Annotated in this window: 44 protein-coding genes and 2 pseudogenes (1 of these 46 running past the window's edge); 24 read left to right on the top strand and 22 right to left on the bottom strand. The window is 73.5% G+C overall.

Annotated features, from left to right (window positions below):
• The 7 genes from ACFV1L_RS08440 to paaK form a co-directional block, all read left to right on the top strand.
• On the top strand, window positions 1-57 hold the final stretch of the coding sequence (locus tag ACFV1L_RS08440) for an alpha/beta hydrolase (protein WP_380364093.1). Its footprint begins 921 nt before the window's first position; 57 of the gene's 978 nt are visible here — the last part of the coding sequence; the start codon falls outside the window, past its left edge; it ends in the stop codon at window positions 55-57.
• On the top strand, window positions 54-2,180 hold the full coding sequence (locus tag ACFV1L_RS08435; protein ID WP_380364091.1) for a hypothetical protein: 2,127 nt from the start codon (window positions 54-56) through the stop codon (window positions 2,178-2,180). The genes ACFV1L_RS08440 and ACFV1L_RS08435 overlap by 4 nt, the downstream gene beginning before the upstream one ends.
• Window positions 2,180-3,115 carry an AAA family ATPase gene (locus tag ACFV1L_RS08430; protein WP_380364089.1) on the top strand — a complete coding sequence of 312 codons (936 nt, stop codon included), beginning with the start codon at window positions 2,180-2,182 and terminating at the stop codon, window positions 3,113-3,115. Before ACFV1L_RS08435 ends, ACFV1L_RS08430 begins: the two co-directional genes overlap by 1 nt.
• Window positions 3,108-7,031: an SAV_2336 N-terminal domain-related protein gene (locus ACFV1L_RS08425; RefSeq protein ID WP_380364088.1), complete on the top strand. Its 3,924-nt coding sequence runs from the start codon at window positions 3,108-3,110 to the stop codon at window positions 7,029-7,031. The genes ACFV1L_RS08430 and ACFV1L_RS08425 overlap by 8 nt, the downstream gene beginning before the upstream one ends.
• A gap of 173 nt (window positions 7,032-7,204) precedes the next feature.
• On the top strand, window positions 7,205-7,627 hold the full coding sequence (locus tag ACFV1L_RS08420; protein WP_380364086.1) for a hypothetical protein: 423 nt from the start codon (window positions 7,205-7,207) through the stop codon (window positions 7,625-7,627).
• 909 nt (window positions 7,628-8,536) lie between these two features.
• The gene (gene paaI, locus ACFV1L_RS08415) at window positions 8,537-8,968 is read left to right on the top strand and encodes a hydroxyphenylacetyl-CoA thioesterase PaaI (protein WP_380364084.1); all 432 of its coding nucleotides are present in this window, start codon (window positions 8,537-8,539) and stop codon (window positions 8,966-8,968) included.
• Window positions 8,965-10,317, top strand: coding sequence for a phenylacetate--CoA ligase PaaK (paaK, locus tag ACFV1L_RS08410; RefSeq protein WP_380364082.1), 1,353 nt, complete (start codon window positions 8,965-8,967; stop codon window positions 10,315-10,317). The genes paaI and paaK overlap by 4 nt, the downstream gene beginning before the upstream one ends.
• A gap of 433 nt (window positions 10,318-10,750) precedes the next feature.
• Here paaK and ACFV1L_RS08405 read toward each other — a convergent pair.
• Both ACFV1L_RS08405 and ACFV1L_RS08400 read right to left on the bottom strand, forming a co-directional pair.
• A pseudogene (locus ACFV1L_RS08405) lies at window positions 10,751-11,479 on the bottom strand (putative Ig domain-containing protein); the annotation flags it as partial.
• A 201-nt stretch (window positions 11,480-11,680) separates the two neighbouring features.
• Window positions 11,681-12,118: pseudogene (locus tag ACFV1L_RS08400) on the bottom strand (serine protease); the annotation flags it as partial.
• A gap of 535 nt (window positions 12,119-12,653) precedes the next feature.
• On the opposite strand from ACFV1L_RS08400, the gene ACFV1L_RS08395 reads away from it, so the two are divergent.
• From ACFV1L_RS08395 to ACFV1L_RS08380, 4 genes are all read left to right on the top strand, one after another.
• Window positions 12,654-14,987: an Orn/Lys/Arg decarboxylase N-terminal domain-containing protein gene (locus ACFV1L_RS08395; protein ID WP_380364080.1), complete on the top strand. Its 2,334-nt coding sequence runs from the start codon at window positions 12,654-12,656 to the stop codon at window positions 14,985-14,987.
• A gap of 322 nt (window positions 14,988-15,309) precedes the next feature.
• Window positions 15,310-15,909, top strand: a complete 600-nt coding sequence (locus ACFV1L_RS08390) for a histidine kinase (RefSeq protein WP_380364078.1) — start codon at window positions 15,310-15,312, stop codon at window positions 15,907-15,909.
• A 144-nt stretch (window positions 15,910-16,053) separates the two neighbouring features.
• Window positions 16,054-17,100 (top strand): potassium channel family protein, encoded by a 1,047-nt coding sequence (locus ACFV1L_RS08385; protein WP_380364076.1) that lies wholly within the window; start codon window positions 16,054-16,056, stop codon window positions 17,098-17,100.
• A 123-nt stretch (window positions 17,101-17,223) separates the two neighbouring features.
• Window positions 17,224-19,005: an FUSC family protein gene (locus ACFV1L_RS08380; protein WP_380364074.1), complete on the top strand. Its 1,782-nt coding sequence runs from the start codon at window positions 17,224-17,226 to the stop codon at window positions 19,003-19,005.
• 299 nt (window positions 19,006-19,304) lie between these two features.
• On the opposite strand, the gene ACFV1L_RS08375 is transcribed toward ACFV1L_RS08380, so the two are convergent.
• Entirely contained in the window at window positions 19,305-19,520 is a 216-nt protein-coding gene (locus tag ACFV1L_RS08375; RefSeq protein WP_380364073.1) for a hypothetical protein, read from the bottom strand.
• A gap of 462 nt (window positions 19,521-19,982) precedes the next feature.
• Here ACFV1L_RS08375 and ACFV1L_RS08370 point away from each other — a divergent pair, with 462 nt between their 5' ends.
• Window positions 19,983-20,363 (top strand): hypothetical protein, encoded by a 381-nt coding sequence (locus ACFV1L_RS08370; protein ID WP_380364071.1) that lies wholly within the window; start codon window positions 19,983-19,985, stop codon window positions 20,361-20,363.
• An 81-nt stretch (window positions 20,364-20,444) separates the two neighbouring features.
• Window positions 20,445-21,422 carry an RICIN domain-containing protein gene (locus ACFV1L_RS08365; RefSeq protein WP_380364069.1) on the top strand — a complete coding sequence of 326 codons (978 nt, stop codon included), beginning with the start codon at window positions 20,445-20,447 and terminating at the stop codon, window positions 21,420-21,422.
• A 155-nt stretch (window positions 21,423-21,577) separates the two neighbouring features.
• Here the strand turns inward: ACFV1L_RS08365 and ACFV1L_RS08360 are convergent, their stop codons facing one another.
• Complete coding sequence (locus tag ACFV1L_RS08360) at window positions 21,578-22,000, bottom strand: MerR family transcriptional regulator (protein WP_380364068.1); 423 nt, start codon at window positions 21,998-22,000, stop codon at window positions 21,578-21,580.
• A gap of 739 nt (window positions 22,001-22,739) precedes the next feature.
• On the opposite strand from ACFV1L_RS08360, the gene ACFV1L_RS08355 reads away from it, so the two are divergent.
• Window positions 22,740-23,705: an oxidoreductase gene (locus ACFV1L_RS08355; RefSeq protein WP_380364066.1), complete on the top strand. Its 966-nt coding sequence runs from the start codon at window positions 22,740-22,742 to the stop codon at window positions 23,703-23,705.
• Between the two features lie 96 nt (window positions 23,706-23,801).
• On the opposite strand, the gene ACFV1L_RS08350 is transcribed toward ACFV1L_RS08355, so the two are convergent.
• Window positions 23,802-25,769 carry a hypothetical protein gene (locus ACFV1L_RS08350; protein WP_380364064.1) on the bottom strand — a complete coding sequence of 656 codons (1,968 nt, stop codon included), beginning with the start codon at window positions 25,767-25,769 and terminating at the stop codon, window positions 23,802-23,804.
• Between the two features lie 416 nt (window positions 25,770-26,185).
• On the opposite strand from ACFV1L_RS08350, the gene ACFV1L_RS08345 reads away from it, so the two are divergent.
• The 5 genes from ACFV1L_RS08345 (at window position 26,186) to ACFV1L_RS08325 (ending at window position 30,461) form a co-directional block, all read left to right on the top strand.
• On the top strand, window positions 26,186-26,404 hold the full coding sequence (locus ACFV1L_RS08345) for a PxKF domain-containing protein (RefSeq protein WP_380364062.1): 219 nt from the start codon (window positions 26,186-26,188) through the stop codon (window positions 26,402-26,404).
• A gap of 786 nt (window positions 26,405-27,190) precedes the next feature.
• Window positions 27,191-27,550, top strand: coding sequence for a hypothetical protein (locus ACFV1L_RS08340; protein WP_380364060.1), 360 nt, complete (start codon window positions 27,191-27,193; stop codon window positions 27,548-27,550).
• Window positions 27,547-28,614: a hypothetical protein gene (locus tag ACFV1L_RS08335; protein WP_380364058.1), complete on the top strand. Its 1,068-nt coding sequence runs from the start codon at window positions 27,547-27,549 to the stop codon at window positions 28,612-28,614. Before ACFV1L_RS08340 ends, ACFV1L_RS08335 begins: the two co-directional genes overlap by 4 nt.
• 283 nt (window positions 28,615-28,897) lie before the next feature.
• The gene (locus ACFV1L_RS08330; protein ID WP_380364056.1) at window positions 28,898-30,109 is read left to right on the top strand and encodes an ISL3 family transposase; all 1,212 of its coding nucleotides are present in this window, start codon (window positions 28,898-28,900) and stop codon (window positions 30,107-30,109) included.
• Entirely contained in the window at window positions 30,018-30,461 is a 444-nt protein-coding gene (locus ACFV1L_RS08325) for a transposase (RefSeq protein WP_380364054.1), read from the top strand. The genes ACFV1L_RS08330 and ACFV1L_RS08325 overlap by 92 nt, the downstream gene beginning before the upstream one ends.
• Window positions 30,462-30,481: 20 nt before the next feature.
• On the opposite strand, the gene ACFV1L_RS08320 is transcribed toward ACFV1L_RS08325, so the two are convergent.
• Together ACFV1L_RS08320 and ACFV1L_RS08315 are read right to left on the bottom strand one after the other, a co-directional pair.
• On the bottom strand, window positions 30,482-30,778 hold the full coding sequence (locus ACFV1L_RS08320; RefSeq protein WP_380364052.1) for a hypothetical protein: 297 nt from the start codon (window positions 30,776-30,778) through the stop codon (window positions 30,482-30,484).
• Between the two features lie 383 nt (window positions 30,779-31,161).
• Window positions 31,162-31,959: an exodeoxyribonuclease III gene (locus tag ACFV1L_RS08315; protein ID WP_380364051.1), complete on the bottom strand. Its 798-nt coding sequence runs from the start codon at window positions 31,957-31,959 to the stop codon at window positions 31,162-31,164.
• A gap of 196 nt (window positions 31,960-32,155) precedes the next feature.
• Between ACFV1L_RS08315 and ACFV1L_RS08310 the strand changes: the two genes are divergently transcribed.
• Window positions 32,156-32,917 carry a GntR family transcriptional regulator gene (locus tag ACFV1L_RS08310; RefSeq protein ID WP_380364049.1) on the top strand — a complete coding sequence of 254 codons (762 nt, stop codon included), beginning with the start codon at window positions 32,156-32,158 and terminating at the stop codon, window positions 32,915-32,917.
• 836 nt (window positions 32,918-33,753) lie between these two features.
• Here ACFV1L_RS08310 and ACFV1L_RS08305 read toward each other — a convergent pair.
• On the bottom strand, window positions 33,754-34,911 hold the full coding sequence (locus ACFV1L_RS08305) for an ROK family protein (RefSeq protein WP_380364048.1): 1,158 nt from the start codon (window positions 34,909-34,911) through the stop codon (window positions 33,754-33,756).
• A 390-nt stretch (window positions 34,912-35,301) separates the two neighbouring features.
• Window positions 35,302-37,107 carry a CocE/NonD family hydrolase gene (locus ACFV1L_RS08300; RefSeq protein ID WP_380364047.1) on the bottom strand — a complete coding sequence of 602 codons (1,806 nt, stop codon included), beginning with the start codon at window positions 37,105-37,107 and terminating at the stop codon, window positions 35,302-35,304.
• A 165-nt stretch (window positions 37,108-37,272) separates the two neighbouring features.
• Between ACFV1L_RS08300 and ACFV1L_RS08295 the strand changes: the two genes are divergently transcribed.
• Entirely contained in the window at window positions 37,273-37,968 is a 696-nt protein-coding gene (locus ACFV1L_RS08295) for a class I SAM-dependent methyltransferase (protein ID WP_380364046.1), read from the top strand.
• A gap of 7 nt (window positions 37,969-37,975) precedes the next feature.
• Here ACFV1L_RS08295 and ACFV1L_RS08290 read toward each other — a convergent pair whose 3' ends face one another.
• Complete coding sequence (locus ACFV1L_RS08290) at window positions 37,976-38,617, bottom strand: carbohydrate binding domain-containing protein (protein ID WP_380364045.1); 642 nt, start codon at window positions 38,615-38,617, stop codon at window positions 37,976-37,978.
• 143 nt (window positions 38,618-38,760) lie between these two features.
• Here ACFV1L_RS08290 and ACFV1L_RS08285 point away from each other — a divergent pair, with 143 nt between their 5' ends.
• A complete protein-coding gene (locus ACFV1L_RS08285) occupies window positions 38,761-39,219 on the top strand; it encodes a GNAT family N-acetyltransferase (RefSeq protein ID WP_380364043.1) in 459 nt (152 codons plus the stop codon).
• Here the strand turns inward: ACFV1L_RS08285 and ACFV1L_RS08280 are convergent.
• The 12 genes from ACFV1L_RS08280 to ACFV1L_RS08225 all read right to left on the bottom strand — a co-directional run bounded on the left by ACFV1L_RS08280 (window position 39,206) and on the right by ACFV1L_RS08225 (window position 53,330).
• On the bottom strand, window positions 39,206-39,991 hold the full coding sequence (locus ACFV1L_RS08280; RefSeq protein WP_380364042.1) for an SDR family oxidoreductase: 786 nt from the start codon (window positions 39,989-39,991) through the stop codon (window positions 39,206-39,208). The genes ACFV1L_RS08285 and ACFV1L_RS08280 overlap by 14 nt on opposite strands.
• 133 nt (window positions 39,992-40,124) lie before the next feature.
• Window positions 40,125-40,709: a TetR/AcrR family transcriptional regulator gene (locus tag ACFV1L_RS08275; RefSeq protein ID WP_380364041.1), complete on the bottom strand. Its 585-nt coding sequence runs from the start codon at window positions 40,707-40,709 to the stop codon at window positions 40,125-40,127.
• A gap of 46 nt (window positions 40,710-40,755) precedes the next feature.
• Window positions 40,756-43,083 carry an arylsulfatase gene (locus tag ACFV1L_RS08270; RefSeq protein ID WP_380364039.1) on the bottom strand — a complete coding sequence of 776 codons (2,328 nt, stop codon included), beginning with the start codon at window positions 43,081-43,083 and terminating at the stop codon, window positions 40,756-40,758.
• Window positions 43,080-44,678 carry a dipeptide ABC transporter ATP-binding protein gene (locus ACFV1L_RS08265; RefSeq protein WP_380364038.1) on the bottom strand — a complete coding sequence of 533 codons (1,599 nt, stop codon included), beginning with the start codon at window positions 44,676-44,678 and terminating at the stop codon, window positions 43,080-43,082. The genes ACFV1L_RS08270 and ACFV1L_RS08265 overlap by 4 nt, the downstream gene beginning before the upstream one ends.
• Window positions 44,675-45,532 (bottom strand): ABC transporter permease, encoded by an 858-nt coding sequence (locus tag ACFV1L_RS08260; RefSeq protein WP_380364036.1) that lies wholly within the window; start codon window positions 45,530-45,532, stop codon window positions 44,675-44,677. Before ACFV1L_RS08260 ends, ACFV1L_RS08265 begins: the two co-directional genes overlap by 4 nt.
• A 43-nt stretch (window positions 45,533-45,575) precedes the next feature.
• The gene (locus ACFV1L_RS08255) at window positions 45,576-46,520 is read right to left on the bottom strand and encodes an ABC transporter permease (RefSeq protein ID WP_380364034.1); all 945 of its coding nucleotides are present in this window, start codon (window positions 46,518-46,520) and stop codon (window positions 45,576-45,578) included.
• A gap of 3 nt (window positions 46,521-46,523) precedes the next feature.
• Window positions 46,524-48,131 (bottom strand): ABC transporter substrate-binding protein, encoded by a 1,608-nt coding sequence (locus ACFV1L_RS08250; RefSeq protein ID WP_380364032.1) that lies wholly within the window; start codon window positions 48,129-48,131, stop codon window positions 46,524-46,526.
• 84 nt (window positions 48,132-48,215) lie between these two features.
• The gene (locus ACFV1L_RS08245; protein ID WP_380364030.1) at window positions 48,216-49,202 is read right to left on the bottom strand and encodes a TauD/TfdA dioxygenase family protein; all 987 of its coding nucleotides are present in this window, start codon (window positions 49,200-49,202) and stop codon (window positions 48,216-48,218) included.
• Window positions 49,203-49,945: 743 nt separating this feature from the next.
• Window positions 49,946-50,743 (bottom strand): hypothetical protein, encoded by a 798-nt coding sequence (locus tag ACFV1L_RS08240; RefSeq protein WP_380364028.1) that lies wholly within the window; start codon window positions 50,741-50,743, stop codon window positions 49,946-49,948.
• 574 nt (window positions 50,744-51,317) lie between these two features.
• On the bottom strand, window positions 51,318-52,055 hold the full coding sequence (locus tag ACFV1L_RS08235) for a DUF1963 domain-containing protein (RefSeq protein ID WP_380364026.1): 738 nt from the start codon (window positions 52,053-52,055) through the stop codon (window positions 51,318-51,320).
• Between the two features lie 34 nt (window positions 52,056-52,089).
• Entirely contained in the window at window positions 52,090-52,332 is a 243-nt protein-coding gene (locus tag ACFV1L_RS08230; protein WP_380364024.1) for a hypothetical protein, read from the bottom strand.
• Window positions 52,333-52,370: 38 nt separating this feature from the next.
• The gene (locus ACFV1L_RS08225; protein WP_380364023.1) at window positions 52,371-53,330 is read right to left on the bottom strand and encodes a LysR family transcriptional regulator; all 960 of its coding nucleotides are present in this window, start codon (window positions 53,328-53,330) and stop codon (window positions 52,371-52,373) included.
• A gap of 117 nt (window positions 53,331-53,447) precedes the next feature.
• Here ACFV1L_RS08225 and ACFV1L_RS08220 point away from each other — a divergent pair, with 117 nt between their 5' ends.
• Window positions 53,448-54,338 (top strand): aldo/keto reductase, encoded by an 891-nt coding sequence (locus ACFV1L_RS08220; RefSeq protein WP_380364021.1) that lies wholly within the window; start codon window positions 53,448-53,450, stop codon window positions 54,336-54,338.
• Between the two features lie 171 nt (window positions 54,339-54,509).
• The gene (locus tag ACFV1L_RS08215; RefSeq protein ID WP_380364019.1) at window positions 54,510-57,524 is read left to right on the top strand and encodes a hypothetical protein; all 3,015 of its coding nucleotides are present in this window, start codon (window positions 54,510-54,512) and stop codon (window positions 57,522-57,524) included.
• The last annotated feature ends 147 nt before the right edge of the window (window positions 57,525-57,671 follow it).

Raw genomic sequence — 57,671 nt, 5'->3', positions numbered from 1 at the left:
GCCGAGGTCGCCGCGCCGGTGATGCGCGCCCTGGCGGCCCCGGCCGCCGTCAGGTGAACGCACGCCAACCGCCGCCCAGGCACCTCCTGCTGATCGCCACCCAGTCGGACGGCGCGGAGAACGAACTCGACGGCCTGGAGACGGCCGCCGCCGACCTGCACGCCGTGCTCACCGACCCGGCCGTCGGCGGCTGCACCGACAGTCCCGGCCAGGACACCGCGCGGCTGCGCTCCGGCCGGGTGCCGCGCGCCGAGGTCGACCACGCCGTGCGGTCCGCCGTCGCCGCCGCCGGGGCCGCCGGGGCCACCCTGGTGCTGGCGTTCCTCGGCCACGGCCAGGTGGCCGCCGGCAGCAGGCTCTGGTACATGGCCGCCGACAGCAAGGACGGGCAGGGCCTGGACAGCGTCGACCTCGCCCACCTGGTCGAACTGGCCGCCGACCACCCGGGCGTGGCCGGGCTGGTGGTGCTGGTCGACACCTGCCACGCGGCAGCCGGCCTCCCCGACCCCGGCCGCCTGGTCCGCGGCTTCCGGGTCGGCGCGAAGAACGTCGCCGTGCTCGCCGCCTGCGCCGCCCACGAACGCGCCTTCGGACTCACCCTGAGCCGCCGCCTGGCCGCCCTGCTCGCCGAAGGCCTGCCCGGCGAGGGCGAGTTCCTGCCGGTCGGCACCCTGGCCCCGCTGGTCCGCGACGCGATGGACCGCCAACTGGCCGCCGACTTCGCCTACAACGGCACCGACGGCGCGCTCTGGCTGGCCCGCAACCGCCGGCACTCCCGGCCCCCGGGCGGCCGGACGGGCACCCTCGGCGCCGGGATCCTCGCCGCCGCCCTGCGCCGATGGCCGGACGCCCCGCCCGGACCGGCCCCGCACACCCGCGACGGCCTCGCCGCGCTCGCCGAACAGGCCGAGGCCGCCCAGGCCTGGGGAGTGCAGGAGGCCGCCGACGGCATCCTCGCCGCCATGGACGCCGCAGCCGTCCTGGTCGAGCTGGCCGGCACCGCCCTGACCACCGACCAACTCCGCTCCCTGGCCGCCGAATTCAACCGGCAGTGGCTCGGCCTGCGGCCCGCACCGGTCACCCCGCCGGACGGGCTCGGCGACCGCGCCCTGCTCCAGCACCTGCTGGAGGACGCCGTCCTGCAGACGCCCGTCGGCGCCTCCCGGCACGGCGCCCTCGCCTGGTACCTGGTCGCCGCCGCGCACGCCTGCGGCCGCGACCCGCAGGACCCGCTGATCCGCGACTGGGCGCGCGACGCCGACGCCGACATCGCCCTCAACGACGCCGCGAAGCAGTACGCCGCGCACCGCACCCGGGACACCGAACGACGGCTCGTCATCAGCCTCGACGCCGCCCAGGTCGACTGGCCCGACTCGCTGTCGGTGTGCGTCCGCGACGGCGCGGTCTGCGTCGACCACCGGCACTTCCCCTGCCCGCCCGACCAGGCCGGCGTCGAACGCACCCTGCCCGAGGTCATCGACTGGGCCGAGAGCCGGCCCGCCGCCGGCCCGATCGGCGCCATCGACCTCGTCGCCCACCCGCCCGTCCTGCTGGACTGGCACCCCGAGGAGGCCCTCACCGGCATGCACGTCCTCGGCGTCGACCACACCGCGGCCCTCCGCTGGGCCGGCCGGCTGGTCGAGCCCCGGCACTTCCGCGGCATGAACCGCAGCGCCCGCCGCCGGCTCGAACAACTGCGGTGCGCCCCCTGGGGCCAGGGCCCGCCGGTGTCCCGGATCGATCCCGCCGCGACCGCCCTCGACACCCTGCGCGACGACCTGGCCCGCGGCCGCTACCTGCCCGCCGTGCTGCTCACCGAACGGCCCGCCCCGACCGCGCTGCGCGCCCTCGTCGAGGCGTTCCTGCCCTACGCCCCGATCGTGCTGTGGCCGCGCGCCGACACCCCGCCCGAACCCGCCGGCTGGGACTGCCTCGCCCACCTCTGGGACGGCCTGCCCGCCGGATTCGGCACCGCCTACCGCCGGGTGCTGACCGGCCGTGACCCGCTCGCGCCGATCGACCCCGTCACCGACGCCCACCTGGTCCGCCTCGCCGACCTGCGCACCGCCTGGCACGACGTCGACTGGCTCGACTTCTGCGCCGGCTACCACCAGCACCGGCCCGCCGTCACCGTGCCCGCCGCCGGCCCCGCTGTCGCCCCCGCCCCGAGGAGCACCTGATGTCCTGGAACAGCTACTACCGCGGCGACGGCGAACCCCGGGACGTGACCCTCGCGCCCCCGCCGCCCTGGCGCCGCCTCGGCGAGAACCGCCCGCACCGGGCCTTCCTGCCGCCCGAGGGCCTCACCGACGCCGTCAACGCCGCCCTCTACCTGCACCGCCCGCTGCTCGTCACCGGCACCGCCGGCACCGGCAAGTCGACCGTCATCGAACAGGTCGCCGCCGAACTGCGCCTCGGCCCCGTCCTGAAGTGGCACATCACCTCCCGCAGCACCCTCCCGGACGCGCTGTGCCGCTACGACGCGCTCGGCCACATCCACGCCCTGCGGATCGGCGAAGCCACCGACACCGACGCCCCCATCGAGTCCTTCCTCAAGCTCGGCCCGCTGGGAACGGCCCTGCTGCCCGGCGAACGCCCCCGGGCGCTGCTCATCGACGAGATCGACAAGAGCGACATCGACCTGCCCGCCGACCTGCTCGACGTCCTGGAGACCGGCGCCTACGAGATCCCGGAACTGGTCCGCAAGCCCGCCGGCCGACTGACCGTCAGCACCTGGGCCCCCGACGAGAAGGCCGAGATCGAGAACGGCCGGGTGCAGTGCACCACCTTCCCGTTCATCGTCATGACCAGCAACGGCGAACGCGACTTCCCCGCACCGTTCCTGCGGCGCTGCATCCGCTACGACATGCCCCGGCCCACCGCCGACACCCTCCGCCGCGCCGTCCACGCCCACCTCGGCCTGGACGGCACCCCCCTGCCCGCCGACGCCGCCGACCTGATCGCCGCCTTCGCCGAGCGCGTCGCCCGCGGCGACCAGCTGGCCGTCGACCAACTCCTCAACGCCGTACGCCTGGTCACCGACCCGGACGCGCCGACCGGCGAACGCCGCGCCAGGCTGCTCGACCTGATGCTGCGGGACCTCTCCGGTGCGTGACCACACCGCCGACCTGGTCGCCGCCCTCATCGCGCTGCTGCCGCCCGACGCCGACGCCGCCGCGCTGGCCGACGCGCTCTGGCTCGCCGCGTCCGCACAGCCGGCCGACGCACCGTCGGCAACAGGTGCCACGGGCGCCGCTGCGTCGACCGCGCGCCCCGCCCCGCCCGCCCCCGCACCCGCGCCGGCGCCCGCCGCACCCCCCGAGGGGCCGCCGCCCCACCCCGCCACCCCGCTGTACGAACCGCAGCCCGCCGGCCCGACCGGCCCGCGCGTGGAGGTCGCCGCCGCCCGCGCCCTCCCGCACGCGCTGGACGCCGGCCGCGCCCTGCGCCCCTTCAAACGCCGCTACCCGCACGGCCCCCGGCGCACCCTCGACCTCGACGCCACCGTCGACGCCTACACCCGCACGGGCGAACTCCTGCCGGTCCTCGGCCCCACCCCGGAACGCTGGTTCGAGGTCGTCGTCCTCACCGACACCGGCCCCACCATGGAGATCTGGCAGGACGCCCTCGACGAGTTCACCACCCTGCTCACCGGCCTCGGCGCGTTCCGCCGGATCCGCCGACTCCACCTCCACCTCGACCCGCACCCCGAGGTGACCGACACCCACGGCCGCCCCGTCCCGCCGGCCCGACTCCCGCAGCGCCGACGCGTCCTGCTGGTCCTCACCGACTGCGCCGGCCCGCACTGGCGCACCCCCGCCATCTGGCAACTCCTGCACACCTGGGGCGCCCACGGCCCCGTCGCCCTGCTCAACCCGCTCCCCGGACGCCTGCGCCACCGCACCGCCCTCGACCTCCCCGCCGTCCGCGTCCGCCACCGCCGACCCGACGCCCGCAACACCGAACTCGCGCACGCCGTACCGCCGATGCTCACCGCCGCCTTCGGCCCCGACGCGGACTGGGTGCCACTGCCCACCCCCACCCTCGCCCCGCACTCGCTGCGCCGCTGGGCCGACGCCATGATGCGAGGCGCCACGGCGGGCCACGACGCCGTGCTCGTCCCGGCCGCCGGCACCCTGGAGTCACCGTTCGCCACCCCCGAGGACGAGACCGAGGCCGAGGACCCCGCCCGCCTGGCCGCCGCGTTCCTCCACACCGCCGGCCCCGCCGCCCGCCGACTCGCCGCCCTGTGCAGCCCGTTCAGCCGCCTCAGCCTCCCGCTGCTGCGCCTGGTCCGGCAGGAGGCCGTCCCCGAGGCCGGCACCGACGACCTCGCCGAAGTCCTCACCTCCGGCCTCCTCGACACCAGCACCCCCACCGCCCTCGCCTTCCACCCCGAGGCCCGCGCCGCCCTCGCCCGTCACCTCACCCGCCACGACGCCTGGACCGTCCACACCGCCCTCACCCACCACCTCGCCACCCACCGCCCCCGCCCCGGCCACACCTTCCCGGCGATCGCCTCCGACGACCTGCCCGCCGACCTCCAACCCTTCGCCACCGCCACCGCCGACCTCCTCGCCCTCCTCGCCCCCACCCGCCGTCACCGCCCCACCCGCACCCCGGCCCCCCGCCGGCAGCCGCACTTCCCCGACCCGGCGCGCAGCGCGGCCGTCCTGATCGGGATCCTGGGGCCGGAGGAACACGACGCGATCGATGACGTGCGGACGGCGCTGTACGACCTCCTCGGCGTCCTCACGTCACCGACCGGCTGGGACCTGCCCGTCGACCGCTGCCACGTCCTTCCGGACACGAGCGATCCGGCGCAGGTGCCCCACCTGCTGGCGGCAGCCGACCAGGAGGCGGAGGACACCCTGCTCGTCCACGTGTACGGAGACGAGTTCCCGGGCGGGCTGGACACCCTGCTGAGCTCCTTCCTCGGCACGAGGCACCGGGCCCCCGGCAGGAGCACGGTGCTCCTGATGGACGGCGAGAACGTGGTGGACCTGGTGGAGCCGATCGAACAGAACTTCGCTCAACTCGCCGGATCCATCGCGGTCCTGGCGGTGGACCGCCGCGGCGCCCGCGACTTCAGCCTGGCCCGGATCCTGGCGATCGAGGCCGAGACCGGAATGCCGGGGGGACCGGACACCATCGACCTGGAGACCGTGACGCGACTGTCGCTCAGGCGATCGGACGACTGGAGCGGGAGCAGCCTGCACTTCCACCCGGCCGGACCCGGGCCGGCCATCCTGCGCAACCGTCAGGCCCTGTCGCACGCCGGCCCCGATGTGCGGAGCGACTACGGCAGCATCCGGGCGGACCTCGAAGCCCACGGCGTCCGACTCCCGGACGACGTGGCCCCGCTCCTGCTGGCACTCGTCGCGTTCTCCCACGACTTCGCCCGGCAGGAGGCGCACGCGGAGACCTGGGAGACCAGCACCGCGCAGGCCCTTCAGGACTTCCTGTGGCCGGCCCTGGCCCTCGACACGGACGAGTCCCCGGCCGGCGAGCGCCTGTACTGCCGCCGGTCGGAAGCCGTGCTGGGACTGCCCGTCGAGCTCCAGCCGGCACGCGCCGACGGAGCCCTGCTGGTCCCGCCCGCGGTACCGATGAGCGAGCCGTTCCGGGTCCTGCTGCACGTCGGCCCCTTCGACCGCCGGGCCGGGCACCAGGTGTTCAGCGAGGAGGGCGTCTGCACCGTGGTCCTGCGCGTCCGGGCCCCCGGCCCGGCCCGCACCCGGCCCGACCTGGAGGCCGAGATCATCGCCCTCCCCGACCACGAGGGGCAGCAACCCCCGGACGAGGTGTTCCTCCAACTCGCGGACTTCCGGGCCATGTTGAGAACGGCGGCCGGCCCGTTCGCGACCAGGGCCCTGCACGTCCAGTTCCTGATCGCCCTCGCCGAGGACCTGCACCGGGCCAGCAGCACGCTGGCACGCCGGCCGCTCTGCCTCGCCATCGGCCGGGCGCGGAGCGAGGGCACCGCCAGGGTGCGGCAGCTGTGGGCGACCGCCGACCATGCCTGGCAGGCCGTGCGCGGGCTCGGCGGAGCGCTGGCCGTCCTGCTGACCGATGAGCTCCACCAGGACATGCAACGGAGCGGCGGCACGGTGACCCAGGAGTTCGTACCGGTCCGGCTGACCGGCGAATCCGGCGCGGAACAGGCCTGGTTCGGCGTCGCCGGGCTCACGGCAGCCGAGCTGATCGCACTGCAGCGCCCGACCGCGAGCCTCGCCGTCCCGCCGAACGCCGGCTACTCCGAGAGCCGGCTCGTCCGCCAGTTGCGGGAGGTGGGCGTCAGGAACGGCGGCGTGCTGTTCGTGCAGGCGGACGACCGGGTCCTCGCCTCGGTGCGTCCCGACCAGCTGATCTCCGCCCTCCGGCAGGCGGTGGGACCGGAAGGCACCGTGGTGATGTCGGCCGCGACCCCCGAGAACTCGTCGAACTCCGGGTACACCCGGGCCGTGCTCGACGGCCTGACACCTGCCGCCCGGAGCACCTACCTGGCCCACATGCCGCCGTTCGACCACGTCAGGACGCCGGTCTCGGCGTCGGCCGGATCGCTCCCGGACTTCCTGCGGGTCCACCCGGGCAGCGTGCGCAGCGGCCACCCCCAGCACTCGTTCGTCGCCGCGGGCAAGTGGGCGGACTACCTGATGGCCGGTCACCGGCTCGACTCTCCCCACGGCGAACACTCGCCGCTCGGGAAGCTGTACCAGAGCCGCGCCCAGGTGCTGCTGCTGGGCGTTCCGCTGAACCGGTGCGTGGCGTGGAACCTGGCGGCGGAGCGGACTCCGAACCCGCAGACGGTGATCGACTCGTGCGTCGTCCAGACCCGCGACGGCGGCAGGGAATGGGTCGGGTTCGCCGCGGTCGCCGCTCCCGACCTGGACGCACCGGAGCTCCTCGACCTGCTGGAGGCCCGACTGCCCCTCCGCCGGGGCCTCGTGGCGGACCAGCCCGCCGTCCTGGCCCCGGTGGAGGCCGGCGTCGACCTGGTCGCCGCCTGGCTGACGGACACCGCGGGCTGACGGCACGCCGCGGCGCGGTGCCCGCGGCGTCACCACCCCGGGCCGCCACCAAGGTGACGTCCCGGTGCTGTGACCCGATGCGGATTTGAGATGAACGTGCCACTTCATGTTCATGATCACCGGCAACCGTACACTGCGGAAACGACCGTTCACTTTTCGTGGAAAGAGGGACGATGCGCAGGGTTTTCACGGCACTTGCGACCGGGGCGATCACGGCGGCACTGGGGCTGGCCACCGTACCCGCCCACGCTGCCACGACCGACGTGAACATGGCGTTCGGCATGTCCTACGGCAACAGCACCACCTCGGGAACGATCCACTTCACCGACGGCTACACCGCCACCGTCTCGGGTGCGGTCCACGCCGCCAGCGGACAGCGGAGGATCTGCAGCGAAGCGACGAACGGCGACTACTACCTGAGCGGCCCCTGTAGCGCGTGGGCGTCCGCAGGGGGCGCGAACCAGCCGTTCACCTTCGACCTGCGCATCGCTCTCCCGGGCGGCGTCCAGCGCGTCTACCTCACCATGTACGACGAGGGTGGCAGCGGAGTGGCCCGTGAGTACTGCACCCGCAACGGGTGCACGAGGGTGTACTGACCGAGCGGCAGCGGGACGCCGGCCGGAGCCCGGACCGGATCGGCCCCTGACGGCAGCGCCGCCCCCGGCCCCCGGGGCCCGGTCGGGCGAGGGCGAAGTGGCGCAGCCACAGCTGGGGGCGGAGACGGCGGCGGTGACGGGCGGGCCGTAGCGGGTGGGTGAAGGTCCAGAAGCTGACGGGTCGTCGGTCGCGTTCGGCGATGCCGAGGACGACGACGTCGGCGGAGGCGCCGATGGCGGTGGCGTTGCCGCCGAGGCCGCCGCCCAGGGCCGGGGCCCACCGCAGCCGGGAACCACCCCTGCGCGGACAGCGCCTTCGCCGCGGGCGTGGCGCGCGCCCGCGCCGCGGCCGACGAGTGCCGGACGGCGCCGGGCGGCGTGCCGGCCCGCATCATCACCCGCAACACCGCGCGCGGCCCGGACATCGTCCGCGCCGCGCGCGGCGGGCGGAAGACCTCCTGCCTCGGCCACTCGTACGGCACCTGCCCCGGCGCCGTCCACGCGGAACTGTCTCCCCGGGTGCACCGACCGCATGGTGCTCGACGGCACGGTCGACCCGGCCGAGATCCGCACGGCGTCCCGGGGCCTCCCCGACCGCCCCGCGCCCGCCGTCCGACCCGGGGGCCTTCACCCGCGACGTACCCGCGGACAGCGCCGCCGTCGTCGCGCGGGCCCTCTCTTCTGCGGCGCCGCCCGCTGGCCGGGCGACCCCGGGCAGTACCGCCCCGACACGATCCACAGCGGAGCCCGCCGCCCCCTCTCCGATGACGCCGGCGCGAAGAAGTCGGGTCGATCCTGGGCGCCCGGCGACCTGCGGCACCTCTTGACAGGCACTTCCGATGCTGGATTACTTGGCCGAAATCGGGAGGATAACCGAATGTTCGGTCGGGCGAGAGTGGTGGCAAGCGCATGAATCGACCATCCGACGGTACGGTCGCGGCAGGACCCGCCCAGCAGATGTTCGCTGCGGACACGGCGTCCCTGAGCCTGGGAATCCAGCTCCTCTCCGCCGGCGACGGGACGGCCTCGGCGACCATGACGGTGACCCCGCAGATGGTCAACGGCCACGGCATCGCGCACGGCGGCTACCTGTTCCTGCTGGCCGACACCACCTTTGCCTGTGCCTGCAACAGCTACGGTCCGGTCACCGTCGCGGCGGGCGCCGACGTCACCTTCGTCGCCCCGGCACGCGTGGGCGACCTGCTCGTGGCGACGGCACGCGAGCGCACCAGATTCGGCCGCAGCGGCATCTACGACGTCACCGTCCTGCGCGGCGACGAGGTGATCGCGGAGTTCCGCGGGCGCAGCCGCAGCCTCAAGGACGTGAAGGAGACACGATGAGCACGACCACCGGCACGACGCGTTCCGCCGCCGGGCCCCGGCGGCTGGGCGACGCACTCCCGGCCGGTCTGCGGGACGAGGGCGAGCGCCTGGACCCCGAGGAGCTGAAGGCACTCCAGCTCACCCGGCTCCGGAGCACCCTGGAACACGCCTACCGGAACGTCGAGTTCTACCGCCGCAAGTTCGACGAGGCCGGCGTCCGGCCCGAGGACTGCCGCACCCTCGCCGACCTCGTCCGCTTCCCGTTCACCACCAAGGCCGACCTGCGCGACAACTACCCCTTCGGCATGTTCGCCGTCCCGCGGGAGGAGGTCCGCCGGATCCACGCCTCCAGCGGCACCACCGGCCGCCCCACCGTGGTCGGCTACACCGCGAACGACCTGTCGATGTGGGCGGACATGGTGGCCCGGTGCATCCGCGGGGCCGGCGGCCGCCCCGGCGACCTCCTGCACAACTCCTACGGCTACGGGCTGTTCACCGGTGGCCTCGGCGCCCATGACGGCGCCGAACGCGCGGGTTGCACCGTCATACCGGCCTCCGGCGGCATGACCGCCCGTCAGGTCCAGATCATCCAGGACTTCCGGCCCAGGATCATCATGATCACCCCCTCCTACATGCTCACGCTCCTCGACGAGTTCGAGCGCCAGGGCATCGACCCGCGCACCACCTCCCTGGAGATCGGCATCTTCGGCGCCGAGCCGTGGACCGAGGAGATGCGCCGCGAGATCGAGGAGCGCCTGGACATCCACGCCGTCGACATCTACGGCCTGTCCGAGGTGATCGGCCCGGGGGTGGCCGGCGAGTGCGTCGAGACCAAGGACGGCCTCCACATCTGGGAGGACCACTTCCACCCCGAGATCGTCGACCCCCTCTCCGACGAGGCGTTGCCCGACGGCGACAGCGGCGAACTGGTCCTCACCTCCCTCACGAAGGAGGCCCTGCCGATCATCCGCTACCGCACCCGCGACCTCACCCGCCTGCTCCCCGGCACCGCGCGGCCCGCCTTCCGCCGCATGGAGAAGGTCGCCGGCCGCTGCGACGACATGATCATCCTGCGCGGCGTCAACGTCTTCCCCACCCAGATCGAGGAGATCGTCCTGCGCATCCCCGCCCTCGCCCCGCACTTCCAGCTGGAACTGACCCGGCGGGGACGCATGGACCAGATGACCGTGCGCGTCGAAGCACGGCCGGACGCGACCGCCGGCGAGCGCGAGGCCGCCGCCGCAGCCCTCGCCGCGGGCGTCAAGGACGGCGTCGGCGTGACCGTCGGCGTCGATGTCGTCGACCAGGACACCCTGGAGCGCTCGGTCGGCAAGCTGCGCCGGGTCGTCGACTCGCGGAAGTCGTGATCACCCGTCCGGGGCCCTGACGGGTGATCACGACTTCCGGCCAACGGCGTCCCGGCCGCGACCGCGACACCCTCCTGGAGGCCGCGGTCGCGGCATTCGACGAACACGCTGGACGCGCTGTTCGCCGGCCGGGGCGAACCGGCGGCCCGGGCCGCCGTTGCCACCGCGCAGACCGGAGCGCACCGTGCGCCGCAGTGTCGCCGTCCTCGCCGCCGAGTCGCCCCGGGTGACGCTGCTGCTGCGCGTGCGCGGCAACGGCGAGCTCCAGGAGCGGGCCCCGGCCCGTCGGCGGGAGTCCGATCGTCCGGGCCGTCAGTTCCCCGGTGGGGGCGCTGCACTCCCTCCGGGGCCCGCCCGGGCGGCCGTCGCCGACCCGATCCGGGCCCGGCGGAGCCACCGGAGGGGTCCTGGTGGTTCCGCCGGGCCGCAGGGGTCAGCTGGTCTGGATCGCGGTGTCGTCGACCACGAAGGACGTCTGGAGCGAGGCGTCCTCGACGGCGTTGAACTTCACCGTCACCGACTGGCCGGCGTAGGCCGACAGGTCGATGGTCTTCTGGACGTAGCCGGTGTTCTTGTCGAGGTTCGAGTACGTGGCGACCGAGGTGCCGTTCGCCGTGACGGTGAGCTTGTCGTAGGCGCTCGACGTGGTGGTCTCGGCGGTGTCGATGTGCAGCCAGAAGCTCAGCGACGCCTTGCAGCCGGCCGGGACGGTCACGGTCTGCGAGATGCTGTCGGTGTGCGCGGAGCCGTAGCCGTCCATCCACGCCTTCCACGAACCGGAGTGCGCGGCCTGCGAGGTGGAGTTGTCGACCACGCCGGAGGTGGTGGTCCACGGGGCGGCGGTGCCGGTCTCGAAGCCGGGGTTGCCGAGCAGCTGCGCCGGGGTGCAGCTGCCCTGGCTCGTGCTGACCGTCCAGGAGAACGTGGCGGAGGCGGTCTTGCCGGCCGCGTCCTTGACGGTGACGGTCACCGAGGAGCCGCCCGCAGTGGTGGGGGTGCCGCTGATCAGGCCGGTGGAGGCGTTGATCGACAGGCCGGCGGGCAGGCCGGTGGCCGAGTAGCTCAGCGGGGCGGTGCCGCCGGACGCCTGGATCTGCAGGCTGACCGAACCGTTGACCACGGTGGACTGGTTGCCCGGGTTGGTCACCGACACGGCCGCGCCGGCCGGCTTGGTCAGCAGGCAGCCGCTGACGCTCAGGTCGATCACCCGGCCGGCGCCCAGGCAGGTGGTGAACCAGTAGGTCTCCTCACCGTAGCTCTGGCCCTTGGTGACGGTCGTGGTGCCGTCCGCGGCCACCTCGCACGGGTTGTTCAGGGTGCACATCGCGCCGTCGTCGTTGCCGGTGTTGTTGATGCCGACGACCTTCCTGCTGGCGGCGTCGACGATGGGCGAACCGGACGTGCCGTGCGTGGTGTTGCAGCCCGTGCTGTAGCGCAGCGAGTCGTGCCAGGTCCACTGGTCCTCGCGCAGCGTTCCGACGAACCCGTTGATGGAGCAGTTCCACACCTGCTTCCAGTACGAGGACGGTATGTACATCGCGGACCCGTCGACCGGGTGGGTGTCGCTGATCGTCAGCGCCGTCGCCCCGTACTTGGAGGTGATCGAGGCGAAGGTGTCGGTGAGCTGGTACAGCGCGACATCGGTGCCGGTCATCGTCGCGTACAGCACCTTGTCCGCCTGGACGGTGCCGAGCGAGGTGCCGGCGGAGTTGAGCAGCGTGCCGCTGCGGCTGGCGCTCGCGTTCTGGATCACCTGGCCGGCCGAGGGCATGGTCGGCAGGCAGTGGCCGTTGGTCAGCATCATCGCCCGGTCGGTGTCCACCGAGCTCGGGTAACGGACCAGCGAGGCAGAGCAGTTGCTCAGCGCGATGGTGGAGGTCAGATCGCCCGCCTGGACGGCCTGCGCGGGAGCGGCACCGAGTGTCAGGGCACCCGCGGCGACCGCGACCGCGCCGAGCGCGGCGGCGAATCTCTTGAACATGGCTCTCCTTGTGGGGGATTGCGGGCGGGCGACCGGTTGGTGCACGTCCGCGCCGGACGAAAATGCCATGGCCACTTCAATATGGTCAACCATGCCGACGGAACTCACGATCGAATTCCCCCGCCGACCCGCGCGCCGGGTCGAACGCCTGACGTACCGTCAAAGCCCTTCCACCGCAGTGCGGAACCGGCTGCCCGCGCAGTGGCGCCGCGCCGCGCAGGCGCGGGCCGGGCCGCTGGAGCGCCGCCCGGACCGATCCCCATCGGGTGAATCCCGGCCGCCGCCGGTGCTGTCGGGGCCCCGGGGCCGGTTACCAGCGCGGAACGAGGTGCGGGATCGGGAACGGGGATCGTCGATGGGAACGGGCACGGTACTTCTGGCAGTGCGGGCGCCGGGCGAAGGCGCCGGCGGCGTGCTGGAGCAGCTCCGGCGGATCGGCGCGGAACTGGAGGACACGGGCCTGCTGGTCCGGTGGGCGGGCGACGCGCGCGACGCCCGGGCGGTGCTGCGGACGGAGGCGGGGCTGGCCGCCGCGGTGGTCTCCTGGGACCTCGCCACCCGGGCCGGGACCCCGGGCGGGGGCGGCGGCGCCGAGGTCCTCGCGGCGATCTCGCGCCGCTTCAAGGACCTGCCCGTGTTCCTCCTCATGTCGCAGGACGCGGAGGAGGACTTCGAGGAACTGCCGCTGTGGGTGTCGGAGGTGGTGAACGGTTACATCTGGCCGCTGGAGGACACGCCCGTCTTCATCGCCGGGCGGGTGGCCGCCGAGGCCCGCTCCTACCTGGAGGGTGTGCTGCCGCCGTTCTTCAAGGCGCTGCGCCGCTTCGAGGACGCGCACGGCTACTCCTGGCACACCCCGGCGCACGCGGGCGGGGTGGCGTTCCTGAAGTCCGCTGCGGGGCGGGCGTTCTTCGACTACTACGGCGAACGGCTGTTCCGCACCGACCTGTCGATCTCGGTCGGCGCCCTGGGATCGCTGTTCGAGCACAACGGGCCGATCGGCGAGGCCGAGCGCAACGCCGCCCGGGTGTTCGGCGCGGAGCGCACCTACTTCGTGCTGCACGGCGACTCCACCGCGGACCGCATGGTCGGCCACTACAGCGTGACCCGGGACGAGATCGCCCTGGTGGACCGCAACTGCCACAAGTCCGTGCTGCACGGACTGGTGATCTCCGGCGCCCGCCCCGTCTACCTGGTGCCGACCCGCAACGGCTACGGCCTGGCCGGCCCGCTGCCGCCCGCGCACACCGACGCGCGGGCGGTGCGCGCGCAGATCGCCGGACACCCCCTCGCCGCCGACGCCCTCGCCCCCGAGGCGCAGTACGCGGTGCTCACCAACTCCACCTACGACGGCCTGTGCTACGACACGCTCCAGGTCGCGCGGGCCCTGGCGCCCAGCACCCCGCGGCTGCACTTCGACGAGGCGTGGTTCGCCTACGCCCGGTTCCACCCCCTCTACGCGGGCCGGTACGGGATGGCGGTGGGGCCGGAGACGTTCGACGACCCGCTGCGGCCGACGGTCTTCGCCACCCAGTCCACGCACAAACTGCTCGCCGCGCTCTCCCAGAGCGCGATGGTGCACGTCAAGCCCTCACCGCGGGCCCCGGTGGAGCACGACCGCTTCAACGAAGCGTTCATGATGCACGGAACCACCTCGCCGCTGTACCCGGCGATCGCCTCGCTGGACGTCGCCACCGCCATGATGGACGGCCCCCAGGGGCAGTGGCTCGTCGACGAGGCCGTCACCGAGGCCGTCCGCTTCCGCCGGACCATGGTGCGCACGGCCCGCCGCATCGCCGCCGCCGGCGACCGGCCCGGGTGGTTCTTCGGCGTGTGGCAGCCGGACACCGTCACCGACCCCGCCACCGGCGAACGCGTCGACTTCGCCGACGCGCCCCCCGCCCTGCTCGCCGCCGATCCGCGCTGCTGGCACCTGGAACCCGGCGCCGACTGGCACGGCTTCGAGGGGCTGACCGACGGCTACTGCATGCTGGACCCGGTGAAGGTGACCCTCACCTGTCCCGGCGTCAGCGCCACCGGACGCACCGACGCCCGGGGCATCCCGGCCCGCGTTCTGACCGCCTACCTCGCCACCCGCGGCATCGTCGTGGAGAAGACCGACAGCTACAGCACGCTCATCCTCTTCTCCATGGGCATCACCAAGGGCAAGTGGGGCACCCTCATGGACGCCCTGATGGACTTCAAGGCCCACTACGACGGCGACACCCCGCTCGAACACGTCCTGCCCGCCCTGGTGGACGAACACCGCCACCGCTACGCCGGCCTGACCCTGCGTCGGCTGTGCCAGGACATGCACGAGCACCTCACCGAAGCCGCACTCGTCGACGCACTCGACGCGGCCTTCCGCGACCTTCCCGAACCCGTCGCACCCCCACAGCACTGCTACCAGCAGCTGATCCGCGGACGCACCGAACGCCTGCCCCTGGCGCGGGCGGCCGGCCGCACCGCCGCGGCCATGGTCACCGTCACCCCGCCCGGCATCCCCGTCCTGATGCCCGGCGAAGCCGTCGGCGCCCCCGACGGCCCGCTGCTGCGCTACCTCGGCGCCCTCGAAGCCTTCGACCGGGCCTTCCCGGGCTTCCGCAGCGAGACCCACGGCGTCACCCGCGACGCCACCACCGGCGCCTACCTCATCGAGTGCGTGAAGGCCGACGGAGGCCGCCCGTGAGAGCCGGGCGCGTCACCGCCGGGGCACCCGACGCCGACGGGGCAACCGGGGCGGGGACCCGGGACGGACCGGGCCGGGGCCGCACGGCGGCGCCCGGCGAGGACGCCGCGCCGTACCTCCCGAGGAGGAAAGCGGGTCACCCCTGCGGGTGACTCCGCGACGGCCGTCGACGCATAGGCTGCCGGCGTGCACCGACTCCACACGTGGTTCCTGCGCCGACCCGCCGTCGGCGACGGGGCATGGGCGCTGCTCCTGCTCACGCTGGGCGGCCGGTCGATGCTGACCGGGCCCGGCGGACTGGAGGCAGGCCGCTTGCCCGGCGGTGACCGCCCTGCTCGCCGCTCTGATGACGCTGCGCCGCAGGCATCCGGACGCCGTCGCGCTGGCCGCGATCGGGACGGGCCTCGGACAGCTCCTGGCCGGGATCCCGCTGGGCCCGGCCGGTGTCGGCTACCTGGTCCTGGCCCGCTGGGCCGCCTGCTGGGGCTCGCCGCAGGTGTCCCGGGCCACGCTGGCCGGCGCACTGGCGGTCGGCCCGCTGACCGTCTGGCACGGAGTGACCGGGGGCGGGCTCGGCTACCTGTCGGCAGGGCAGCGGGCGGCCCTCGCCGCCACGTCCGCACTGCCGTTCGTGCTGTGCTGGGCGTGGGGACGGTGGGCGCGCGCCCGGCGGGCGGAGCTGATGGCGTTGGAGGCCCGGGCCGCGGCGGCCGGAACCGACCTGGTCCGCGCCGGGATCGCCCGGGAGATGTACGACGTGATCACGCACGACCTCACGGCGATGACCGTCCAGGCCGGCAGCGCCGGGTACGTGCTGCCCGCACGCCCGCACCAGGCCAGGGACACGGTGCGGGGCCTGGGCTCGCTGGGCCGCCAGGTCCTGGCCGAACTCGACGGCCTGAAGCGGCTGTTGTCCCCGTGAGGCACTCGCCGAAGCGCCCCCGGCTTCGGCGGCCGCACCTGCGCGCCCTCGGTCCACCGCGAGGAGGGCGGCCGTTCCCCGGGCGGCACGGACGACCGGCGCGGACCGGTCGCTGACCAGCGGGATCTCCCGCAGACTCGGCTTGTGCCAGAGCCAACCACCAGTACGGGCGGGCAGCACGGCCGGCTGCGGATGCCCTACCGGGTCCGCGGCCCGGTGCGGCTGATCATGTGGCGGCTCGCCCTGGTGGCCGTGATCGTCCTGGCGGCCGCCGTCGTGGTGTTCCTCGGCCGGGACGGCTACCGGGACTCCACGGGTGACCCGGTCGGCTGGCTGACGAGCTTCTACTACGCGGTGGTCACCCTGACCACCATCGGATACGGCGACGTGGTCCCGTTCAGCGGCACCGCCCGGCTGGTCAACACCCTGGTGATCACTCCGCTGCGGCTGGGCTTCCTGCTGATCCTGGTCGGCACGACCTTCCGGGCGCTGACCGACCGGACCCGCGCGGAGTGGTGCGAACAGTCCTGGAGGCGCAAGGTGCACGGCCACACCGTCCTCATCGGCTACGGCACCAAGGGCCGGGCCGCCGCCGCGACCCTGCGGGCGCGCGGCGTCGCCCCCGCCGACCTCGTCGTCGTCGACACCGCGCCCGGCGCGGTCGACGACGCCAACCGGCACGGCCTGGTCGGCATCGTCGGCGACGGCACCCGCAGCGAGGTCCTGGCCCGGGCCGAACTCGGCCGTGCCGCGCGGGTCCTGATCGCCACCGGCCGCGACGACACCGCAGTCCTGGCCGCCCTCACCACCCGCCGGATGAACCCGGCGGCGGTCGTCACCAGTTCGGTCGAGCACGCGGAGAACGCCGCACTGCTGCGCGACAGCGGAGCCGACAACGTGATCACCTCCGCGGAGACCGCGGGCCACCTGCTCGGCGTCGCCGCCCTGTGCCCCGACGTCGGAACGGTGCTGGAGGACCTGCTGTCCGCCGGGCTCGGCATGGAGATCGCCGAGCGGCAGCCCGCCGCGGACGAGGTCGGCCAGGACCCGCGCCGTCTTGCCGAGCCCGTCCTCGCGGTGGTGCGCGACGGGCGCCCCCTGCGCTACAGCGATCCCGTCATCGGCACCGTCCGCCGGGACGACCGGCTGATCGTCGCCCGCGAATCCCCCGGGGACCCGTCCGCGCGCTGAACGGCGAAGCGCGCCGGGGGCGTCACCCCGGTCCCGCTCCACCCCGGCCCCGGCCCGGTCATGGCGACGCCCCGACGTCCCCGGAACCGCTGCGCCGTGCCGCCCGGCTGGTATACAGCGGGGGTGTTCCGTTCCCGCCCCGCACCACGGCCGACCGCTGCCGACCGCCCCCGCCGGGCCCGCGAGCTGACCCGGGTGCTCTCGCCGAGAGGCGCGCTGGCACTGGACCGGGTGGACGGGGCACTGCGGTTCGCCCTCCGGGCGGCGCTGGCGATGGCCCTGTCCGCGCTGCCGCTGGTCGCGGCGGGCGAGCCCCGGCTCGCGGTGTACGCCATGCTCGGCGTCTTCACCACGACGTTCGGCCGCAACCTGCCCTACCGGCGGCGGGCCCGGGTGCTGGCCGGGGTCGCGCTGGCGATCACCGGCGCGGTGGCCTGCGGGTCGGCCCTCGCCGTGGCGGCCCGGCCGGTGGAGGGCGGCCCCGGCGCAGTGGCGGTGGTCGCGGCGACCGCGCTGGTCGCCGGCGTCGCGAAGTTCTGCTGCGACACCCTGGGGCTGCGCGGCCTGGGAGCGGTCCTGCTGCTGTTCGCGTTCACCGTCGCCGCGAACGGGGCCGCCACGGCCGCCCGGATCGGCCCGCAGACCGCGGCCGCCGCGTTCGGCGCCGCCACGGCCTGGCTGCTGGCGCTGTCCGGCCTGCTGTGGCACCGGGACCACCCGCAGCGCATGGTGACGGCGACCGCGCTGCGGGCGGTCGCCGACCTGCTGGACCGCCCGGGCCCGGACGGGACGGCAGACGCCCGGGCCCGGTACCGGGCGACCGCCGCCGTCCTGCAGGCGTACTCCTCCCTCGGGGCCCGGCCGCCGGCCGACCGGTTCGGCGGAGTCCGCGGCGGAGTCTGCCTGCGGCTGGCCGACACGTGCTGGTCCCTGCTGGTGCGCTCCGCGTACCGCCCGCCCACCGGCACCCGCGAGCAGGCCCGGCGACTGCGCTCGCAGGCCGGACTGCTGGCCGACGGCCGCTACCGCTCCCCGGTCCTGGTCGGCGACCTGTCCAAGCCCGCCCGGCCGGCCCCGCCGGCCGCCGCGGCCGCCCCGGGCCAGGCCGTGCACCCCGTCAGCGTCCCCGCCTCCGGTTTCGACGCGGCACTGCACCGGACCGCCGAACTGCGCTCCGGGGCCGACCGGGCGTCCCGACGGGCGGCGGTCTTCGCCGTCCCGGCGTTGCGGATGACGCTCGGCACGGCCGCGGCCGGGGGCCTGGCACTGGTGCTCGGGCTCGGCCACGGCTACTGGGCGGCGATCTCGGCAGCGGCCGTGCTGCACTCGGTGAGCGTGCGCACCACGGCCCACCGGGCGGTGCAGCGGACCGTGGGCACACTGGCCGGCCTGCTGATCGCACTGGCCGTGCTGGCCACCGGGCCGGGGCCGGTGGCGCTCGTCCTGGTGATCGTGGTGCTGGAGTTCCTGCTCGAGTACCTGGTGGTCCGCAACTACGCGCTGGCCGTGGTCTTCCTGACGCCACTGGCCCTGCTGATGAACGACCTGGTCACGCCGACCGGCACGGTGGGCCTGCTGCGCGACCGGGCCCTGGGCAGTGTGCTGGGCATCGGCGTCGGCCTGCTGTGCGCGCTGCTGGTCGTCCACGACCGGGCCGCGGTGCGGGTCGAACGGGCGCTGGCCGCCTGCACGGACGCGATGGCGGACGCCGAACGGGCCAGGACCCGGGCCGCCGCAGCCGCCCGGCCCGAGGCGCAGGTGCGGCTGGCGGCCGCGCTGGTCGAGCTGCACGAAGCCTCCGACGCCGCGGCCGGCGAACTGTGGGAGTCGGGAATCGACCCCGTCCGGCTCGCCGCCGCGGAACAGCGCGCCTACCTGCTGCTGAATCAGCTGTCCGTCGACTGACGCCGGATCACTTCGCAGGCAGCAGCGGCACAGGTCAGGCCCTCCACCAGGACAGCACGGCACGCACCGGCCTCCCGGACCACCCCGGCGAACTGCCGCCGCAGCCGCTCAGGAGACGGACCGTACGGCCCGAGCGGCAGCTACGGCACCATGAACTCCCGCTGCGCAGCGATCAGTTGTGCGCGCGGCACGCAATAAGGTCCACCGGACCGGGCCGGCCCCGGAGCGGGGGTGAAGCCCTCCGGAGGGCCCGGGGGCGGCCGGCCGTCAGGTGCCGGCCGGACCGCCGGGGCGCACGGTCAGGCCCAGACCTGGAACTTGTACTTGCCACTGCCCGCCGGGGACTCGATGCAGCGGACCGGCTGGGTGGCGCCGTTCATCTCGGCCTTGCAGGTGGCGAGGCTGATCCCCGAACGCAGGGTGATCCAGCTCGCGGCGTGCGCGGTACCCGCCGTGCCCAGGACGACAGTGGCGGCGGCGACGACGCCGACGGCCGCGTACTTGAGTCTGCTCATCGTGAACTCCTCGTGGTGTGACGGACGGTCAGGCCCTGACGAACCCGATCCACGGCCCGGTCCTCGGCCCGAACCCGTGCGCAGCGCAGCGGCCGGGCCGAGCGACTCGAACTCCACCACCAGCCGCAGCGGCCGGCAAGGAGATCAGCCGTCCCGGACACCCGTGGACAGCCGCCCCGCCGCCGACCAGCGGTGTCCGACCTGTCCAGGACGGACCGCGCAGCGGCGGCAGAGCCGGCCACCGCACCGGACCGACGGCGCGAGGACGCTCCCACGGCACCCGGCCCGGTGAGCGGACGCGTCCCGGACGGCCGGGTACGCGCAAGGCCACGGACCCCCGGCCCGCCGCGCCGTGTCCCGGACGGGCGAACGCCGTTGACCCGCCTCCGCGCCGCTTCACAAGCTGGGAGCGCCCACACGGCAGTCGTGCCGACGTCACGGGCCCCGATCGAGGAGCACCCCATGAAGAGTCGACTCGTCGTCACCGCGGCAGCAGCCCTGGCAGCAGTGACGCTGGCGGTGACGCCCGCCGCCGCCAAGACCATCGCCCTGCGCACCCCCGACAACCTCGCGGGCGTCGAGTACATCAGCGAGACCGACACCTTCCGCCTCTGGGACAACCGGGCCGACGACACCACCTCGACCAGGGTGGTCTGGAAGAAGGTGAACTCCACCCTCACCGGCACGCTCCGGCACCGCTGGCAGAGCGGCGTGAACGGCCAGTCCGCCAACCAGTCCCCGACCACCGGCATGAAGTCCGGCGACCAGTTCACCTTCCAGGTCTGCTCGCTGAACGGCAGCCAGGTCATCGAGTGCTCCGGCTGGGGCACCGCCTGGTACTAGGCACACCCGCCGCGGGATCGCCGGTCGTGGACGGCTCAAATCCCGATGGCTCCGCCCGCGGTGCTCCGCAAGAATCGCGGGATGAGTTCTCCGCCACCGTCCCCCGATCCGACCCGCGCCCACAGCGTGGCTCAATTCGTCGCGCTCCTAAGGGAGTTACGGGAACAGTCCGGCCTCACCTACCGCGCCCTGGAGAACCGCGCCGCCGAACTCGGCGAGACGCTCCCGCGCAGCACGGTGGCCGCCATCCTGCGCCACGACCAACTGCCCAGGCCTGAAGTGCTCCGGGCGTTCCTGCTCGCCTGCGGCCACCAGGGGCCTCCGGCCGCCTGGCTGGAGGCACGCGCCCGCCTGGCATCGGGCAAGGAGGAGACCGACGGCACCGGTGGGGCGGAAGCGAGCACCTCCGCCCCACCACCTCCGCCGGTGCCCGGCCCGCGGCGGCCGGCCCGGGGCGCAGCCCTGCTCGGTGCCCTCCTGGCCGTGCTCGCCGTGGCGGGAGTCCTTGCGCTCCGGAACGGCCCCGACGGTTCCCCCGGCACCGCCGCACCCCACGGAAGCACCGCCCAGGATCCGCCCCCACTCGCAGGGGCGTACCGGATCCGGCCAACGGGATCGGGCCTGTGCCTGGGCGAGTCGGCCGTCCGGGACAGCGGTGGACGGGTGACGCAGGTCGACTGCGCCGGCGCCGTACCCACCTACGTTCTGGAGCCGGGGGCCGACGGCCTCTACACGATCCGCTCGCTCCATCCCGTTCTCGGCCACGGCTGCCTGGGGGTCGACTCCGGACTGCGCACCGAGGGCGCCACCCTGATGAACGACTACTGCGGCCGCCGGGGCACCGCCGAACGGTTCAGGCTGCGCCCGTCGCCGGACGGCTCCGGTGCCTACCTGATCCGGCCGGCCCACACCGACGCGTGCGTCACCGTCCCCGGAGGCATCGCCACCCCGGGTGCCTCCGTGCTCCAACTCCCCTGTACGACCACGCCCACGGGCCAGACTTTCACCCTCGAACCCGTCCCCGCCCCCACCGGCATTCCGGACATCACCACCAACTAGTGAAGCCTCCGGCCTCGCCCTCACCACCAGCACTCAACCCCCTGAGCGCCGCCACCGGCACCCGCCGCCAGGACAGACGGCTGAGCATGGGCCGGGCTTTCGCCGACTGCCGGTGGGCGTGGTGCCGTTCGAGGTCGGCGGCGCGCAGGACGGGGTCAGCCGGTCGGGGCCCACAGGCCGCCGGCCTCGCCGCGGGCGAGGTGGTCGGCGTAGACGCCGACCTTCCAGGTGATGACGGCCCGGCAGTCCTCCAGTTCCCGGATGCGGGCGTCCACGCGCCGTCGGTGCGCGTCGAGCAGGGCGTGGCGTTCTGCCTCGTTGCCCGGGCCGGAGCGGACCAGTTCGGCGAATCGCCGCAGCTCGGCCAGCGGCATCGCGGACTCGCGGAGCTTGACGCAGATCAGCAGCCACTCGACGTCGGACTCGGTGTACCTGCGCCGGCCCCCGGCCGTTCGTCGAACCGGTCCGACCAGCAGGTTCTCGCGTTCGTAGAAGCGCAGGGTGTCGATGCTGAGCCCGGTTCGCTCGGCCACCTCGCCGATGCCCAGTGCCCGCGCGGAATTGTCGTTCGCTGCCATGGGCAGGAGCCTAGGGCCGGTCCGTTCGGACCACGTCCGCCGGCCGGGGCCACTCCGGTCCCGCCGTTCGTGATACCGCTCCGGGGGGCCGGTCACCGGCCTTCGGCTCAGGAGCAGGAGCAGGAGCAGGAGCAGGAGCGAACCGTCTCGTTCCAGCCGTCAGGGCTGCGGGAGGGTCGTTGTGCCCCGCGGCGAGGACGTGGTGCAGTGCGGCGAGCTGCTGCGTGTGCGCGGGGGAGGTCCAGCCGGTCGAGGAGGGCCGGTGTGGCTGCCGGCTCCAGGTCGCCGTGGACATCGTGGAGGCTCGCCAGGAGGCCGCGGAAGACGGCCGGGTGCAGGCCGGGGAGCCGCGCAGCGGTGCGGTACGGCAGCTCCTTCACCCTCCAGCGCACCGGTCCCGAGCATTCCGGAACCCGGCGGGCTCGGCGGAGCAGGGCTTCGGATCGCTCGGCCACCACCCCGTCGCAGCCCGAAAGCCAGGTGAAGCCGGTCGGCTGAGGGAAGGTCTTCGGCGAACACCTCGCCGGGCCGGGAGGGTGCCACCTGGTTGGCGGTGGTGACCGGCGCGTCCGGTTCCTCGTCGCGCGCACCTGGCGGACGCCCTGAGCGGCCAGGCACCGCCGCGCTGCCTCCTCGGCTCGCATCTCCGCCGGGGAAGCAGGAGCCAAGCCGCGCAAGATCCGAACGGAACGGCCTGGGACTTGATCTGGACCCCGCTCCAGCTCGTAGCGTCCTCGGCATGAACACCGATTTGGTCAATTCCGCTCAACGGCCCGTCAACTCCTCTTTCTCCGCCGCAAGTTCCGCTCAGGAGGTGCTGGCCGGCCGCGACCTGTCCGGCACCCGGGCGGTGGTGACCGGCGGCTACTCGGGGCTCGGACTGGAGACCGCCCGCGCGCTGGCCGCCGCCGGGGCGCGGGTGGTCGTTCCGGCTCGCCGGCCCGAGGCGGCGCGGGCCGCGCTGGCAGGGGCGGCGGGGTGCGAGGTGGTGGCGATGGACCTCGCCGACCTCGGCAGCGTGCGGGCCGCCGCCCGCCGGATCGCCGAACTGCTGCCGGGGATCGACCTGTTGATGGCGGTGGCCGGGGTGATGGCGACGCCGGAGCGGCGGGTCGGACCGGGCTGGGAGTACCAGTTGGCGGTCAACCACTTCGGGCACTTCGCGCTGGTCCGCGAGCTGTACCCGCTGCTGGCCGCCGACGGCGGCGCGCGCGTGGTGGTCAACAGCTCGGCCGGGCACGCGCTGACCGCCTTCCGCTGGCAGGACCCGCACTTCGCCGGGGGCTACGACAAGTGGCTGGCGTACGGCCAGGCGAAGACCGCCAACGCGCTGTTCGCGGTGCACCTGGACGTGCTCGGGCGGGCCGACGGGGTGCGGGCGTTCGCGCTGCACCCGGGGCGGATCATCACCGGCCTGCAACGCGAGATGACGCTCCAGGAGCAGGTCGACCGGGGGTGGGTGGACGAGCAGGGCACGGTGGTCGGCGCCGGCTTCAAGTCGCCGTCGCAGGGCGCCGCCACCGGCCTGTGGGCCGCCACCTCGCCGCTGCTCGCCGGGCGCGGCGGCCTGTACCTGGAGGACTGCGAGGTGGCCGTCGCGGTCGCCCCGGGAACGCCGATGGACGACGGCGGCGTCCACCCGCACGCGATCGACCCGCAGGCCGCGGCCCGGCTGTGGGAGCTGTCGCTCGCCGCGACCGGCTGACCGGTCCGCCGCCGCCCGGCACCGCCGGGCCGCTCCCGCCGGCGACCGGCACGGCCCGCGCCCGGGACGCGGTGCCGGGCCGGGGCCTGGGGCCGGTCAGGCCGAGGACGAGGAGGTCTTCCAGGTCGGCATCGGCCCCTTGGGAGGCACGGCGCACAGGTCGGGCAGGTTGTCCCAGGTGGACACCCCGCTCCCGTTGACGATGATCAGTCGCTGGACGCGCAGGTCGTTCCCTCCGGCCCTCTTCTCGCAGAGGATGCTTCGGATCTTCTCCCATTTCCGGAGGTTGAAGAGGTCGTATTCGAGATCGCTCTTGGACGTTCCGAAGAGTTCGGGGAATTTCGGCTCGATGTTGAGCTGGAGGACGCGCTTGAAGCCGGGCGGGGAGTTGTCGGGGAACTTGTCCTCGCCGTTGACTCCCGCTTCGCCGGTGAGCTGCCTGGCGCCCAGGTCGACGGCCTCGGCGAAGTTCCGCCGGGAATTGACGGTCTTGATCTGGACCGAGTCCGCCCCAGCGGTTCCGCCGTCGGCCGGCAGCGCCAGGATGTCGGCCTTGTAGGTCACGCCGTCGAGGGGGTAGGAGCCGTCGACGATGACGTTGTAGTCCGGGTTGTTCCGGACGAAATGACCCGCGTTCTCCAGCTCCCGGATTCCTCCCGGGTTGTTGGCGGAGTACGCCTTCTTCATCAGGGCGGGCAGGTCCTTGATGTTCTGCACGCGGCCGGACGACACCAGATCGGCGAGCAGGGGAATGTGCCCGTGGTTGTCCGCCTTCTCCAGCAGGTCCCTGGCGGCGTCGTTCGCCGCGGTGTCGTCCTGCGCCGCCTCCCGGGTGAAGGCGTCCAGCAGCATCGAGACCATCGGCCGCAGCGGAGGGGCGACGATCTCCTGCGGGTCCAGCTTGCGCGCCCGCAGGCGCTCGGCGACCGCCGGATCCGGCCCGTAGGAAGCGGCCGAGTACACCCAGGCGTCGTAGGTGACCGTCACCGTCGAGTTCGTGCCCTTGGCCGCGTTCGGAGTGCTGCCGCTGATCTGCTTGGACTCCTTCGGGGCGAGGGTGCCCAGCGGATGGACCGCGAGGGGCCGGCCCTGGAAGCTCACGTGGAGCACCGCGTCCGCGGGCTGGTCGCCCTGGTTGGTGACCGTCACCGTGTAGGGGCAGAGGTCCGTCTCGCACAGGTCGGGACCGCCGAGATCCACCTTGAACGCGGGCCCCGCCGACGCCACCGCGACGTCGGTGGACGCCGGGGGAACGCTGGCCGAAGCCGCAGCGGCGGCATCCGAACCGACCGCCGCCGCCTGCGCGGCCGTGGCCGGCTTGGGCCCCAGGAACAGGTACGGCTGGTACGGGTCGCTGTCCCCGTAGCCGGCCGGCACCGCCCGCCGCCCACCGGCAGCGGAACGCGAACCCGCCCCGGTGTGCCACATGGCTGTCGTCACCGGGCCCGCGTCGACCGGATCGACCCCGAGCGCCACCACCTGGTACGGAGCGGCAGCCGTCACGACCACCGTCCCCGTCCGCCCGACGAAGGAGGTGACCGGGCGCCCGCCCTGCAGACCGGCGTCCTCGACCACCGCCCCGGGATCGGAGACGATCTGCCGCACCACCTCGGCGAGCGCCTTCGGCGTCAAGGAACCCGCATTCACCCCGAAACTGTCCAGCATGTAGTACCCGGAGCGCTTCTCCGGCGCGACCCAGTGGCCACTGCTCGTCAGATCGTGCCCGTGGAACGGCTCCTGCTGCGCCCAGAACGCGGCATCGCCCTTCAGGTACAACTGGTCGCCCGACCAGGCCAGGTCGGCCTTCCCGCTCGCCGGGCCCTGGAGCGTCCCGGTCGCCTGGCCCCCGGCCGTGACGGTGAGCTGCGCACGGGTCGCGGCCCCGTCCTGCCCCGGCACGTACACCGCGGACAACTCCACGGCCGGCAGCGCCTCCAGGGCCTCCGCGGCGGTCCGCGCATGGTCCTGGAGCTGCGCCCTGGTCTCCACGGCCGGAGTGCCGTCGCCGTCGGGCCACAGCACCAGACCCAGGATCACCGCCAGCGAGACACCGGCAGCCGCCACCGACAACAGCACCTTCCGGCGGCGGCCCGCACCGGGCGAACCCCCGCCACCCGGCCGCACCGGAGCAGGAGCTGCGAACGGCACGGCGGTGCCCGGTGGCCCGAAGCCCGGTACTCCGCCGGGCGAGAACTCCGTGCCCCCCGGATCCTCCTGCGGTGCGCCCTCCCGACGGCTGCCGTCGTCCTGTCCCGAGGCTGCCTGATGCTCGTCCACGAACGTCCCTTCGAAGATTCTGTCTGCGCGGGAAACGGCCCGCCGCACCGCGATCGGCACGGTGCAACGGGCCTGGACACCCAAGGTCGGGCCCCCGAGCCAGCAGGGCCAGGTCGAACCACCGGTCATTGGTGACCGCCGCGCGTGACCTGGGGCTTTGCCCGCACGTGGCGGGGCGGCAGCGACTCCTCGGTGAGCTCGTCGTGCTCGAATCCAACCAGGCCCACGCCGGCCGGGCGATCCCGATGAAGTTCACCCTCGGCGGCAACTACGGCCTGAACATCCTGAACCCCGGCGAGCCGACCACCCAGCAGCTCGACTGCACCACCGGCACGCCGATCGGGCAGCCCGCGTCCACCATTCCCTCGGGCGACGGTGCCCTGCAGTACGACGCGGCGACCGATACCTACAGCTACCTGTGAAGACGTCGGTCTCCTACGCCGGCACCTGCCAGCAGCAGTTCTCTCTCGGCCTCGACGACGGCACCACTCACACCGCCCTCTTTCAGTTCAACTGACCCACCAACTTCAGGCCCTTAACACCGCACCCGCGAGAAGGCCCGGCCATGCCGGGCCCTCCCCGAGGCCGAAACGCAGCCCGCTACCCCTCCGCGCACACGCCGGCGTCGGCGTGCACCGCCCCTGCGAACGGCCACGCGCTCTGCGCGCGCGTCGTCAGGAGCTGAGAGCAACCGGGGTCGCCGGCCGGCGGCGAGCTTTGTCCGGCGGCAGGGGTCCGAATTCTCCGGCTAGAAGGCGCGGTCGAAGACCGCCGTGAGGTCGGACCAGCATTCGGCGTGGGAGTCGGCCCGTTCGACGTCGGCCTAGGTACACCGAGCTGCGATTCCCTGACAGGCCATCAGGTAGTTGATCCTCCAGTGGAACGACGCGTTTTCCAAAAGGCCCACCCGTTCGCATGGGGGTGGTGCGGATACGTCTGCTGGCCTGGGTGAAGGGGGCTATCCGTGGGCAGCGCGACGCGGGCACCGGTTCGGGCAGTGGTCGGTTCGCGTGCATCGGACACGCATGGGGACGAGGGCAAGGTGTCTCACCTGGTCCAGGCCGAGTCGGCGACCCGGCATGCGGTCTCAAAGGAGTGGGAGATTGTCGGCTCCTTCGAGGATCTGGACGTTTCCGCGAAGATCACGCCATGGAAAGCGTCCGGACCTGGGCCCCTGGCTAACCGATCGGCAGGGCGAGTGGGACGCGATGGTGTGGGCCAAGGTCGACCGGGAGTTGTGGTCGGCCAAGGACTGCGCGGACGTGGCGCACTGGGCTGAGGAAAACCACAAGGTCCTCATCATCACCGACGACGGCATCACCCCGGACCACCTCAAGGGTCAGGAGAGCTCGTTCGGGAGCGAGCTGGCCAAGGTGTTCCTGATGCGGCTTCGATCTGAGCGCACCTGCGAGGCCATCACTGCGCACGCAGCCTCCCGCTCCGGCCTCCGCGTCCGCCCGCAGAAGTACGCCCCTGGCCCATGGACCTGCCAGCCCATGAACGGCGCAGACGCCAGGTCTCAACCGGCGCCCGACTGTCACATGCGAATGATTCCCTTCCCGCCATGACACTCCTCGTCGCTGTCGTCGTCCTGTGGCTCGTATGGGTCCTCGTCACGCTGCTGTGCGTCTCCCATACATGGGTGTATGCCGTCCGACGCCCTGGTCGCTTCCTGCAAACCATCCTCCGCCCGCTGTACAACCGTGCCCGCAACCGGAACCTTGAAAGCGCAGAACGTGCCGAGGCGGCCCTGCGGCAGTGCGGTGTTCCTGACGGCGTACTGCCTGACCCCACCGTGATGGCCTCACGGTCCACAGCGTTCGGCGTCCACAAAGTCGGAGTGCTGGCCGCCTGGGCGGTGCCGTTTGCGCTGGTGCTTCTGGCACAGGGAGCAGCAGACCCCACCGCGAGACAGATCGCTGTCGTCTACGCCATGCTCATCTTCACTACGGCGCTCGCCCTAGTCGACGCCCGGGCCACCGCTCGGAGCACCGTCTTCGCCGCAACCACCCGGGCAGCCGTGAACGTAGCTGGATTCCTCATGAGCGGCGATGATGGCACCCCGGAAACCGATTCCCGGCAAGCTACCCCCGGGGTCAAGCGCTACCAGAGCCTCACGCAGGCACTGTCCGCCGCCATCAACACCCTGTGCCAAGCCGCTCTGATACAGGCGACAGCCCTGTCAGCCCATGCGGATTTCCACGCGAGAGCCGAGGTCCTCTCCACCGCGCAGCACCTGATCGCCAACTTGAAGGACGAGCGCTCTAAACTTCTGTGGCACCCGGAAGGGAGCAAGGCGCGTATCGCTCAACTCTGCGCCGCCGTTCTCGCCCAGGCATGCAAGCCCCACGAGAAGGAACTGCACTCGATCCTGGTCGTCGACCCCGCTGTCCTCCGCTCCGACCTCCACTGGCATCCGGTCCGATCACCGCGCCGCCGCATCATCCTTGCCCTCGCCGTTCAGACAGCCATGATTGCTGTCCTGCTCGGCGTCATCGTCGCGCTGACGCATTTTCAGGTCCCGGAGGCCGTGGTTCTACTGGTCTTCGCTCTTCTTGCCGCGCTGTTCGCACGAGTCCTCGTCGCTCTCGATCTACCCGCCACCGAGTGGCTCAGGATCGCTCGCCGCTGACTGCGGTGAGCGGTGGCGGCGGACTACGCATCGCATCGCCATGGCGATCGGCCCGCCGCTTCCAAAGCCCCTGCGTATCGCCTCTGAACAGGTGCGGTGCCACCGAAGTGGGCCGGGATCCCATGGCCGGGCAGGTGCTCGGCGGTGTGCTGCAGCTGGAGGCGCCGGCCTTCGAAGCGCCGCGGCACTGATCTCCAGCCGTGTCGGTGGCCGTGGCAAAGTGGCTCTGGCGCGAGTTCCGTGAAAGCCGCCCGTGGATCTTGAAAGTTGTCGATCATGATGGGTGTCTGTCGCTGACCTTCTGGCTGTCTTGTTCCCCCAGTTCGCGCTGCTGAGTGTGGACTTGATCAGGCCGGTTGGCCGGTCGGTGCGGGTGCACGCCCGGGGCCGGGCGCCTGGGGCGGAGTGTCCCGGCTGCGGGAGGTGGTCAGGACGTGTCCACAGCGGGTACGAGCGGCGGGTCAGCGACACCGCGGTCTCCGGCCAGGAGCTGTTGCTGCACCTGCGGGTCCGCCGGTTCTTCTGCGACACCGCCGGCTGTGGGAAGCGGACCTTCGCTGAGCAGATCCCCGGTCTGACGTTCCGTTATGGGCGGTGCACGGTACCGCTGCGGAAGGTTCGCGAGGCTGTCGCCCTCGCTCTCGGCGGCCGAGCCGGAGCTCGCCTGGCCGAGCGCCTGTCAGCCGGGATCGGCCGTGATGCCCTGATACGCCTGATCCGCGCGCTGCCGGACCCGGCTGACAGGCGGGTCCGCGTGCTTGGCGTCGACGACTTCGCCCTGCGCAAGGGTCACAACTACGGCACCGTCCTGATCGACATCGAGGGCCGCCGTCCCGTCGAGGTCCTGCCCGAGCGGTCCGCCGATGCCCTGGCCCAATGGCTCACCGAGCACCCCGGTGTCGAGGTGATCTGCCGTGACCGGGCCGCCTACTACGCCGAGGGCGCGACCCGTGGCGCCGGCACCGCGACGCAGGTCGCGGACAGGTACCACCTCTGGGCAAACCTCGGCGTTGCCGCTGAGCGGCTGGTCGCCCGTCTGCGCTCGCAGTGGGTCCCGCCCACACCGGACAGGGAGAAGGTGGAACTGCCCGAAGGACCACGGGCCAGGCGCACCCGAGAGCGCCACGCCGCCGTTCACGCGCTGATGGACAGGGGCATGGGACACAGCCAGATCGTCGCCGAGCTGCAACTGGACCCGAAAACCGTGCGGAAGTTCATGCGGGCCGCCCACCCCGGACGAGCTGATCGGCGCGGGACCCTCGGGCGGCCGGCAGACCAGCCTGGAAGGCCACGCCGCCTACCTGATCGCGCGGTTCAACGAAGGCTGCCACAGCGCACTGCGGCTCCACCACGAACTCGCCGAACGCGGACTGGCCGTCAGCGAGCGCACGATACGACGCTTCGTGTACCGGCTGCGCGAGAACGCCAAGCCGACCACCCGCCTGCCAGTCCCGAAGGTCCGCGAGGTGACCGGGCTCATCCTCACCCACCCTGATCACCGATCCGAGGCCCAGCAAGTCCTCCTGAAGGAACTACCCATCCGTTGTGGGGAGTTGGACGAAGCGTGCGACCTCGTCGCCCGGTTCGCCTCGATCATCGTGAACCGGCGCGGCCAAGAGGAACTCGAACGCTGGACCGCAGACGCCGAAGCGAGCACCTTGCCCGAGCTGCGAGGCTTCGCCACCGGCTTGCGCAAGGATTGGGATGCCGTCGTGGCCGGCCTCACCCTCCGCTGGAACTCCGGCCCGGTCGAGGGCCACGTCAACCGGATCAAGATGCTCAAGAGGCAGATGTTCGGCCGCGCCAAGCTGGACCTCCTGCGCAAGTGCGTACTCCTCGCGGCCTGAAGATCACCGTCGTCCTGGGGCTACACCAGGGCAGCGGGGCAAGCGCAGAGCCCGCTCACGGCGCGTAGGGCGGCTGTGTGCAGGTTCTTCACCTCCGTGAGCGGGACGCGGGCTACCGCAATGGCGACACGGCTGGGATCCGCGGGGGTTCTCGCGGTGACATCGAGTTCTGCCTGCTCCGCTTCTGTCGCACGAACCAGGGCTGAGAAGACGTAAGCGCCTTCGTCCGTGGTGTACGCATCGGCCCACAGCTCGATCAGTGCACCGCTCTGCAACGTCACGTGCCAGGCGAGGGGCGCTCCAGCAGCAAACTCCATGGTCGGGAGGCTAGCGGACACCCACGTGCAGCAAGCACTCGCCCACCGGGAGCAAGACGGCGACGACAGCCAGGATCTGCTGACAGCGCTCAAGATCGGCCTCCGGAAGACAGTCACGGCGGCTTTCACGGAACTCGTGCCAGAGCCGGCAAAGTCCAGGTGTGCGGCCAGTTGAGTCCCCGCTGATGGCCACGAGAAGTCCAGGTGGATGGCCGTCCGGCCTGCGGTGCTCCTCGTCGCTTCCTTATCTGGAGAAGACCTTTCGTCCGGCTTGCTGGTGTTTGAGAAGCATCGGCGATGTGTAGATTGCGTCGATCCGCCAGCCGGTGTCGGCACGATTTGCAGTTTGCTTGGCCGTTCTCGTCCCGTTCCGTTGCGGGCTGTCAGACGTCGAAGACGGCCGTCACCGGAGCATGATCCGACCATCGCTCTGCATGGCTTGCGGGTCGTTCCACGTAGGCCTCGGTGCACCGAGCCGCGATTCCCTGACTGGCCATCAGGTAGTCGATCCGCCAGCCGGCGTCGTTGTCGAAGGCGCGGCCGCGGTAGGACCACCAGGAGTAGGGGCCGTCCTGGTCGGGGTGCTGGGCGCGGAGGACGTCGACGTAGCCGTGGTCGTCGAGGACGCGGGTGAGCCAGGCGCGTTCCTCGGGGAGGAAGCCGGCCTTCTTCTGGTTGGCCTTCCAGTTGCGCAGGTCGGCCTCGCGGTGGGCGATGTTCCAGTCGCCGCAGACCAGGACCTCGCGGCCCTCGGCGGCGGCCCGCTCGCGCAGGGCGCCGAGGTGGACCAGGAACTCGGCCATGAAGCGTTCCTTCTCGTCCTGCCGCGCGGTGCCGACCTCGCCGGAGGGGAGGTAGAGGGAGGCGACGGTCAGGCCGGGCAGGTCGAGTTCCGCGTAGCGGCCGGAGGTGTCGAACTCGGCCGAGCCGAAGCCGATCCGGGTGGCGTCCGGGGCGCGCCGGGAGAGCACGGCGACGCCGGCGCGGCCCTTCGCGACGGACGGCGCCCAGACCGCGTGCCAGCCGTCCAGGCGGGCGATGACCTCGCCGAACTGCTCGGCCTCGGCACGCACCTCCTGGAGGCAGACCACCTCGGACTTGGTGTCGTCCATCCACTCCAGGAAGCCCTTCTTCGCGGCTGCCCGGATCCCGTTGACGTTGACCGTGGAAATGCTCTGCACCCAGCGAGGGTACCGGCTCGCGGCCCGGGGCCGTGCGTGGAACCCCGGCCATTGGTCTTGACCATGTCCCCGCGCACCCCCTACTGTCACTTACTGCAAAGACCTTTAATAAAGAAGGACGGATAAAGCCCGCCCTCCCCACCTGCCGAAACCGGGGAGCGACGGCGGGCCGTCGGCCTTCAGGGTGGAGGACACGGTGGGGCAAGGAACGCTCACGGCGGCAGCGGAGCCGAAGTACTGGCACCTGCGCACGGTGCTGCTGCGCACCATGGACGCCGAGTTCTCCACCGGTCAGGTGCTGCCCAACGAGCGTGAGCTGTCGGCGCGCTTCGGTGTGGCCCGCGCCACCCTCCGGCAGGCCCTCGACCAGCTGGAGCTGGAGGGCCGGCTGGTCCGCCGCCGCGGCATCGGCACCCTGGTCGCCGCCCCGCGCGTCGGCATCCCGGTCAACGACCGCGAGTCCGGCCGGGCCGGCGCCGCGCGCGGCTCGGAGTGGAAGGTGGTCGACTGCACCACCGCCGCCGCCTCCGCCGCGCTCGCCCGCACGCTCGGCATCGCCGAGGGCGAGCAGGTGCACACGGTGCGCCGGCTCCGGATCACCCAGGGCGTGACGGTCGCCACCGAGTCGCTGCACGTCCCGGCCGCCGCGCTGCCGCACCTGGCCGTGGTGGTGGACGACAGCGACCGCGCCCGCGGCGTGCTGCGCCAGCTGGACCGGCTGGGCATCGACGGCGAGTCCCGCTCGGTGGAGCTCGGCGTGGCCGAGACCGGCGAGGCCGCGCTGCTGGAGCGCCCCCCGGGCACCCCGGTGCTGGTGGTCACCACCCAGTACGCGTCGGCGGGCCGGCTGGCGGCGGTCGCGGTGTCCACCTACCGCGCCGACACCTGCAAGCTGACCTTCGGCGAGTCCGGGGCCGTCCAGGTCGCCACCGCCGTCCCCGCCACGGCTGCCTCCTGACGCAGCGTCGGCCGCCGGCGGACTCTGCCCGCCGGCGCAGCCTCCTGATGCGGCGTCAGCCGCCGGCAGCCGCTGTCGGTGCCGCCCGTTGCGCTCCCGCGCACCGGCCCGGAGCGGTGCCGCAGGACGGCGGACAGGGCGGCGCGACGATGAGATCGGACCGACGAGGAGGACGCGAGCAGGGCGCTCGTCGAGCGGGCGATCGCGGCGGTGGCCGCGGACCCGTGCCGGCCGGTGCTCGACCACTCCCGGTGCGCCGGCCCGTGGGTCGGGGGCGAGCCGCGCCCGCGCGGTGTCGACGCCTTCCCGGGCGGGCGCCCGCTGCCGGAGCGCCTGCGTGCCTGGCCGGCGAACGACGGCGGGATGCTGGTGCGGAACGGCTGGTTCGACGAGGCCGGCGCGCTCGCCCCGCGCGCTCGCCCCGCGCACCCTCGGCGAGATCGCCGTCGAGGAGTTCGGCGAGCCGTGGAAGTCGTGCTTCGAGCCGTTCTCGGACCGCTTCGGCGGCTGCTTCCTGCTGCCCGGCGGCTCCGACTCCCGCCGCGTGCTCCCGCTCGGCCAGAACGGTGAGCGCGACGGACTGGGCGAGCACCCGGTGTTCGCGCTCGACGTGGACGACCTGCCGTACGCCGTGCTGGTGTACCCGGGCTTCGACGCGCATCTCGCCGACACCGCGGGCGTCCTCGACCCGGTCGGGGGCGAGGGCTACGACGCGCTGAAGAACGACCGCCGTTTCGCGCACCGCATGCGCACCCACGCCCGGGACCGGCCGGCGACCACGACCTGCTCCGCCTCCCCTGACGGGGAGTCGGCGGGAGGTCGTCAGGGCGCGGCGCTCAGCGGGCGGCCGTCGGCGGGTCGACGGCGAAGAGCTGTTCCTCGACGTGGTCGAGCGCGACCCGCAGGGCGCCCATCGCGACGACCTCGGAGCCGAGGGCGGCGAGGGCCACCTCCGGCGCGCGCAGCGTGTAGCGGGCGAGTTGGTCGCGCAGCGGTTCGAGGACGCCGTCCAGGCCGGCCGCCCAGCCGCCGACCACGACGAGTTCGGGGTCGAGGGCGAGGACCAGCGCGGTGACGTCGTGGACCAGGCGGCCGAGGAAGCGGTCCATGGCGATCTGCGCGACCTGGTCGCCCTCCCGGGCGAGTCGCAGGACGCGGGCCACGGCGGCCTCGTCCAGCGGGTCGAGCGGCTGGCCGGTGGTGGAGAGCAGGCGTTCCGGGGTGGCCTGGCGGCCGAGCAGGTGGAGGGCGCCGATCTCGCCGGCCGCGCCGCCGAAGCCGCGGTGCAGTCGGCCGCCGATGAGGGAGCCGGCGCCGGGGCTGAGGCCGGCCATCACGAACACGACGTCGCCCTTGCCGACGGCGGCGCCCTTCCAGTGTTCGGCGATGGCGGCCAGGTTGGCGTCGTTCTCGATGACGACGGGGCAGCGGAAGGAGCGGCGCAGCCGGGCGCCGAGGTCGAGTCCGGTCCACCCGGGCATGGCGGTGCCGAGTCGGACGACGCCTTCGCGGTCGACGATGCCGGGGGTGCCGACGGCGACCTCCCACAGGCTGTCCCGGGAGACGCCGGCCTTGCGGAGCACCTCGGCGACGGTGGTGCGGACCTGGGTGAGGCGTTCCTCGGCCTCCGTGGTCTCGTCGACGGGCTTGGCGTAGCTGGTGATCACCTCGCCGGCCAGGTCGGCGAGGACCACCCGCAGGTCGTGGACGCCGATCTCGATGCCGAGGACGTGTCCGGCCTCGGCGCGGAACCGGAACCAGCGGGCCGGGCGGCCGCGTTGACGACCCGACTCCTGGACGTGCTCCACCTCGGCGACCAGTCCGGACTCCAGGAGGCCCTCGATGACGCCTTCGACGGTGGGTCTGGACAGCCCGGTGTCGCCGACCAGTTGGGTGAGCGTGACCGCCTGTCCGTCGCGCAACGACCGCAGGGTGACCGCCGCGTTGATCCGCCGCAGCAGTGAGGAGTCCCCTCCGGTGAGCCGATCCGTCAAGTCGCTGCCCTTCCGCTTCGCGCGACTGCCCTGGCGCGCGGTGCCGTGAACGCGGTCGCGGCACACCGGCGTGTGGTACCGGGCGCGCCCCCGTGCGAGCCGCCGCCCGCGGTCGGGCACGCGCGTGTGCCGCGAACCGGGGCGTCTGCCCGGATCGTACTCGGGCGCCTTCCGGGGAGCGAGCGTTTCCGCAGCTCATCACGGCTTCGGTATCGAAACGGTACGTGGTCTGTGATCACCCGGTGATCGCACGCCCGGTGGGAGCGGCGGCGTTCGGATCCCGGACGCGGCGGGGCGGATCCGGCGCCTGCCGGATCCGCCCGGACCGTCCGAAGGGTCGTTCGGCCGGCGGCTCCCGCCCGGGCGAACGGTCGTTCGGTGGAGGGTGGTTCAGCCGAGGGGCAGCTCCAGCAGGGCTTCCTCGTCGATCGGGGAGGTGAGGGCGGTGGTGCTGTTCTCCTTGCCGGTGAACGCGTAGAGCCGGTCGCGACTGTTGACGACCAGGGCGAGGCGGTGGCCGTCGGGCAGGTCGTAGGAGGCGGGCTGGAGCGCCCACTTGACGGGCCGCTCGGTGCCGGGGGTGAGGCCGGTGACGGTGAGGGGCTCGTGGGTGATGATCCGGGCGCTGTCGTCCGGGGCGACGTCGAACAGGTAGGCGACCAGGGTCGCGGCGTCGGCCTCGTCGGCGCGGACCGCGAGCCGGAGCGCGGCGGAGCCGCGGATCTTGCGGCCGCCGGTCAGGCCCTCGGTGAGCCAGACCAGCAGGCGGGTCTCCTGGAAGTCGCCGGTGTCGTAGTCCTTGGGGTTGCCGAACCACTCCTTCTGACCGGTCGTCATGATGTCGTCCATCGCGGTGGCGTTGGTCTCGTGCCCGGCGGTGAACTCCCTGCTCCAGCCGCTGGACGGCTTGTCGGACAGGGTGCCGTCGCCGTCGTCGCCGGTGCCGCTCAGGTACCAGGGCTCGACGCGGGCGGTGGCCTGCGCCCAGGAGCCGAGCGGTTCGCGCGGCGCCGGGACGGTGATCCGCCGGCTGCCGCCGATGACCGGGGCGGTCTCGTAGCCGAACATCACCTGGCTGTTGACGGTGGGCCAGTCCGGCACGCCGTTGGCCGCGTCCAGCAGGTGGTGGTCGAGCCAGTCGTAGGCCTCCTTCATCGGTGCCAGCAGCCCGGGGAAGGCGACGCCGCCGATCACGCCGGTGATGCCGGCGCCCTCGGGGGCGCCGTGGTCGCCGATCCACAGGTTCAGGTGCTTCGGCACGGTGAGCTTCTCGAAGGCCTCGATCGCCTCCCCGGGTGGGAACAGGCTCTCGTGCCAGGCGACGGAGTAGAAGGTCGGGGTGCCGTTGGCGTTGGTGAGGTGGACGAACGCCTCCGGGGAGCGCTCGGTGCCCCAGTCGACCACGGCCTGCATGTCCCGGCCGTCCCGGAACTTGTCGAGGATCTGCCGGGTCTTCTCGTCGAACTTCTTCTCCTCGACGTCCCCCGTGAAGTCGATCAGGGCCTGGACGGCCTTGGTGTGCCGGGTGCCGTTGTGGTACAGGCTGGTGGCCAGGTTGCCCCAGGTGCTCAGGGCGGCGACGGCGGCGACCCGGTTCTCCGGGTCGTGGGCGGCGACGAGCTGGCTGATCCCGGAGCCGTAGGACAGGCCCATCATCCCGACCTTGCTCGGGGCGAAGTGCTCCTGGGCGAAGGTGATCACCTTCGAGCCGTCCGCGCGGTCCTCGGGGCCGGCGATGTCGATGAACCCGTCGGAGGTGTACGGCAGTTCGGGATCGCCGAGGCCGCGCGGGGTGTAGGCCAGCACGTGGTAGCCGCGGGCGGCCAGCGTGAGGTAGCCGGCCATGAACGGCAGCCAGCCGTAGGCGTTCCAGCCCGCCGGCACGATCACGACCGGGCGGGGCTCCGGGCCCTGCTGCTTGATCGCGAACGCGGAGAGCCCGATCTCGTCCGTCACGGCGATGCGCGGGAAGGCGACCCCGGCCCGGCGCAGGACTTGGGCCACCAGTTCGCGCAGCTCCTCCGGCAGCGTGCCGGCGGGGGCGACCCCCTGGACGGCCGCGAGCAGGGCGCGGGCGACGGCGAGCACCGACGGGTTGAGGTCGAAGCCCCCGCCGCGCCACATGCCGTTGGCCGCGATGTCGGCGAGCGTGGCGTCGGTGATGGACGCGATCGGCTCTCCATCTGCTGTGGTCATACGAACTGCCCTTTCCTTGCAGGCGCGGGGCACCCGGGAGGGCGCCGTCGAGCCGGATCATGGACCGGAACGGAACGGACGAAACGGAATGCCGCGAAGGCCTACCCGAAAGGGTTGCCGGCGTCGTGGCGGTGGACGCGCGGCGGTGTCCTAGGCTGTGCGTCCATGGGGAACGACACCGCCACGCTGCGGAGTACTGCGGACCGTCAGCTCTCGTCGGCCGACGCGGAGTTCGTCCGCGCCCACACCCGGCCGGGGCCGGTGCCGTTCGTGCCCGAGGTGCGGCTGCACATGGCGCAGGACGCGATCGAGCTGTGGGAGGTCACCGAGCGGGCCCGGGGCGAGATCGGACTGCCGCCGCCGTTCTGGGCGTTCCCGTGGGCGGGCGGCGTCGCGGTGGCCCGGCACGTGCTGGACCGGCCCGAACTGGTCGCGGGCCGCAGCGTGCTGGACCTGGCGGCGGGCTCCGGCCTGGTCGGGGTGGCGGCGGCGCTGAGCGGCGCGGCCGAGGTGCGGGCGGCGGAGATCGACGCGTACGCGGTGGCCGCGATCGCGGTGAACGCCGCCGCGAACGGCGTCGCGGTGACGGCGGAGCTGGCGGACGTGCTGGACGGCGACGGCGACGGCTGCCAGGTGGTGCTGGCGGGCGACGTGTTCTACGAGCGGGCGATGGCGGCGCGGTTCCTGCCGTTCCTGGAGCGGGCCGCGGCCCGGGGCGCCGCCGTGGTGGTGGGCGACCCCGGCCGGGCCTACCTGCCGCGCGAGCGCTTCACCGCGCTGGCCGAGTACGCCGTCCCGGTCGCCGCCGACCTGGAGGACGCCGCCGTGAAGACCACCACGGTGTGGGCGCTGCGCGGCTGACGCACCGTCAACTTCCCGACACCGATGGGGCCGGCGTCAGGTAGCAGGGGCTGGCGGACGGCGACGGGCTGTCGCCGGCGACGGGCGGGGTCGGGACGCAGGAGTTCCGCGGCTGTCCCGGGCCCCACAGCTCGAACGAGCTGATCCGGTACGGGCCCTGCTGGTACCAGCCGTGGAAGTACACCTTCAGCGCGCGGGTGTCCGGGCCGGTGGTGACCGTCCCGGAGAGCACGTTCCAGTCCGCCTGGTTCGACCAGAGCGTGAGGTCCGTGGTGCCGGAGCCGGTGACGCCCGCGAACACGTACGGTCCGCTGACCCGGGCGCTGAGCCGGTAGCTGGAGTTCGGCTCGACGTTCACGGTCTGGGTGCAGCCGGCGGTGCCGGTGTCGGTGGGGTGGCCCGCCAGCTGTCCGAAGGCGTCGGACGGCGGGAGGACCTGGCCGGGGTCGCAGGACCAGGCCGTCATCCGGTTTCCCTGGTCGAAATGGCCGTTGACGACGACGTCGACTGTCGGCAGGGCCGCCGTGGCGGGGGCGGCCGGGCCGATGCCCGCCGCGGCCAGGGCGAGCGCGCCGGCCGCGATGCCGATCGGCAGGCCGTCGCGGTGCCGGGCGCGGGGGCGGCGGGTGGTTCGGGCGGGTGCACGCATGCCATCTCCGATGGTGGGGGGTTCGGGACGGGAAGCGGTGCGAGGGAGTGGCCCACACCCTGCTGGGGCCGGGGCGCCGCCGTCAAGGGCGGGGCCGCAAACCGCTGGTGGCCCGGGCGTCGCCGCTGGTAGGAAGGGGGGGCATGAGCGAGTACGAACTGCGGGCCGCGGTGCCCGCCGACATCGGCGCGGTGCTGGCGTTCTGGGCGGAGGCCGCCGAGGGCGCCAGCATCAGCGACGACCGGGCGGGCGTGGCGCGGCTGTTGGAGCGCGACCCGCAGGCGCTGATCCTGGCCGTGCGCGAGGGTGCGGTGCTGGGGACGGTCATCGCGGGGTGGGACGGCTGGCGCTGCCACCTGTACCGGCTGGCGGTCCACCCGTCGGCCCGTCGCCGCGGCATCGGCGGCGCGCTGCTGGCCGCCGCGCACGCCCGGTTCGAGGAGCTGGGCGGCCGCCGGGCCGACGCGATGGTGCTGGAGCGCAACGAGCTCGGCCAGTCCGCCTGGCGGGCGGCCGGGTACGGGCGCGAGGAGCAGTGGCGCCGCTGGACCCGGCCATTGGCCCGGCCGGCCGCCGACCCGTGGGCGGTCAGGCGGCCTTGAGGGTTCCGCCGTCCATGACGAGGTCCGCGCCGTGGAGGTTGCCGGCCCGGTCGGAGAGGGCGAAGAGCACCAGGTCGGCGATCTCCTCGGGGGTGGAGAGCCGGCCGGAGGCGGTGCCGGCCCGGCTCGGCAGGTTGGCGAGCAGGTCGTCGAGCGAGACGCCGGACGCCTCGGCGATCCGGCCGCCGTACCCGTCGGCGGCGGTCCACTGGTCGGTGGAGGTCGGTCCGGGGGAGACGGTGTTGACCCGCACGCCGCGCGGCGCCAGCTCCTCGCTGAGGCGCTTGCCGAACTGGGTGAGCGCCGCCTTCGCCTCCGCGTAGCCGACCGGGGAGCCGCTGGGGATGCGGGAGTTGATCGAGGAGACGTTGACGATCGCGCCGCGCCGCTCCAGCAGGCTGGGCAGCGCCGCCCGGGTGGTGCGCACCGCCGACATCACGTTGAGGTCCCACAGCGACTGCCACTGCCCGTCCTCGACGTCCAGCACGCTGCCCAGGGTGAACATCGACGGGTCGCCCGCGCCCACGTTGTTGACCAGCAGGTCGATGCCGCCGAGCAGGTCGAGCGCCTGCCGGACGGCGCCCTCCGCGCCCTGACGGGTGCTCAGGTCCGCGGTGGCGACGGCGGCGACGGCGGACAGCTCCGCGGTGGCGGTGCGGGTCGCCCCCACCACCTTCACGCCCTCGGCGGCCAGGGCGCGGGCGACGGCGAGGCCGATGCCGCGTCCCGCGCCGGTGACCAGGGCGGTGCGGCCGTTGAGTCCGAGATCCATTGCTCCCCATTTCCGGTCCGTCCGAGGACGGCCGATATTCTTGAATCCGAGGTCAAATATCAGGGCGTGCGGGACCGCACGGCCACCGCGGCCGTGCGGTCGGTGTGCGGAGTGCGGTGTGCCCGCGGTGCCGTCAGGGCCCGAAGACGGTGTCGACGATGGTGTCGACGACTTCCAGGACGGCCTCGCGGTCGTAGGCGCGGGCCATCACCCGCAGCCCGGCGAGCGCCGTCATCAGGAACCTGGCCTGCGCCGCCGAGTCCATCGAGGCGGGGACGTCGCCCTCCAGCTTGCCCCGCTCGATGCGCGCCGCCAGCTGGCCGGCGCTCAGCTCGGTCTGCCGGCGGACCGAGGCCGTGGCCTCCGCGTCCCGCCCGCCCAGCTCCAGTGCGGTGTTGACGGCGAAGCAGCCGCGCCGCACCGGCGCGGCGAAGTCCGCGTCCACCAGCATCACCAGGTAGGCCCGGATCCGCTCCTTCGCGGTGCCGGGCCCGGACAGGAACTCCTCGCCGCGCTCGGCGCCGGCCCGCTGGTAGGCGTCCAGCGCCCGCCCGAACAGCTCCCGCTTGGAGCCGAACGCGTGGTACAGGCTGCCCTTGCCGATGCCCGCCGCCCCGGCCAGTTCGGCCGGCGAGGACCCGGCGTAGCCGTTCGTCCAGAACACCTGCATCGCCTGTGCGATCGCGGTGTCCTCGTCGAACTGCTTCGGTCGTCCCATGACCTGACGGTACGACATATTCGACCCCGAGGTCAACAACTCTCGGCTACTCGAACGCCGCCGCCGCCTCCCGCAGCGCCCGCGCCACCGTCTCCGGGTCGTACGGGGCCGCCGGGCCCGGCAGGTAGGTGACCGACCGCAGCACGCCCGAGTACCGGAACGAGCGGTGCCGCTCCCACAGCGGCCAGGACACCGGCGACTTGCGGTCCACCCCCACGCTGATGCCCTGGAACGGCGCCATCCCGATCAACTGGTGCACCGGACCGAGCCGGCCCGTCACCACGTCGTCCACCCGCACCCGGAAGTCCCACTTCAGGTCGGCGACGGCCGCCGCCTCCAGCACCACCAGGTGCGACCCGGCGGCGAGTTCGCCCGCGTCCGCCTCGAACAGCTCGCCGTACTGGTTGTAGGCGAAGCGCAGCCGGCCGTCCTCCACGTACAGGCTGTACCCGCCGCCCTGGTCGCCGTGCGAGACCAGGACGCCCCGGTCGTCCCGGGCGTGCAGGGCGAGCGCCACCTCCACCCGGAACGAGCGGAACGCGATCAGCCGCGAGGAGCGGTAGCGTTCCAGCTCCGGCGTGCCCGGCAGCAGCGTCACCGGTCGGCGCAGCCGCTCCTCGTCCGGCCCGCGCAGCGCCAGCGCCCCCGAGGCGTCCGCCAGCGGGAACACCCCGTTGCGCCACGCCGCGTCCTCCCAGGCCCGCGCCAACTCCTTCACCAGTTCCGGGTGTTCGTCCGACAGGTCGTGGATCTCGGTCGGATCGGTGCGCAGGTCGTACAGCGCCCACTCCCCGTCGTCGTACGGCGTGCCCGGCCGGTGCAGCGTCACCAGCTTCCAGCCGTCCCAGTAGTACGAGCGGTTCCCGGTCATCTCGCAGTACTGCTCCGGGTGCGTGGAGGGCGCGCCGGCCGACCGCAGCACCGGCACGAACGACACCCCGTCCAGCTCCTGCACCGGACGGCCGCCGCGCACCGACGGCCGCGGCACGCCCGCGAGTTCGAGCAGCGTCGGCAGCAGGTCGGTGACGTACTGGTACTGCGACCGCACCCCGGAGTCGCCCGCCGCCCGGGGCAGCCCCGCCGGCCAGGACAGCACGAACGGCACCCGCACCCCGCCCGCGTACGTCTGCCCCTTGTACAGCCGGAACGGCGTGTTCGACGCCATGCCCCAGCCGCGCGGGTAGTGCACCAGCGACTGCGGGCCGCCGATCAGGTCGATCTCCCGCTGCACGTCCGGGTTCCAGTCCGCCGGCAGGTTCGGGTGGTGGACGAAGCGGCTGAAGTAGCTGCGGGTGCCCTCCGCGCCGCCCTCCCCGGTCCCGCCGTTGTCGGAGGTGAAGACCACGATGGTGTTGTCCAGCTCGCCGAGCCGGTCGAGCACCTCGGTCAGCCGGCCCAGGTTCTGGTCCACGTTGTCCACCATGGCGGCGTACACCTCCATGTAGCGGGCGTACAACTTCCGCTGCACCTCGTCCAGTTCGTCCCACGGCCCGACGGCGTGACCGGCCTCCGCGTTGCGCTCCGGCAGCTCGGTGCCCGGCGGGAAGTGACCGGCCGCCAGCTGCCGGGCGAACCGCTGCTCGCGCAGCACGTCCCAGCCGACGTCGTACCGGCCCCGGTGCCGGGCCAGGTCCTCCGGCTTGGCCTGCAACGGGCCGTGCACCGCGTTGTGCGCCAGGTACAGGAAGAACGGCTTGTCCGCGTCGTGCGCGCGCAGCGCCTTCACCATGCCGATCGCCCGGTCCGTCAGGTCGTCGGTGTAGTAGTAGCCGTCCGGGAACTCGTCGATGTCCAACGGCGAGTTGTCCTGCACCAGTTGGTGCGGATGGAACAGGCTGGTCAGGCCCTCCAGCACCCCGTAGTACTGGTCGAAGCCCTTCTGCAGCGGCCAGTTCGACCGGTCGTCGGCCGCCGAGGACGCCGAGTCCCGCGTCAGGTGCCACTTGCCGACGGCGTACGTCGCGTACCCCGCGTCGTGCAGCAGCTGGGCCAGGGTGGGGATGTCGTCGGCGATCTCCATGCCGTAACCCGGGAAGCCCGGATCCGCGTTGGCCACGAACGAGTACCCCACCCGGTGCGGGTTCAGGCCCGTCAGCAGCGCCGCCCGGGCCGGCGAGCACAGCGGCATCGTGTGGTAGTTCGCCAGCTTGACGCCCCGTTCGGCCAGCCGGTCCAGCACCGGCGTCGGCACCTCCGCGCCGAACGGCCCGATGTCGCTGTAGCCGAGGTCGTCGACCAGCACCACCACGATGTTCGGCGCGCCCTCGCGCGGCCGCACCCGCTCCGGCCAGGACGGCTCCGACTCGCCGAAGGTCCGGCCGACCCGGCCGGGAAAGCCGTGGTACGGGTCGCGATGGTGCGGAGAAGAAGTCACAGGAGGCTCCCGGTCGTGGTAGGAAGGGCCGGCACGGCGGCCAACAGCGAAGCGGTGTAAGGGTGTTCGGGTGCGGTGACGACCCGGTCGGCCGGGCCGGACTCGACGATCCGGCCCCGGTGCAGCACCGCGATCCGGTGGCTGACCTGCCGCACCACCGCCAGGTCGTGCGCGATGAACAGCACCGCGAGCCCCAACTCCCGTTGCAGCCGCGCCAGCAGCTCGATCACCTGCGCCTGCACCGACACGTCCAGCGCCGACACCGGCTCGTCGCACACCAGCACGCTCGGCTCCGGCGCCAGCGCCCGGGCGATGCCGATCCGCTGCCGCTGACCGCCCGAGAACTCGCGCGGCGAGCGCTCCGCCGCCGACGCCTCCAGGCCGACCTGCTCCAGCAGTTGCGCCACCCGGGCCCGCCGCTGCGAGCGGTCGCCCAGCCGGTGCGCGATCAGCGGCTCCGCGACGATCTGCCCGACCGTCAGCCGCGGGTTCAGCGAGGCGTACGGGTCCTGGAACACCAGCTGGACGTCCTGCCGGGCACCTGCGCGGCCCAACGGCTCGCCGCGCAGCAGGACTTCGCCCGCCGACGGGGCGTGCACGCCCACCAGCGCCCGGGCCAGCGTCGACTTGCCCGACCCGGACTCGCCGACCAGCCCCAGCGTCTCGCCCGGATGCAGCTCCAGGTCCACCGAGTCCAGCGCCGTCGTCCGCCGCCGGCGCGGCCCGTAGTGCTTGGCCAGGCCGCGCACCACCAGCAGCGGCTCCCGCCCCGGCGTGCTGTTCGCCGCCGCCCGGGACGGCGCCTCCAGCCGCGGCACCGCCGCCAACAGGGCCTGCGTGTACGGATGCTGCGGCTCCGACAGGAGCCGCTCCACCGGGCCCTGTTCGAGCACCTCCCCGTCGCGCATCACGAGCAGCCGCGAGCAGGTCTCGGCGATCACGCCCAGGTCGTGGCTGATCACCACCAGCGCGGTGCCGCGCTCCCGGTTGATCCGGGCCAGCAGCCGCAGGATCTGCCGCTGCACGGTCGGATCCAGCGCCGTGGTCGGCTCGTCCGCGACCAGCACCTCCGCGTCGTGCGCCAGCGCCAGGGCGATCATGATGCGCTGCCGCTGGCCGCCGGAGAACTGGTGCGGGAAGTCGCCCAGCCGCTCCGCCGCCCCCGGGATGCCCACCAGCTCCAGCAACTCCGCGGCCCGGGCCGCCCGTTCGGCGCGCGGGCGGCGACCGCCGTGCGCCCGCAGCGCCTCGTCCAGCTGCCGGCCCACCGTCAGCACCGGGTTCAGCGAGGACATCGGGTCCTGGAAGATCATCGCGATCCGCCGCCCGCGCACCGCCCGCAGCGCCGCCTCCGGCAGCGCCGCCAGGTCCTGCCCGGCCAACTCCACCGACCCGCCGGTGATCCGGCCGCCGGCCGGCAGCATCCGCAGCAGCGCCAGCGCCGTCGTCGACTTGCCCGACCCGGACTCGCCGACGATCCCCAGGCTCTCCCCGGCGACCAGCGCGAAGTCCACCCCGCGCACCACCGCCCGGCCGCCGAACGCCACCGACAGGCCGCGCACCCGCAGCACCTCGGCCCCGACCCGCCCGGTCATCCGCGCACCCCCCGGTTGAGCGACTCCGCGATCAGCGTGAACCCCAGCACCAGCGCCGAGGTGACGGCCAGTGGGGCCGCGGCCAGCAGCGGAGCGGTGTCCAGGTACGCCACCGCGCCGCTGATCAGACTGCCGAGCGTCGGCTCCGGCGGACGCACGCCCAGACCGAGGAAGCTCAGCGCGCCCTCGATGAACACCCCCACCGACAGCGCCACCGCGCCCTGCACCACCAGCGGATCCACCGCGTTCGGCAGCACGTGCCGCAGCAGCACCCGGGCCCGGCCCGCCCCGCCGACCCGTGCCGCCAGCGCGTACTCGCGCTCCCGCTGCACCAGCAGCCCGGCCCGCAACTGCCGCCCGAAGTACGGCACTTCCGCCAGCGCGATGACGATCACCACGGGCCAGCGGCCCGGCCCGAGCACCGCCGTGACGGCCAGGCCCAGGATCAGCCCCGGAAAGGACAGCACCAGGTCGAACAGCCGCTGCACCACCAGGTCAGCGGCCCGCGAGGCACCCGCCAGCAGCGCCAGCGCCGCCCCCGCGACCGCCCCCGCCGGGACGGCCGTCAGAACGATCGTCAGATCCGTGCCGATGCCGTGCAGCACCCGGCTCAGCAGATCCCGGCCCAGGTCGTCGGTTCCCAGCGGGTGCGCCCCGCTCGGCCCCGCCAGCGCCTGCGGCCCCTGCGCGTTCGGGTCGGCGCCGCTCAGCACCGGAGCCAGCAGCCCCGCCAGCGCCACCAGGCCCACCAGCGACAGGCCGCCGACACCCCGCCAGGTCAACAGCCCCGCCGCGTACCGGTTGCGGACCGGCCGGCGCAGCGCCCCGGCGAACGGAACGGAAAGCACCGTCATCGTCGCACCACTCCCTCCGAGGATCGAAAGAACCCGCCCCGCCTCACAGCGCACGCACCCGCGGATCGAGCCACGAGTAGGCCAGGTCGGTCAGCAACTGCACCGCCACGTAGCCCGCCACCACCAGCAGCAGCAGGTCCTGCACCACCGGGTAGTCGCGGCGCTGCACGCCCTGCTCGACCAGCTGCCCCAGCCCCGGCCAGGCGAAGATCCGCTCCACCACCACCGCGCCCGCCACCAACTGGCCGACCTGCAGGCCCAGCACCGTCACCGCCGGCGGCAGTGCGTTCGGCAGTGCGTGCCGCCACAGGATCCGCCGCCGCGACACCCCGAGCGCCGTCGCCGTCCGCACGTAGTCCTCGGCGAGCGCCCGCTCCAGACCGTCCTGGAGGTAGCGCGCCAGGATCGCCGCACTCGGCAGCGCCAGGCACAGCGCCGGCAGCGCCAGGTACTGCACCGCCAGGTCCGGCGCCGACCCGAGCGAGGCGTACCCGCCCGCCGGGAGCAGCCGCAGCGACACCGCGAACACCCCCACCAGCAGCACGCCCGTCACGAACGGCGGCACCGCCAGCGCCCCCGTGGTCAGCGCGCGCAGCGCCCCCGCCCACGGCCGGCGCCGCGCCGACACCCCCAGCAGCGCCACCGGAACGGCCAGCAGCACCACCAGCAGCAGCGCGGCCAGCGTCAGTTGGGCGGTCGCCGCGATCCCGTCGCCGATCAGGTCGGACACCTGGCCGCCGATCGCGTAGCTCGGCCCGAGGTCGCCGGTGAGCACCTGCCCCAGCCAGTGCAGGTACTGCGCCGCGAGCGGCTCGTCCAGGCCCAGCCGGGCCCGGATCGCCGCGACCGCCGCCGGCGAGGCGTCCGGCCCCGCCAGCGTCGTCGCCGGATCGCCCGGGATCAGACGCAGCATCAGGAACACCGCGAACGACGCCGCGACCAGCACCACCAGGCCGCTCGGCAGCCGCTTCCACAGGAAGCTCCGCACCGCTCAGCCCGCCAGGTGGGCGTCGTCGAGGTTCAGGTAGCCGAACTTGTTGAGCGTCGCGCCGCGCGTCCGCTCGCCCGCCACCTCCACCAGCCCGGCGATCGCCAGGTCGATGATGAACTGCTCCTCCAGCAGCACGTCCGTCACCCGCTGGTACAGCGCCTTCGCCTCCGGACTGTCGCTGTCCGACCGGTTCCAGGCCCGCTGCACCACCTCCGTGTACGCGGGGGAGGAGAACCGCGAGGTGTTCTTCGCCTCGTTGAACGGGTACGCGCTGACCGCCAGCGTCGCCGGGTGCAGCTGCGCGAATCCGTGGCTGAGCGTCCACAGCGCGGGCATCGACTGGGAGATCAACTGCTTCTGCATGGTCGGGGAGTCCACCGGCTGCAACTGCACGTCGATGCCGACCTGCTTCAGGTCGTACTGCAGCACCTGCGCGACCGCCGCCGACCCGGCCTCCGCCGAATGCGCCAGCGGCAGCGAGAGTTGGCCGGCCCCCGCCTCCTTCAGCAGCTCCCGGGCCTTCGCCGGATCGTGCCGGTAGCGCGTCGCGTCCTGCTCGCGGTACGCCGGCGAGGACTTCGGCCACGGCACCGAGGAGACCGTGGCGTACCCGCCGAGCGCCTGCTCGACCAGCCGGTCCCGGTCGATCGCCCAGGCGATCGCCTGCCGCACCCGCCGGTCCTGCACCTCCGGGTACGCCAGGTTCGCGCCGATGTAGAACGCGCCGGAACCGGTGTCGTACTGGGTGATCCGGAACCGCCGGTCGGAGCGCAGCGTGGCGACGTCCTTGCCGCGCACCGCGTACGACAGGTGCGTCTGACCGGTCTTCAGCGAGGACAGCAGCGTCTCCGCCTGCGGGATCACCTTGATCTCCACGCCGTCCAGGTACGGGCGGCCCGGGTTCCAGTACTTCTCGTTGCGGGCGAAGCTCAGCGAGGAGCCCGGCTTGCGGTCGGTGAAGGTGAACGGCCCGGTGCCGATCAGGCGGGTGCCCGCCACCGCGTCCTCCACCGAGCCCGGATCGGCGATGATCATGAACTCGAAGAGGTCGAACAGGTTCGACACCGGATGCGCGAGCACCAGCGTCAGATCGAAGTCCCCGTTCTTGCGGAAGTCCGTGACGGTCAGCGCGGTCGACCGCAACTGCGCCGAGCGCACCGGGTTCTGAAGGTTCTTCACCGCGAACACCACGTCGTCCGCCGTGAACCGGCGCCCGGTGTGGAAGGTCACGTCCTCGCGCAGCTTCAACCGCACGCTCAGGCCGTCCGGCGCCACCTCCCAGGACGACGCCAGCTCCGGCTGCGGCCGCAGCTGGTCGTCGTACCGGGTCAGCGTGTTGAACACCAGCCGCTGCACCAGCACGTTCGCACTCTGCGCGAACAGCAGCGCCGGCGTGAAGTCGATCTGCGCCCCCACCGTCAGCACCCCGCCCCGGCGCGGCGCGGCGCCGTCCGCCCCGGCCCGGGTGGACGCGTCCGCCGCCGAACGGCACGCCGACAGGGCCAGCAGGCCGGCCCCCGCGACGCCGCCGCGCAGCAGCGAGCGGCGGGACAGCGGGGCGGGGGAGGGCGGGCCGACGGAGGCCGGGGCGGGGGCGAACTGAGTCATCTTCGGAGTCCTCGGGGGAGAGAGATCAGGGGCGAACGGCGGAGAAGGGGGAGACGGGCGACGGGGAGGGGGCGGCGTCGGGCGTCAGCGGGCGAGCGCCTCGGCCTCCAGCTCGGCGGCCGGGACCAGGCCCGCCACCCGGGGCGGGTCGGCCGGCTCCAGCAGGCGGCTGGGCTGCCCGTCCACGCCCACCGGCAGGTCGCCGTCCAGGGTGATCCGGCGCACCAGGCGCGGCTGGTCGCCGTAGTCGTTCACCGCGTAGTGCTGGGTGGCCCGGTTGTCCCACACCGCGACGTCGCCGACCTGCCACTCCCAGCGCACGGTGTTCTCCAGCCGCTCCACGTACCGCTGGAACAGCCCGATCAGCGCGCGGCTGTCCGCGCCCGACACCCCCACCAGGCGCTGCGCGAACGCCCCCAGCAGCAGGTTCTTCTCCCCGGTCACCGGGTGCACCCGCACCAGCGGGTGCTCGGTCTTGAACGCCGTCGACACGAACACCCGCCGGAACAGCTCCGCCACCTCGGCGTTCTCCGCCAGCTCCGGGGTCAGCGCCAGGCTCGCCGCGTAGTCGTAGTCGTTGGTGTGCACCGCCCGCAGGCTCTCCGCCAGCACCTTCAGCGGCTCCGGCAGGTCCTGGTACGCCGCCGCCGTGTTCGCCCACACCGTGCTGCCGCCCGCCGGCGGCAGCTCCAGCGCCCGCAGGATCGACGCCTTCGGGTACGACGGCACGAACGTCACGTCCGTGTGCCAGTTGTTCGCCCGCGCGCCCTTGGTGGCGTCCAGCTCGAAGATGTACCGGCCGTCCGCGCTCGGCACCGTCGGGTGCGTCACCGGCTGCCCCAACAGCCGGGCGAACGCCTCGTGTTCGGCGTCGTCCAGGTGCTGCTGCCCGCGGAAGAACAGCACCTTGTGCTCGTACAGCGCGGCTTCGATCGCGGCCACCGTGTCGGCCGGCAGCTCGCCGCCCAGCTTCACGTCGTGGACGACCGCGCCGATCCGGCCCGCCGCCGGGGTCAGGCGCAGTGCGGGTGCGGGTGCGGTGGTGGCGGGCGCGGAGGTGGAAACGGACATGGTGACACTCCTTCAGGGAACGGTCGCAGGACCCGCGATCGGGGGAGCCTGCGGGAGAAACCGGACGATGCGGCCGCGACGGCCACGCCCGGGAGACCCCGGCCGCAGGGCGGACGTCAGCGTGCGAAGAACCGGCCGGGCGTCAGAACGCGCAGCGGCACGGACAGCAGCCACCGCAGCACACGAACACCGGGACCGGGCACGACGGACAACACACAACGGCGGTACGCATCTGCCCTCCTTCCGGCTCGCTACGAGTGGGCTCGCCGCTCATCGTGGACGGGCCGCCGGGCGGCTGTCAATCGCCATCTCCCCAGCTGAGAGCGGGTGTTGCCGCACATGTCGGCCCGTTGCGCGCCCGTGGCGGCCCGACGACGAACCGGGGTGCGCCCTTGCCGCGCCGCCCACCGCCCGGCCAGACTCGCCGGGACCGGCCGGGCCGCCGGCCGGGGCGGGAGAGCCTTCGGCCGTGGTCCGGTGCGCGCGTGGTCGAACGAGGTGCCGCCGACCTGCGCGCCGCGCCGCCGCACCGGGCAGCTCCTCCCGGGCGCCCTCGCCGTGCGACGCCACCCGCGGACGGGGTTCCGCCGGCCGGCGCAAAGGCGCCGGCGCGTCTGCCGGTGCCGCCGGTCCAGGCGTTGCCGGGGTGGGCGGCTGTGGCGGTGGAGGGGCCGAGTCGCCCGAAGTGCTCCGGTGGGCAGCGCATTTCGTCCGCTGCGCCGTCAGAGCGCTGGAAGCGGGTGTCAGGTATCGGTGGGCGGTGCGAGGGTGGCGGCGAGCCGGTCGATGCCGAGGCCGCCGATCAGCAGGCGTTCCTTGCGGCTTCCGACGAGGGGCTGCGTCCAGTTGACGAACCCGCCGTCACCGACCTCCAGGGGGCGGCCGTCGACGGTGGCGCAGAGCTTGTAGCACAGGGTGGTGCAGTAGCCCCGGCCGGTCTTCCGGTCGGGGTCTTCGACGATGTCGACGCCCGGAGTTCCGGACAGCTCGGTGCGGGCGCGGGCCAGGAGCGGTGCGGCGGCTTCGTCGAGACAGGTGATGCGGATCCCGGTCCTGGTCACGCCGGCCCGGGCCAGGGCCCGGACCGCGAACTGCAGGTGTTCGAGCAGGTGCTGCTGCTCGAAGGCCAGGGCGCCGGTGTCCCGGCCGGCGGTCGCCAGGGCGAACAGCTGGAAGTGGGCGAGCATGCCGGGGGCATCGAAGTGCTGGGCGCGGACCACCCGTTGACTGGCCGCCAGCCGCACCGGGACGGCCGAGCGGGGGTCGAGGGTCAGTGCCCGGGTCCTGCGTCGGGCTGCCTCCAGGGCCAGGCCGTTCGTCGGGTCGGCCGCGACCTCGCTGCCGCGGACGGTGGCCACGACCTTGCGCGGGTCGACGGTCGCCACCGCCGTGTGCGTCGCCAAGGGCACGAGCGGAGACAGCGTGAGCATCCGGAAGTCGTCCGGCAGCGCCGCGAGCAGGGCGTCCTCGGCCCGCCGCAGCAGTGCGAACGGCGTCGGGGCCGGGGTGACGAACCGGTCGGTGCGGTAGCGTCGCAGCACCTCGGCCGGGGTGAGCCGGTCGGCGCGCCGCCGGAAGACCTCCAGCAGCAGCGTGGTCAGGTCCGCCCCGTCAGCCCCTCGGCCAGCAGCTCCAGCAGCTCCGGCCCGCCCGCCCGGGCCAGCACCCGGCGCAGGGCCGGACCGGCCGCGTACTCGTCGTCCGTCATGGCAGACCACTATCGCCCGGCCGACCCCGGCGGGACCAGCGAATTCCGCCCGGTGCGGCCGTCCGGGTCGCCGGTCGCCGCCGGTCGCCGGGTGCCGGCCCGGCGGTTCGGGCCGCGGAGCCGGTTGGGACGGCGGGTGAAGGCAGCCGGCCGGGGGCCGGGCTCGTCGTCACCGGCCACGGCGGCCATCAGGACGTCGGTTCCGACCTCCTCGGCGAGGCGGACTTCCAGGGTGGCGTGCCCGACCGGCGCGCAAGGCGCCGGCGGCCTCGTCGTCCGTGCCGATGATGCCGAACCCGACGGTGTCCCCCCAGCGGTCCGGGAACGCGCCCAGGCGGCACCCCGTGGTGAGACCGCCGGTGGGACTCCGACGACCCGGCCCGGCGGGGCGTCTGCCCGCCGGCGGGTCAGGCCATGTCGACGTAGCGGCGGACGCGGTCGAAGCGACGGGCCGTCAGGTCGGCGGGGCGGATCAGCCAGTGGATGACGGCGGAGTCCGGGGCGCCGGCCGCCTCGCCGGGGCGGTAGGAGGCGAGCAGGGCCCAGTCGGGTTCGCCGGTCTCGTCGCGGGCGTCGTGCACGGGGTCGAACTGCGGGGAGGCGGGGTGGCCGCCGAGTTGCAGGATCCACGGCGGGCGGTGGCCGCCCGTCGAGGCCCAGGCGGTGGCGAGTTCGTCGGCGAGTTCGCACTGCTCGTCGTCCGCGTCCTCGCCCCAGGTGTCGAGCGCGAAGGAATCGTCCATCGGCGAGCACGGCTGCGCCCAGAGCGTCGCCGCCCCGTCATCGCCCGCCCGCCGGAACGGAGTCGCACCGGCCGGGACGTACCGGACGGCGCCGGCGGCCGGTGGGCGCGGTCCGCCGATCACGGGTTCGCCGAAGAGCAGCAGCCAACCGTCGGCGGGCAGCGGCAGTCCGGTCGCGCCGGGCGGCAGCGCCGCGAGGTCGACGGACGCCGCCAGTGGCTCGTCGGCGGGCAGCAGCGGCTCGCCGCCCAGGACGGCTGCCGTCGGGCCGTCGCCCCCGGCGGCCAGGTACACCGCCGGCCGGACCGCGCGGATCCAGCGCTCCACGTACTCGGGAGGCAGCCCCTCCTCGGCGGCCGTCGCCCGGAACCGCCCCACCCTGGTGTCGAGATCATCGTTCACGGGGCCAACCTAGCGGCCGGGTCCGACGGTCGGGCTACTGGCCGAGGAGACGGGCGAAGTCGTTGCCGAGGTTGGCGAGCAGCGGGAGGGCGCCCAGGTCGGTGATGGCGCCGACCGGAATGCTGTAGCCCTGCTGGGGGACCGGTGCCGCCGGGTCGGCGGTGGTGGCGGCAGCGGGGACCGGGACCGGCGTCTCGGCGGAGTCGGTCGCGGCAGCGGCGGCGGTCGGGAGGGCGGCGAGGACGGCGGCGGCGAGGGCGGTGAGGGCGGTGCGCATGGGCGGGGTCCTTCGTTGGCGGGCGGGCTGACGGCCGTTCAACGGGCGGGCGGGGACGGGGGTGACGCGGGGCCGTCCGTTCGGGTGTACCGGAGGGCGGCGGCCTCGGCGGTGAGGCGGGCGGCCAACTCCTCGGCGAGGCGGGCGCGGTGGCCGCGGCGCCGGCGGGAGAGGGCGAGGCCGAGGTGGCGCTGCGGGGCGGGTTCGGCGAGCGGGAGAGCGAGCAGCTCGGGGTGGTCGGTCAGGCCGATCCGCGGAATCAGGGCGATGCCGATGCCCGCCCGGACGAGCGACTGTGCGAAGTCGTAGTCCGTCGCGGTGCAGGAGATCCGCAGCTCCACACCGGCCAGCGCGCCGAACCGGGCGAGCTGCCCGGCGGACTTGCGGCAGCCCAGGATCCACCGCTGGTCGGCGAGTTCGGCCAGGTGGAGGGTGGCCCCGGGCAGCGCGAGCGGATGGTCGCGGGGGAGGACGACGCGCAGCGGGTCCGCGGCGAGCGGCGTCCAGTCGAGCCCCGAGCGGTCGCCCGGCCGGGACGGCGGCGGGCCGTCCAGGTGGTAGGCGAGGGCGAGGTCGGCCCGGCCCTCGCGGACGGCGGGCAGGCCGTCCTCCGGCTCGGCCTCCAGGATGGTCAGCTCCACCTCGGGGTGGTCGGCGACGAACCCGCGGAGCGCGCCCGGCAGCAGGCGGCGGCCGCCGCTGGCGAACGTCGCCACGGTGAGCGCGGTGCGTTCGGCGGTCAGCCGGGTGATCCGCTGCTCGGTGTCCGCGAGTTCGGCCGCGATGGCGTCCGCGGCCTCCACCAGCACCCGGCCCGCGTCCGTCAACGTGACGCCCCGGGTGGACCGTTCGACCACCGGCGCGCCCAGGCTCCGCTCCAGCGCGGCGACCTGCTGCGAGACCGCCGAGGCCGTGCAGTGCAGCTCCGCGGCCGCCCGGTTGAAGCTCCCCTGCCGGGCGACCTCCCGCAGGACGGCCAGCCGCTGAACGTCGATCAACAGTCCTCCTGCAAACGGGGTCCTCCGATCGACACTACCGCTGGCGACGCCCGTTCGGCAGGCTGCCCCCCGAGAACGGACAACGGCGGTCCGCGGACCGGAGGAACGGGGAAGACCATGGGCGCAGCGGCGACGACGGACCGCAGCATCGGCGGCGTTCCGGTGGGCGCGATCGGACTCGGCGCGATGCCGCTGTCCGTCGAGGGCCGCCCCGACGAGGCGCAGGCCGTCGCCACCCTGCACGCCGCGCTCGACGCGGGCGTGCGGCTGATCGACACCGCGGACAGCTACCACTGGCACGCCGACGAGGTCGGCCACAACGAGGAGTTGATCGCCCGTGCGCTGGCCGCGTACGGCGGCGGCGCGGACCACGTGCTGGTGGCCACCAAGGGCGGGCGGGGCCGGCCCGGCGACGGCTCGTGGACCGTCGACGGCGACCCGCGCCACCTGCGGCGGGCCGCGGAGGCCTCGGCGGCCCGGCTCGGCGTGGAGAGCATCGGCCTGTACCAGTTGCACAAGCCCGACCCGGCCGTTCCGTTCGCCGAATCGGTGGGCGCGCTAAGGGAGTTGGCCGACGCGGGGACGATCCGGGCGGTCGGCCTGTCGAACGTGGACGCCGCGCAGATCCGGGCCGCCCGGGAGATCCTCGGCGCCCGGCTGGTCTCGGTGCAGAACCGCTTCTCGCCGGCCCGCCAGGAGGCCCGCGACACCCTCGACCTGTGCACCGAACTCGGCCTGGCCTTCCTTCCCTGGAGCCCGCTCGGCGGCCTGTCCCGCAGTGCCGTCGACGACCCGGACGCGGCCGCCCCGCCCACCGCCACCCCCTTCCACGCGGTCGCCGCCGCGCACGGCGTCAGCCCGCAACAGGTCTGCCTGGCCTGGCACCTGGCCCAGTCGCCGACCGTCGTCCCGATCCCGGGCGCCCGGCGCCCCGCCTCGATCCGCGACTCCGCCGCCGCGGCCGGCCTCACCCTGTCCCCGGAGGAACTCGCCGCCCTCCGGCTCTGACGGGCCCGGACCGCACCGGTTCCCAGTCGTTTCCCAGTCGGTTCCCACTGCACGCGCGCACGCTCGTGGAGTCGGAACGTCCGACGAGTTCCCAGGGGGGAAACGACGGTGCACCCAAGAATTCCGAGACGCCCCAGCGGGGCACGGGCCCCGCGGCCGGCCGGGCGGCGCGTGCGGACGGCAGCGGAGCGGCTGCTCGCCGTGCTGCTCTCCACCGCCGTGCTGGTGGTCGGAGCGGGCCTGCCCGCCCGGGCGGCCGGCGGGCCGGTCAACGTGGACATGGAGCAGCTGCACAGCCGGCTGTTCTCGGCGTACGTGCGCAACTACGACCGGGGCCTCCAGGGCCTGAAGGACCTGGTGCTCACCGACAACCTGATGTACTGGCGCCAGCAGCACCCGACCGCCACGTCCGACGAGACGGTGCGTCACATGGCGCTGGTGCAGCAGCAGTTGGACGCCAAGCTGACGGGCTACGACCCGGGCAAGGCGGGCTACGACGCGTTCATCAAGGTGATGGAGGCGATGTCGGGGATCCCGGAGGTCAACATCGCCACGCCCGCGCTGAAGGCGCTCGCCGAGGTGACCCTCGCGGACAGCGCGGCGAAGTGGCAGAACCTGGCGGACGCGGTGACCAGCAGCCGTACCACGCTCACCTGGATGAACAAGTACTTCGCCCTGCAGGACCAGGTCTGGGGCGAGTTGCAGCGCCGCTCCGGCACCGACACGACGATGGCGGCCGCCTGGGACGGCTACGTCGGCTCGCGGCTGAACGTGACGGTGACCGCCAGCGTCGAACAGCTGTCGGCGGACCCGGCGCTGGCCAACTGGCTGACCCTGCAGACCATCCTGGAGAACCAGAACAACACGGACACCTACATCACCGAGATGCGCCGGCAGGTCGCCGCCGCGTTCGGCCAGTTGGACGCGAAGACCGACCAGCTCAGCACGGACCTGCGGCAGCTGTCGGACAAGTACCCGGTCGGCGTGGACGGCACCCGGCCGACCGCCGACGAGCAGGCCGCGCAGAAGAAGAAGTCGGAGGACTTCCAGGCGCAGATCGAGGCGGCCGGCTCCGCGGTGTACATCCTGTCGACGCTGGCCGGCTTCGCCGACGCCAAGTTCGGCCGGGACGTCGCCCTCGCGGGCAACGCGGCCGTCACGATCGCCTCGGCGATCAACAAGTACCTGCCGACGGTGGCGGGTCTGGCCCTGGGCCAGGCACTGACCTCGGCGAGCACCCTGGTGCTCACCGGCAACGTGCTGGGCGCGGTGATGAGCCTGCTGCCGCTGTTCACGGGCGAGAGCGCCTCCCCGGACCAGCTGATCATGGACGAGATCGGCAAGTTGCGCGAGGACGTCGCCAACCTCGGGCAGCAGATGAACGACCGCTTCGACCGGATCGAGAAGGCGCTGACCCAGGTCTACGCCGACGTGATGACCCAGTTCGACCGCCTGTTCCAGGACATCGCGATCGTGCGGGCCGACCTCGCGGACATCGAGCACCGGATCTTCCTGCTGGACGACAAGATCGACACCTTCGCCGCCGCCACCCAGGCCGCGCTGACCGCCGTGGCCACCCAGGACGTCCGCAACAACATCAACCGGTACGTCAACTACCGGGACACCTACGGTCAGGACATCCCCACCTACCAGGAGTACACGACCCCGGAGAACTCCTTCCACTTCACCGCGACCGCGCTGTCCTCCGACGACACCTTCCTGGTGCCGGCCGGCACCTACGGCGCGGCCGACCCGGTCACGACACTGGCCAACCACCGGCCCGCCGGCAGCATCAACTACCTGGCGTGGCTGGCCCGGCAGCGCTTCGACGGCGCCTTCCCGCAGCCGGCCGGCAAGGTCGCCAACCCCGGCGTCTGGGAACTCGGCGCCCGCTCGTACGCGGTGCTGGAAGCCCAGAACCAGCCCTACGCGGTCAAGGTCAGCCCGACCCGCGCCGCACAGATCCAGGCCACCGGGCAGGACATCAACCGGGCCGCCGCGACCTTCAGCAAGCCCACCGCCGACGGGAAGACCAACGCGCTGTTCACCGCCCTGACGGCGAACTACCGCACGGCGGCGAACGGTCTCTCCGACCAGCTGGCGAGGATCCGCACCGCGGAGGTCCAGGAGGGCAAGTCCTACGACCTGTTCGGCACCGCCGACCAGGCCCGCCGCCCGGAGTGGCCCGTCCCGGCCACGCCGGCCGAAGGCACCTGCAGCACCACCCAGGGCCCGACCGCCTCGCGCCCGAAGCCGAGCAACGTCACCAACAACGACCTGGCGTCCCCGTACCTGCTGGCCAACTACCTGGCCCCGGACGGCGCCAAGCCGACCTTCAGCTGGTCGTGCAACGCGGTCGTGTCACTGACCGACCAGAGCTACGACGACGACGGGGTGCTCCACAACTACTACACGGTGACGCTCACCTACCGGAACTACGTGACCTGGCCCGGCGAGAGCACCCGCCGGCCGATCCGCACCCGCACCTTCACCGACGACCCGTTCGAGTCCACCGAACTCGGCATGGCGACGCTCAACCACAACTGGGGCTGGTTCATGGACCGCTTCGAGCAGTTCGCCACCAGCACCGACGAGGACACGACGCTCGCCGACGCCAAGGTCCGGACGCAGAACGCCCTCAACGGCCGGCAGAAGCTGTACTACGACACCGTCGCCTCCCGGTCGGCCGGGTCCGGGGACCTGTCCGCCGCCAACGCCAGGGTGACCGAGGCCGTCACGCTGCTCCAGGCGTACACCGAACTCGGCTGGGCCCGCGCCCTCCAGCAGGACGACCTGCTCAACGGGCTGCTGAACGGCCGCCTGCACCTGCCGGCCGACCTTCCCGGCACGGCCCACGTCACCGACGCCTTCCGGACCGCGTCCGCCGCCTACCAGGGGTGCAACCCGGCCACCGGCGGCGGGCCGTGCACCACCGCCGGACCGTTCGACCCGTACCGCGGCCAGTCGCAGTACACGGCCGGATGCGCGATCGACAGCGGCCCGCTGCCCGGTGACCCGGTCGGCAACTGCCTGCTCTCGGTGTCCCGGAAGCGCACCGACGCGCTCGCCCAGCGGTACGCCGTCCACTCGGCCGAACTGGCCGCGGGCAGCTACACCGAGGGCCTGCCCGCGGTCGACGCGCTGATGACCACCGTCAAGGTGACCGACCTGGCGGTCCGCACCTGACGGCCGGTCACCCGCACGACGCCGGGCGGCCGGGCGGGTTGGGGTAAACGTCCCGCCGGGCGCGGGCCGGCCCCCGGGGCCGCGCGCGGGCCGGCGGGGGGGGGGGGGTGGCCGGGGCGGGCGGGGGCGGCGCGGGCCCCCCCCCCG

The sequence above is a fragment of the Kitasatospora sp. NPDC059646 genome, from assembly GCF_042734615.1.
In the GTDB taxonomy this organism is placed as follows: domain Bacteria; phylum Actinomycetota; class Actinomycetes; order Streptomycetales; family Streptomycetaceae; genus Kitasatospora.
Note: the sequence above shows the minus strand (reverse complement) of the source record. Positions and strands in the feature narration are given on the sequence as shown.

Excerpts from the sequence above, each read along its gene's own strand:
- ACFV1L_RS08430 (WP_380364089.1), top strand. The coding sequence starts at position 2,180 with ATGTCCTGGAACAGCTACTACCGCGGCGACGGCGAACCCCGGGACGTG.
- ACFV1L_RS08420 (WP_380364086.1), top strand. The coding sequence starts at position 7,205 with ATGCGCAGGGTTTTCACGGCACTTGCGACCGGGGCGATCACGGCGGCA.
- paaI (WP_380364084.1), top strand. The coding sequence starts at position 8,537 with ATGAATCGACCATCCGACGGTACGGTCGCGGCAGGACCCGCCCAGCAG.
- paaK (WP_380364082.1), top strand. The coding sequence starts at position 8,965 with ATGAGCACGACCACCGGCACGACGCGTTCCGCCGCCGGGCCCCGGCGG.
- ACFV1L_RS08395 (WP_380364080.1), top strand. The coding sequence starts at position 12,654 with ATGGGAACGGGCACGGTACTTCTGGCAGTGCGGGCGCCGGGCGAAGGC.
- ACFV1L_RS08375 (WP_380364073.1), bottom strand. The coding sequence starts at position 19,520 with ATGAGCAGACTCAAGTACGCGGCCGTCGGCGTCGTCGCCGCCGCCACT.
- ACFV1L_RS08370 (WP_380364071.1), top strand. The coding sequence starts at position 19,983 with ATGAAGAGTCGACTCGTCGTCACCGCGGCAGCAGCCCTGGCAGCAGTG.
- ACFV1L_RS08365 (WP_380364069.1), top strand. The coding sequence starts at position 20,445 with ATGAGTTCTCCGCCACCGTCCCCCGATCCGACCCGCGCCCACAGCGTG.
- ACFV1L_RS08360 (WP_380364068.1), bottom strand. The coding sequence starts at position 22,000 with ATGGCAGCGAACGACAATTCCGCGCGGGCACTGGGCATCGGCGAGGTG.
- ACFV1L_RS08355 (WP_380364066.1), top strand. The coding sequence starts at position 22,740 with ATGAACACCGATTTGGTCAATTCCGCTCAACGGCCCGTCAACTCCTCT.
- ACFV1L_RS08340 (WP_380364060.1), top strand. The coding sequence starts at position 27,191 with ATGGTGTGGGCCAAGGTCGACCGGGAGTTGTGGTCGGCCAAGGACTGC.
- ACFV1L_RS08335 (WP_380364058.1), top strand. The coding sequence starts at position 27,547 with ATGACACTCCTCGTCGCTGTCGTCGTCCTGTGGCTCGTATGGGTCCTC.
- ACFV1L_RS08320 (WP_380364052.1), bottom strand. The coding sequence starts at position 30,778 with ATGGAGTTTGCTGCTGGAGCGCCCCTCGCCTGGCACGTGACGTTGCAG.
- ACFV1L_RS08300 (WP_380364047.1), bottom strand. The coding sequence starts at position 37,107 with ATGACCACAGCAGATGGAGAGCCGATCGCGTCCATCACCGACGCCACG.
- ACFV1L_RS08295 (WP_380364046.1), top strand. The coding sequence starts at position 37,273 with ATGGGGAACGACACCGCCACGCTGCGGAGTACTGCGGACCGTCAGCTC.
- ACFV1L_RS08290 (WP_380364045.1), bottom strand. The coding sequence starts at position 38,617 with ATGCGTGCACCCGCCCGAACCACCCGCCGCCCCCGCGCCCGGCACCGC.
- ACFV1L_RS08285 (WP_380364043.1), top strand. The coding sequence starts at position 38,761 with ATGAGCGAGTACGAACTGCGGGCCGCGGTGCCCGCCGACATCGGCGCG.
- ACFV1L_RS08280 (WP_380364042.1), bottom strand. The coding sequence starts at position 39,991 with ATGGATCTCGGACTCAACGGCCGCACCGCCCTGGTCACCGGCGCGGGA.
- ACFV1L_RS08275 (WP_380364041.1), bottom strand. The coding sequence starts at position 40,709 with ATGGGACGACCGAAGCAGTTCGACGAGGACACCGCGATCGCACAGGCG.
- ACFV1L_RS08265 (WP_380364038.1), bottom strand. The coding sequence starts at position 44,678 with ATGACCGGGCGGGTCGGGGCCGAGGTGCTGCGGGTGCGCGGCCTGTCG.
- ACFV1L_RS08260 (WP_380364036.1), bottom strand. The coding sequence starts at position 45,532 with ATGACGGTGCTTTCCGTTCCGTTCGCCGGGGCGCTGCGCCGGCCGGTC.
- ACFV1L_RS08250 (WP_380364032.1), bottom strand. The coding sequence starts at position 48,131 with ATGACTCAGTTCGCCCCCGCCCCGGCCTCCGTCGGCCCGCCCTCCCCC.
- ACFV1L_RS08245 (WP_380364030.1), bottom strand. The coding sequence starts at position 49,202 with ATGTCCGTTTCCACCTCCGCGCCCGCCACCACCGCACCCGCACCCGCA.
- ACFV1L_RS08230 (WP_380364024.1), bottom strand. The coding sequence starts at position 52,332 with ATGCGCACCGCCCTCACCGCCCTCGCCGCCGCCGTCCTCGCCGCCCTC.
- ACFV1L_RS08220 (WP_380364021.1), top strand. The coding sequence starts at position 53,448 with ATGGGCGCAGCGGCGACGACGGACCGCAGCATCGGCGGCGTTCCGGTG.